Here is a 57,671-nt window from a genome sequence, read left to right as displayed (position 1 = left end):
ATCAAATATGGACTATCCTGTTGATCGGGTTGTCAGTTGTATAGAGGAAGGAATAAATTCTTATATACACACAGAAGATCAAAAAAAGAAAATTATATTTTCAAAAAGTCCTGTTTCAAAACTTGTTTTAAATCAAAAAAAACGCGAAGGCCTTGCCATCAAACCAGTTCCACTGGCTGACTCTGTCGGCAAGATATGCGCACAGCAGGTGACCCCTTATCCGCCGGGCATTCCGCTTTTATTTCCGGGGGAACCAATACAAAAGGCAGATATCCAAAATATAAGAATTCTTAAGGACGCTGGTGCGCGCTTTCAAGATGAGGAAAATATAAAACAAGGCATCATTAAAATATATGAATGACTATTGAACTGCTGGAGGAAGTAACATGAATAATGGAATGTTTATTACCGTTGAAGGGCCTGAAGGTGCCGGAAAAACGACAATCATTAATATGCTGGCAAACGGGCTGGAAGCGGAAGGCTACCAGGTGCTTCAAACGAGAGAGCCTGGCGGAATTGAAATTGCGGAACAAATCAGAGGTGTAATCCTTGATAAAAAAAATACAAAAATGGATCCCAGGACCGAAGCTCTTTTATATGCCGCAGCTAGAAGGCAGCACCTGGTTGAAAAGGTAAAACCCGCGCTAGAAAAAGGTTATTTAATACTATGTGATCGGTTTATTGACAGCTCTCTTGCTTATCAAGGTTATGCCCGGGGATTAGGCATTGAGGAAGTCTTCTCCATTAACAGCTTTGCGATTGAGGGAATGATGCCTAAGCTAACATTGTACTTTGATATTGAACCAGAGGATGGATTGGAGAGAATCAATCAGCATAAAGGCAGGGAAGTTAATCGTCTTGACCTTGAAAATTTAGATTTTCACCATAAAGTACGCGAGGGATACCTTAAATTAATGGAGCTTTATCCTGACAGAATCTATAAGGTTGAGGCATCCAAATCTGTGGATGATGTCTATAAGCAGGCAGAAGCAAAACTAAAAGAAGTGCTAGAAGCGAAAATATAAGAGCGAACCTTAAAGATTTTATGTCTTTAAGGTTTTTTTATAAGAAATGTGAGTGAAAGAGCATGTCACTTCTGCTATTTGCAGTGCCGCAGCTTCAGGCAGAAATCAAAAATAATCTCCGCAGTATTCCCTTTATTTCTGCTTGAGCATAAAATAATTGATATAATAAAGGTAGAAACATCGGATAAAAAACAGTAAAGGGGATGGGTCTATGAAATTAATCCTGGCAGTAATACAGGATCAGGATAGCAATAAACTTATGAATGCCTTGGTGGATAATAATTTTCGTGCAACAAAATTGGCCAGTACTGGCGGGTTTTTGAAATCCGGGAATACAACTTTCATGATCGGCACAGAGGATATTCGTGTGGAACGGGCCCTGCAGATTATTAAAGAAAACTGCCGGGCAAGAGATCAGCTTGTTGCACCGGTTTCCCCAATGGGCGGAAACGCTGATTCTTATGTGCCGTATCCGGTAGAAGTAGAAGTGGGCGGCGCAACAGTCTTTGTATTGCCTGTCGAGCAATTCCACCACTTTTAATAAATCATTATAGTATTTACAGGGGCCAATGCTGTCCCTTTTGCGGAGGATAATGTATGAAAATCAATCAGGATCTTCGGCTTAAAATGGAAAATATCCGCCAGGATCAAAAACAGTCAGCGGGTAATGGCGCAAAGTTTTATGAACTGGTTCAAAAGCAGGACCAGAAGATGCAGACTTCACAGCTCCAGGGACTATTAAAAGATATAGATGCAGCCGGAGAACGCCTTGCCCGCTCCCAGACTTTTAAAGACTTAGCCAAGTTTAAAACATTGGTTAAGCGGTTCGTGAAGGAAGCCGTTGACTTTGGTATGGAGCTTAAGCAATCACATAGCTGGAATCAGTTTGGACAAGGCCGGTCCCTAAAGGTTGTCGAAACCATTGATGAAACGCTTTCTGAGCTGACTGATGAATTAATGAAAAAAGAAGAGTCTTCGATTGATATACTTGGAAAAGTCGGAGAAATTAAAGGTCTTTTAATAAATTTATATACGTAAGTGAGTGATCGTTGTGGGAAAAACGTGGGAACAGCTGAAGGCCATACAGCCAGTCGTATTGAAAATGTTTAAAAATAGCATCGTGAAGGATCGGCTGGCCCACGCCTACTTGTTTGAGGGAATGAAAGGGACGGGGAAGCGGGAAGCAAGCATGCTGTTAGCAAAAAGCCAATTTTGTAAGACTCCCCTTGAAGGGTATGTTCCATGTGAAACATGTTCAAACTGTAAAAGGATTAATAGCGGCAACCATCCGGATGTCCATATCGTAGAGCCGGACGGGCAGTCTATTAAAAAGAGTCAGATTCAAAGCCTTCAGGAAGAATTTTCAAAGACAGGTGTAGAATCAAAAAGAAAACTTTATGTGATTGTACATGCAGACAGGATGACTGTAAATGCCGCCAATAGCCTGCTGAAATTTCTGGAGGAACCTCATTCGCAAACGACTGCCATTTTAATTACAGAACAGTCCCAGCAAATGCTTCCTACTATTCTATCCCGCTGCCAGACAATTGCTTTTAAACCTTTATCCCCTGCTGAAATGATCGAACAATTAAAGAATAATGGAGTAGATCCGAGCCAGGCACCATTACTTGCACAAATTACCAATAATTTGGATGAGGCTTTGGAATATAGTTCTGATGATTGGTTTGTACAAGCACAAAAAATAGTGTTAAAATTATATGAAGTGGTTAAGAAAAATCCGCTTGAGGCAATGGTTGCCCTTCAAGAGGATTGGTTCTTGCACTTTAAAGAGAAAGAACAGATTGATCGCGGCTTAGATTTATTACTTCTTATTTTTAAAGATTTATTATATATACAGCTTGGGAAACAAGACCAGGTTGTCCATCTAAACGAAAAGAAACGTTTAGGGCAGTTTGCACTGCAATCTTCAACAAAGCGTCTTACTGAACAGATGACGGCTGTTTTGGAAGCAAAAAGAAAATTACAGGCAAATATGAATCCGCAGCTGTTGATGGAACAGCTTGTGTTAAAATTGCAGGAGGGATCTTCCTTTGTATGAAGTAGTAGGAGTGCGCTTTAAAAAAGCGGGCAAGATTTATTATTTTGATCCCGGAGATCTCTCAATACAAAAGGATGACTTTGTCATTGTCGAAACCGTTCGAGGCGTAGAGTATGGAAAAGTAGTAATAGCCCCGAAGCAGGTTGATGAACATGATGTTGTCCTGCCATTAAAAAAGGTTCTTCGTATTGCAGATCAAAAGGATCGCATGATTGTTGAGGAGAACAAGCAGGCCGCTAAAGAAGCATATGAGGTTTGCTGTGAGAAGGTCAATACGCATCAGCTTGATATGAAGCTTGTGGATGTTGAATATACATTTGATCGAAATAAAGTCATATTTTATTTTACGGCTGATGGGCGAGTTGACTTTCGTGAACTCGTAAAAGACCTTGCAGCCATATTCCGGACAAGAATTGAACTTCGCCAGATTGGTGTAAGGGATGAAGCGAAAATGCTGGGTGGAATTGGCCCGTGCGGCAGGATGCTTTGCTGTTCTACATTCCTGGGCGATTTTGATCCAGTGTCCATAAAGATGGCAAAAGACCAGAATCTTTCGTTAAACCCTACAAAAATATCAGGTTTATGCGGGCGCTTAATGTGCTGCCTGAAATATGAGAATGATGAGTACGAAGCAGCTAAAGAACAGCTTCCGGACCTAGGGGAATGGATTCAGACTCCTGATGGACCTGGTAAAGTGGTAGGCTTAAATATATTGGAGCGTGTTCTTCAAGTGGATGTTAAAGAACAGGAGCGCGTACTCGAATATACACTCGATGAAATTTTAAAACAAGGTGCTGTATCAGTTCAGTCCACAGATTAAGAGGTGGAAGGCGTGGATAAAAAAGAAATCTTTGACTCAGTAAGTAACATGGAAACCCAAATTGGAGAGTTATATCAGCAGCTTGGTGAGTTAAAGCAGCATTTGGCAGAAATACTTGAAGAGAATAACTCTTTAAAGCTGGAAAATGAACATTTAAGACGCCATTTAGACATATCTACGGAAAAGGAAAGCAGATCGGTTAAAAAGAAAAAAGCAGTGCAGCCTGCCGGAGCTGCGGATGATGATAAGGTGATTGATATCGGGGAAGGTTATGATAATCTGGCCCGCCTCTACCAGGAAGGCTTTCACATTTGCAATCTCCATTTTGGCAGCCCTAGAAAAGAGGGCGACTGCCTGTTTTGCTTGTCTTTCCTTAATAAGAAGTAAACTTTTAGCCTTCCTGATTTAAGGAAGGCTATTTTTCCATATGAAAGAGGCTTAATTAGTCTTCTGCAGATAACACTAATCATAAGAAACAGAGAAACATGGAGGTTCGAGAATGGACTTATTAAAAGAAGGTGAACGGCTGGACTATTTGCTGGCAGAGGATATGCGAATCATCCAGAGTCCGGCCGTTTTTTCTTTCTCGCTGGATGCTGTACTGCTGGCCCGGTTTGTATATGTGCCGATTCAAAAAGGAAATCTCATTGATTTATGCAGCGGAAATGGGGTGATTCCGCTCTTTTTAAGTGCAAGAACAAAGGGAACAATCACAGGGGTGGAAATTCAGGAGCGATTGTTTGATATGGCAGTAAGGAGCATTGAATATAACAAACTTCAGGAACGTATTCAAATGATCCATGGAGATATTAAAGAAATGCCCAAGGTCCTGGGGTATGGGAAATTTGATGTTGTGACCTGCAACCCTCCGTATTTTCCGACACCATCCCGTGATGAAATCAATGAAAATGAACATTTGGCCATTGCCCGCCATGAAATTCTATGTACCCTTGAGGATGCCATTAAAGCATCAAGCCAGCTGGCGAGACAGGGAGGCAAGGTTGCATTTGTTCATCGGCCGGGCAGGTTCCTGGATATTGTTACTTTAATGCGCAAATATAGGCTTGAACCGAAAAAAGTGCAATTTGTATATCCAAAGGCAGGGAAAGACGCGAATACCTTGCTGATTGAAGCTGTTAAAAACGGGAGCCCGGATTTAAAAATTTTGCCTCCATTATTTGTATATAATGAAGAAAATGAATATACATCTGAAATGAGAGAGATTTTATATGGAGAATAGCCATTATTTTTATGTTCTTCAATGCAGGGATGGAAGTTTATATGCAGGATACACGAATGATCTTGAAAAAAGGGTAAAAACCCATAATGGAGGAAAAGGGGCCAAATACACAAGAGGCAGAGGGCCGGTTAAACTGGTCTTCTCCAAATCATTTTCGGAAAAGAGCGAAGCTATGAGGGCTGAATACGAATTTAAACAATGGTCCAGGAAAAAGAAGGATGAGTTTTTAAAACAACATAATATTTCATTTTAAAAATTGAAAACGGTCTAGCTCCGAGCGCCATCGGCTCGAGATCTTAAGCATGTCTAGGTCCGGCTCCTAGGGTTGAAAGACTAGCCAATCCCTTTCAGAAGGAAAAAACACCTTCTTACAGGGCTAGTCTTATGTTGTCGTCCCTGGGCAAGTCGCCTGCACATTTCAGACAACTCCTCCAGAAGGTAAAGGGCAACCTTCCGGCCGATTGTCTTAAGCTTAAGGCCGAAGGATGCGGGTCATGCAGACGTTGCCACAGGACAAGGAAAGCTGCGGCAGCGTTACATCGCACGACCGAAAGCGTTAGCTTTTGGAAGGACGTGGCGGTTTTAGTCTGCAAACAACTGGTGGCGCTCAGCGCTTTTCGCGAAGGAAACGGGTGGGTACATATGTGGCAGCAAAAAAGCTTTGAAAATGAAGAGACAAAAGGAATCCTTTATTTGGTTCCAACTCCAATTGGAAACCTTGAAGATATGAGCTTCAGGGCAGTAAGGATTTTAAAAGAGGCTGACTTTATTGCAGCGGAGGATACACGCAATACTAAGAAGCTTTGCAATCATTTTGAGATTGCAACCCCCATAATTAGTTATCATGAACATAATAAGGAAGCAAGCGGGCAAAAGCTTCTGGAAAAAGTGACAAATGGCGCGAAGATAGCCCTTGTCAGCGATGCGGGAATGCCAGCTATTTCAGATCCGGGTTATGACCTTGTAACAGCAGCTGTTGAAGAAAGGCTTACCGTTGTGCCGCTTCCGGGAGCTAATGCTGCATTAACCGGTTTGATCGCTTCCGGAATTAATACACAGCCCTTTTATTTTTATGGCTTCTTAAACAGGCAGAAGAAAATAAAAAAACAAGAGCTGGAAAAGCTGGCGAAGCTGCCGGCGACAACGATTTTATATGAAGCTCCTCATCGCCTCAAGGAGACCCTTTCATTAATTGGTGATTTGATGGGAAACCGGAACATCTCCTTGTGCCGGGAACTAACGAAAAGATATGAAGAATTTATTAGGGGAACGGTTTCCGAAGCAATCGAATGGGCCGCCAGTGGAGAAGTAAGAGGGGAATTTTGCATCATTATTGAAGGTGCCTCTGAAGATATGAAGGAAGAAGAACCAGTCTGGTGGGAAAATGTTTCAATAGAAGACCACGTAAAGCATTATATAGAAGAAAAAGGATTGGCAAGCAAAGAAGCCATTAAGCATACAGCAAAGGACAGGGGATTAAACAAACGGGATGTTTATCATGCCTATCATGTTGAGTAATAAAAAAAGCTTCTCACAAATGTGAGAAGCTTTTCTCTTTATTATTTTACTAATTCAAATGTGTTTTGAATTTCTTTTAATAGCTTTTCAGCACCGTCACGGCTAAGGATTAGTTTTCCGTTAGCTAAAGAGATGTTTTCGTCAGAAACTTCTCCAGTAACCTGGCATGTCATGTTTGGCTTGTACTTCTTAAGGATGATTCTTTCGTCATCTACATAGATTTCCAAAGCATCCTTTTCTGCAATTCCTAATGTACGTCTTAATTCAATAGGGATAACAACGCGGCCAAGCTCATCAACTTTACGAACAATACCTGTGGATTTCATAATAAATTTCTCCTCTCAAATCTCCAAATAATATTTTTCTCTATCTATGTTGTTTCGTCATTATTCGACAAAATCTTTATTAATTACATAATACCAGCCATTCCCAAATACGTCAATTACTTTATTTTTAATTCATATAGAAAATTTTAGGATACACACTGGAGTGTTGATACAATAAGGTTTTATTGCTGAAATGAAATAGAAGGAGAGGGAGGGAGGCAGATTTTTGCTATAATTTTCAAAAATGACTCGTTTCGACATTTCGACAAAATTCTACAAAAACCTTTAACTTCGATATAATAATATTCGAAGGTGCTTTTCCTTTTATAGGGATAAAGAAGGAGTTTTATTTTAATTTTTTATTAAGCAAATTTTTTTATTAAAAAGCTCTGTTATAATTGTCAGCTGATTTCCGCTCAAGGCTAAGCGAACTGCGGGCGGGTCCGGGAGCCTCCTCAAGCTGTGGGGTCTACCTTTGTCCCTCTTTTCCAGAAGGACATTGAATTAACATCCTAGAATTGGACGAAAGAAAAACGAATGCATTTTTGAGGGGTCCCTTCTGGCACTCTAATTAAGAGTGCATAAATCAACAACAATCAGCTTTAACATAGCCTATAATAAAGATTCATTAGCTTCACATCTGCCTATTGGTTGCACAAATTCAAGTTTTTAGGTATATTTTGATGGTATAAGAGGTTATGATGACGAATATAACTTTTTGATAAACACAGATATAGCAGGCCCAATAACGGCACGATTTTTCTGATTTTTACTCTCGTCCCATTGGGCGGGATTTTTTAATAGTTGATGAGATTTTATAAAAAAGAGTCAATAATAAGCTTAGCTGCATAAATATATGCACCGATGCTTTCTTAAAATTAGGGAGGGAATCTTGTGGAGGAAAAATTAAAGACTTTTTATCTGACCACTCCAATTTATTATCCTAGCGGAAATTTACATATAGGGCACGCCTATACAACTGTAGCCGGTGATGCGATGGCACGTTATAAGCGTATGCGCGGCTATGATGTTATGTACTTAACGGGAACTGATGAGCATGGACAAAAGATTCAGGAGAAAGCGGAAGAGAAAGGTGTTACTCCGCAGCAGTATGTAGATGAAATCGTGGCAGGGATCCAGGAATTATGGAAGAAGCTCGATATATCCTACGATGATTTTATCCGTACCACCCAAGACAGGCATAAACAGATTGTAGAAAAAATCTTCGCCCAGCTTGTCGAACAGGGAGATATTTATCTTGGAGAATATGAAGGCTGGTACTGTACTCCTTGTGAGTCTTACTACACAGAGCGCCAGCTGTCAGATGGAAACTGCCCTGACTGTGGACGTCCGGTTCACAAAGTAAAAGAAGAATCCTATTTCTTTAAGGTCAGCAAGTACGCTGACAGGCTCCTGCAATATTATAAAGAAAATCCTTCATTCATTCAGCCGGAATCCCGCAAGAATGAAATGATCAATAACTTTATTAAGCCTGGGCTTGAGGATTTGGCTGTGTCCCGAACAACGTTTGACTGGGGTGTAAAAGTTCCAAATAATCCTAAGCATGTTGTTTATGTGTGGATTGATGCTTTATCCAATTATATTACAGCCCTTGGATACGGTACTGATGATGATTCAAAGTATTTAAACTACTGGCCCGCAGATGTTCATTTAGTAGGAAAAGAAATCGTACGTTTCCATACCATTTATTGGCCAATTATGCTGATGGCTTTGGATCTTCCGCTTCCTAAAAAAGTATTTGCGCATGGCTGGCTATTAATGAAGGACGGGAAGATGTCCAAGTCAAAAGGGAATGTAGTTGATCCGGTTACGTTAATTGACCGCTATGGACTGGACGCTCTCCGTTACTATTTACTCCGTGAAGTGCCATTTGGGGCAGACGGTGTGTTTACCCCTGAAGGGTTTGTTGAAAGAATTAACTTTGACCTTGCCAATGATTTAGGGAACCTTTTAAATCGTACGATTGCCATGGTAAATAAGTATTTTGATGGGGCTATCCCAACTTATAATGGCTCAGACGGTGAGTTTGACCAGCAGCTGCTTAAAATGAACAGTGAGACTGTTACCAGGTATGAGGAAGCAATGGAAAAAATGGAGTTTTCTGTTGCCCTTTCTGCGGTGTGGCAGCTTGTAAGCAGGACGAATAAATATATAGATGAAACTCAGCCTTGGGCGCTTGCCAAGGAAGAGGAAAAGACAGAAGAGCTTGCAAGTGTAATGGTACATCTAGCAGAGTCTCTGCGCAGAATCGCTGTTCTGCTGCAGCCTTTCTTGACCCGTACACCAAAAGAGATCTTCACTCAGTTAAATGTGAATGGAGAAGCATTAACATCATGGGACAGTCTTGAAACATTCGGACTGATCCCGGAAGGTACAAAGGTCTCAAAAGGAGATCCTATATTCCCTCGCCTTGATATTAATGAAGAAGTGGAATTTATTAAGACAAAAATGCAGGGTTCTGCCCCTACAGAAGAAGCGAAGCCTGAAGCAAAAGCAGAAGAAAAGCCGGATAGTGAAGAAATAACCATTGATGACTTTATGAAGGTCGATTTAAGAGTAGCGCAGGTTATCCAAGCTGAACCGGTGAAAAAGGCTGATAAGCTTCTAAAGCTGCAGTTGGATCTCGGCTATGAAAAACGCCAGGTTGTTTCCGGTATTGCAAAGTTCTATAAACCTGAAGAATTGGTTGGAAGAAAAGTCATTTGTGTAACAAACTTGAAACCTGTTAAGCTTCGCGGCGAGCTTTCAGAAGGAATGATTCTGGCAGGCGGAAAAGACGGCGAGCTTTCACTTGCCACAATTGCTGAATCCCTTCCTTTAGGAGCAAGAGTTAAATAATTATTTATTTCTTTAATAAAATGGCTCCGTTAAAGCTCATTGTTGATATTAGCACTCTTGATTGGAACGGAAGGTGCGAGAATCCAGCGGTTGAAGCGAGTCAAAGGGAGACCTCGCAGGCTTAATGCTTGAGGAGGCTCCCCGACCGCCCGCGGTTCGCTGAGCGCCTGGAGTGAAATTCAACAGGCAAGTTTAACAGAACTAATAAAATTAAAAACATAGAAGTGTTAAGCGTATACCGTAAGCATTTCTATGTTTTTCTTTTTTTAAAAATAATGTTTCCGATAAGTAAAAATCAGCAGAAAGGTAACTACTTGAACCAGGAAGGGAATGACCAACCCAATTCCTGTTTGTTATATGAGTGAAAAGTTTGTAACAGAAAAATAATATAAGCAAAAAGGAGTTTTTTTATGTTTTTCGACACACACGCACACTTAAATGCCGAACAATATAACGAAGATTTGAAAGAGGTTATCGACAGAGCCTTAAGTGAAGGAGTATCCAATATTGTGGTAGTCGGTTTTGACCGTCCAACCATTGAAAAAGCCATGGAGCTAACAGAGAAGTACGAGTTTATTTACGCAAGCGTTGGCTGGCATCCGGTTGATGCGATCGATATGACAGAAGAGGATCTACAGTGGATTGAGGAGCTTTCCCGGCATCCGAAAGTGGTAGCTCTTGGAGAAATGGGCTTGGACTATTATTGGGATAAGTCTCCAAAAGATGTTCAAAAGGAAGTATTCAGAAAGCAAATCCGCCTGGCTAAAAAAGTAAAGCTTCCAATCGTCATCCATAACCGTGATGCAACAGCTGATATTGTAGAAATTCTTAAGGAAGAAGGCGCCGGAGAAGTAGGCGGAATCATGCACTGCTTTAGCGGAAGCCCTGAAACAGCCAAAGAGTGTGTAGATATGAATTTCTATATTTCTTTGGGAGGACCAGTTACATTTAAGAATGCAAAAAAGCCGAAAGAAGTGGCTGATGTTATTCCCTTGGAAAAGCTATTGATTGAAACGGACTGCCCGTATTTAGCTCCCCATCCATTCAGAGGGAAAAGGAACGAACCTAGTTATGTAAAACTAGTTGCAGAGCAAATAGCTGAAATAAAAGGAGTTTCTGTAGAAGAAGTTGCAAGCGCGACAACCGTAAATGCAAAAAAATTATTCGGCATAAACTGATAACCCTTTTTGTCGAATGCTGTAGGAGCTTGTCCAAATTTTTTCTGTTTCTAAAAAGTTCTACATGTCTCCTTCGTCTCATAGGATAACCATGTCGATAAGTCTCTCTTTCCTTTCTCTTGTTTTTTTTGCATAATAGGAAATACGTTTAAGAGAACAGCTTGCCAATTACTAGAAAATGAAGGTTCCTAAGGCGGAATCGCGATCTGCCAAGGGAAAGTAATCAGTGAAAAAAAGCAGGATTTTTTAAATTCAATGTTGAAAGGTATTAAACCAAGGCGAGCGGGTGTTCAAAAAAACGGGGCGTTTACAGAAAGGTATGCATAGAGGGAATCTGTCTTTCATACATAAAGATAGAGCGCAATTCTTCAAGGGCAGCAATAATAGCCGCAAGCCTGCATTCCGCAAGCCTGTATGGCAGCAAGGAAAGTGAAAGAGTTGACAGCCGGCAAGATACTCTATATAATCACTCCGAGAGAAAAGGAGGCGTTTTTCATCGTGATTCAAAACATGAAAAACCTGTTATCCAAGTCTTTGAGTAAAAAGAAAATGGCCATTTTTTCTGCTAGTTTAATAGTTTTTGCAGCTGCTTTCGGTTTCATCATGTATGAAACAACAAAGAAAACAGTAGCATTAACGCTGGATGGCCAAGAAAAAGTCATCAAAACGCATGCAACAACGATTCAGGATATATTCGATGATCTAAACATTTCATTGCGCTCAGAAGATTATGTGTTTCCCTCGGTAAACACACAGGTGAAAGACAAACTGGAAATTGTTTATGAACCGGCTAAACAGGTGCAAGTTGTAACAGATAACGAGAAGAAAACGATTTGGACCGCAGCAAAGACGGTTGGGGAAGTTTTAAAAGAACAGAATATTACTTTAAATGAACATGATAAGGTTCAGCCAAAGCCAGAGGATAAAATTAAGAGCAATACGGAAATACAAGTAGAAAAAGCATTTTCTTTAACGCTGAATAATGGCGGAAAAGAAAAGCAGGTTTGGTCAACTTCGACTACGGTCGCTGACTTTTTATCACAGCAGGGAATCAAAATCAATGAATTAGACCGCGTTGAACCAAAGTTGGAAGAGACAGTCAAAGCCAATGACACTATAAAAGTCATTCGAGTTGAAAAAGTCACCGATGTAGTGGAAGAACCAATTAATTTCGCAGTTGTTTGGAAAAAAGACAATAGTTTGGCTAAAGGTACTGAAAAAGTCGTGAATGCCGGAAAAGAAGGCCTTCTGACAAAACAGTTTGAAGTTGTTTTGGAAAATGGCAAAGAAGTTTCCAGAAAACTGATCACTGAAAAGAAAGTAAAAGAAAAGCAGGATAAAATCGTTGCTGTTGGAACGAAGGTAGCTGCGGCAACACAGGTAGTGTCCCGTGGAACCAGCAGTAAGGAAAGCGGAAAAGAAATTTACGTATCCTCTACAGCATATACTGCTCATTGCAGCGGCTGCTCAGGAAAGACGGCAACTGGATTGGATCTGCGTGCAAATCCTGGTGCAAAAATAATAGCTGTTGATCCAAGTGTAATTCCGCTTGGAACGAAAGTTTATGTTGAAGGCTATGGTTATGCAGTTGCAGCTGACACAGGCGGAGCTATCAAAGGAAATAAAATTGATGTTTTCTTCGCCACTAAAGCAGAAGCTTATAAATGGGGCAGAAGAACAGTAAAGATAAAGATCTTGAATTAATTTTAGCTTAATTATAAATATTTCCTTTTTATGCAGGGGCCATTCCCCTGCATTTTTTATTGTTTAGCGGAGAAGTTAGAAATAACATTTTTTCTTTTGCTGGGACTTTCAGATATAATAAAAAATATTCTTTATAAATATATTCTTCTTTCATGTATTTAGACGAATTACATTACAGAAATGTTTCAAGTTTTTTTCATTTTTTTAAATTCATTTTTTATAAGTTAGGCAAAGCCGGTAATGAGCGGCTGTTTGTTTGTAATATAGAGGAGGAAGTATGAAGATAAAAGAAATTATTGTTGTGGAAGGCAAGGATGATACAGCAGCCATCCGAAGGGCGCTGGATGCCGATACAATTGAAACAAATGGTTCAGCCATCAATCAGGAAACAATCGAAAAAATAAAGCTGGCCCAGCAAACGAGAGGCGTTATAGTATTTACAGATCCCGATTTTCCCGGACAGAAGATAAGAAATACGATCACTAATGAAGTACCGGGATGCAAGCATGCTTTTATAGAGAAGGCGGATGCCTTGCATAAGCATGGGAAAGGGGTTGGCGTTGAGCATGCTTCCCCGGAAATGATCCGCCAGGCTCTACAAGATGCCCAGGTGATGCAGGAAATCTATGAAGAGACAATTACTCAGGAAGACCTGGTCACTGCTGGTCTGATTGGCGGAGATGGTGCCAAAGAGAGAAGAGAAAAGCTTGGTAAGCTGCTTAAAATTGGCTACACAAATGGGAAACAGCTCCATAAAAGGCTGATGATGTTCCAGGTTAGCCGGGAGGATTTTGCTGCTGCAGTAGAAGCTATTCGCAAGGAGGAACAAAATGCATAAAGATATTGCAACACCAGCCAGAACGAGAGCGATTTTGGATAAATACGGTTTTTCTTTTAAGAAAAGCCTTGGACAGAACTTTCTGATTGATACCAATATACTCCGAAGAATCGTTGATCATGCAGATTTAACGGAAGAATCCGGCGCAATTGAAATTGGCCCAGGAATTGGAGCCCTGACTGAACAATTGGCAAGGAGAAGCAAAAAAGTGCTTGCTTTTGAAATCGACCAGCGCCTTCTGCCCATTTTAGAAGAAACATTGTCGCCATACCCCAATACAACCATTATTAATGAAGACGTATTAAAAGCAGATCTAAACGCAGCAATTGAAAGGGAATTTAATGGGATTAATGATATTATGGTTGTTGCCAACCTCCCTTATTATGTGACAACTCCAATAATTATGAAGCTGCTGGAGGACAAGCTGCCAATCAGGGGTATCGTCTGTATGCTGCAGAAAGAGGTTGCTGACAGGATCTCAGCCCGACCAGGTACGAAGGATTACGGCTCCCTATCTATCGCTATCCAGTACTATACAGAGGCGGAAACAGCCATGATTGTCCCTAAGACGGTATTTGTACCGCAGCCAAATGTGGATTCCGCGGTCATTAAATTGACAAAGCGCAAAGAGCCAGCAGTAACGGTTAAGAGCGAACGGTTCTTTTTCCAAGTGACAAAATCAAGCTTTGCTCAAAGACGCAAGACCTTGCTTAATAATCTGACAAGCCAGCTTCCTGAAGGAAAACAAAAGAAGGAGAAAATCCTGTCTGCACTTGAACAGGCTGAGGTTGATCCTGGGAGAAGAGGAGAAACATTATCCATAGAAGAGTTTGCGCGTTTAAGTGACGCCCTTCTGCCTTACTTTTCTTAAAGGGGTATTATAGCTCATTGTTGATTTTGGCACCCTGCAGATTGGAGCGGAAGGCGCGAGATCCTCGAAAATGCATTCGCATTTTCTTCTTGCGATGCCTATTCAAGGATGCTTATTCAATGTCCTGCGGGCGGCCCCGGACCGTCCGGTTCGCTGAGTGCCTGGAGCGGAAATCAACAGGCAGATTTAACAGAGCCTTCTTAAAAAATCAGATTTAAAATAAATCAAAGCCTGCTAAAAGCAGGCTTTTTTTTATAGCCATAATGCGGCTGTGAATAAGGCATCTAATCTCCTTTTATACGCACATGTTTATAGACGAATGCATAATTTATGACATAAATATTAATCCCGTCAGCGGTCTTATCCCGTTAATGAAGTATAAAAGCCAAAGAGATTAGAAAAGCCCTTATTCTCATTGTGGGCCAATTGGAGTGACGACATTGACTATAAATATTATGGATATCGTCGGAAGAATTTCTTATCGCTGTGATATTCTATTCCGTGTGATTGATATTAAAGAACAGAACGGCAAGAAAATGGCCGTTTTATTTGGAGAGGATATTCGTCTTGTTGCCGATGCTCCCTATGAAGATTTAATCGTCATCAACCAGGCGGACCGAATGAAAATCGAACAGGAGTATAGATCTCTTGAAGAGCAGTCCTTTCAGCTTTTCAGACAGGATATAGCCCTTTTAAGAGAAAAACAGGAGTATGAGGTCACAGACGGCTACAGCAAGACACTTAATTATTTTCAGATACCAGGAAGAGTGCTGCATCTGGATGGAGATCCCTCATATTTAAAGAAATGCCTGAGTGTATATGACAAAATAGGCATCCCGGTTACAGGCATTCATTGCAATGAAAAGGAAATGCCGATGAAAATCGGACAGCTCATCGATCATTACAGGCCTGATATCCTGGTTGTTACCGGTCATGATGCATATTCCAAGTCCAAAGGAAAGAAATCGGATATTAATGCTTACAGGCATTCCAGGGAATTTGTGCAAACGGTAAGAGAAGCCAGAAAAAAGATTCCCCATCTGGATCAGCTCGTTATTTTTGCAGGGGCCTGCCAATCCCACTTTGAATCATTGATCCATGCAGGTGCAAACTTTGCGAGCTCCCCTTCAAGGGTAAATATTCATGCTCTTGACCCCGTTTATATTGTAGCTAAAGTAAGCCTTACTCCTTTTATGGAAAGAATTAATGTATGGGATATCTTAAGAAACACATTAACAGGTGAAAAGGGGTTGGGAGGTATTGAAACGCGAGGTGTTTTGAGAACAGGAATGCCTTTTAATGACGAACAGTTAAATGAATCATAATCCGGCAAGCCGTTTATATTTATGGAACGGCTTGTTTTTTTGTTACAACAAAAAAGCATAAAGCTACAAATTATGATGTATTTTGACATTCAAAACCTCTGGAAAGAGAAGAGGAACAGCTGATAGATCGCTTTCCAAACGGATCTTTAAAAACGATACATATTCTTTTAAGTTTAAGGTAATCCTAAAATTGTTGAAAATTAGAAGAAAAAGTAGAAGAAAACATATTGACATTTATTTTTAAAGACTGTTATAATTTATATTTTTATTTGACAGTATTGTGTCAGTGTGATATACTTTACATAGTGAGGTGGACCGAATGGCAAAAACATTATTGGATATTAAAAAAGCTCTTGATTCAAATCTTGGAAAAAGGCTCTTGCTAAAAGCAAATGGCGGACGCAGAAAGACCATTGAGCGTTCAGGTGTTTTGGCAGAAACGTACCCTTCCGTATTTGTGATTGAATTAGATCAAGATGAAAATGCATTTGAACGTGTATCTTATAGCTATGCGGATGTTTTAACAGAAACGGTTCAAATTACATTCTACGAAGACACATCAGGACAGGTTGCTTTAAGCTAACATATATTTTACAGCAGAGCGGTGAACATTTTGTTTGCTGCTTTTTGTTTTGTCTTTTTTTGCTGAGGGGCTGTTTATTCAGGATAAATAAGGGTCTTATGAATAGAAGGTCCCTGTTCCATAATAAAAGTACCGCAGTAAAAGGAGATGTTAATGTTGGGCGGAAGAAGAGGCGTTATGTCAAATGGTTTAAAAGAAGAAATCGCAAAAGAGCTTGGGTTTTATGATGTAGTCCAAAAAGAAGGCTGGGGCGGCATTCGTGCCAAAGATGCCGGCAATATGGTGAAGCGGGCTATCGAAATGGCACAGCAAAATCTTAGCAAATAACACATAGCTTTGTTCATTGTTTCAACCATTAACAATAAAAAAAGTACTGCGGCTGCCGGAGCTTACGCTTCGGCATTTATTATTTAGAAATGTCTCTAAAAGGCCGAAAATCTCAAAAGAACCTTATTATTCAGGCCCTTGCGCTTTTCTGTTCAATTTGTGGTAAAATAGGACAAAAAATGGAGACGCTCTATAAGAAAAGCATAAGGCACCTGTTATGTGGAATGCAGATGAAAATGCCGCGTCCTGGGGCAACGTCTGCATGACCCGCATCCTCCCAAAAACTACCGCTTTTAGTCGTACGATGAGTACGCTGACAAAGCTTTCCTTGTCCTGCGGGCCTCAAGCATAAGACAAGCCTGCATAAAGGTTGTTCTTTAACCTTCTTGACGGATTGGCTTATGACCTCGAGCCGATGATGCCTGGAGCTAGACAGTTATCAAAGTTCAATTTTATAAATTTTTTTATATTTAAAGAAGTAGGTGGAAATGTTGAAGGTCATGGTTAAGGCACCTGCTAAAATCAATTTGTCATTGGATGTTTTACATAAAAGGGAAGATGGCTATCATGAAGTTGAAATGATTATGACAACTATTGATTTGGCGGACCGCCTGGAATTAACGCTTTTAGACAAAAATGAAATAAAAATTATCTCGCATAACCGTTTTGTCCCGGATGATCAGCGGAATCTGGCATATCAGGCTGCGCATCTTCTTAAAGAACGGTTTCGAGTGCAAAAAGGTGTAGCCATTACAATCGAAAAAACGATTCCTGTTGCTGCAGGACTTGCGGGCGGAAGCAGTGATGCGGCAGCTACACTTAGAGGTCTAAACAAGCTATGGGAATTAGGCCTTTCAATGGATGAACTTGCTGAAATTGGTTCGGAAATTGGTTCGGATGTGTCTTTTTGTGTTTATGGAGGGACTGCTTTGGCAAAAGGAAGAGGAGAAGTGATTAAAGAGCTTCCCGCACCTCCTACTTGCTGGGTAATACTGGCCAAGCCATTTATCGGCGTATCGACAGCGGATGTTTATAGAAGGCTGGATGTAAGCCAGGTACACCATCCGAATACTGGCGGAATGATTGAAGCTATACATAACGGAAGCTATGCAGGGGTTTGCCATAATCTCGGAAATGTTCTTGAGGATGTAACATTGCAGATGCATCCTGAGGTGGCGCAAATTAAAGACCAAATGAAAAGGTTTGGGGCAGATGCTGTCCTGATGAGCGGCAGCGGCCCTACTGTGTTTGGACTTGTCCACCATGATTCAAGAATGCATCGGATTTATAATGGCTTAAGAGGATTCTGTGATCAGGTGTTTGCTGTCAGAATGCTTGGGGAAAGGCATAGGCTTGATTAAATCCGTATATTAATGGTATATTATCGTTAAAATATTCGGATTTACATGGGGGTTCCACAAATGAAATTTCGCAGAAGCGAACGGTTAATAGATATGACCAATTATTTATTAAACCATCCGCGTCAGCTGGTATCCTTAACTTTCTTTTCAGAAAGATATGGTTCTGCCAAGTCCTCCATTAGCGAGGATTTAACAATCATTAAAGAAACATTTGAGCAGAGGGGAATAGGTACACTGCAGACCGTTTCCGGAGCAGCTGGCGGAGTCAAGTTCAATGTAAAGGTAACGGATGATGAGGCTCGTCCATTTGTAGATGAGCTATGCGGCCTGATAGCCAGTCCAGAAAGGCTTTTGCCGGGCGGATATCTGTATATGACCGACATATTGGGGGATCCACTGATTGTCCAGCGTGCCGGTAGACTATTTGCCTCCGCATTTGCAGATAAACCAATTGATGTCGTAATGACAGTGGCTACCAAAGGGATACCCCTCGCATATGCTGCCGCTAACTATCTCAATGTACCTGTTGTCATTGTAAGGCGGGACAGCAAGGTGACAGAAGGTTCGACTGTAAGCATTAATTATGTGTCAGGATCGGCAAAAAGGATCCAAACGATGGTTCTCTCAAAACGAAGCCTTCCGGAAGGATCCAATGTCTTAATCATCGATGACTTTATGAAAGCCGGCGGAACAGTGAATGGCATGGTCAGCATGCTGGAGGAATTTAAAGCCAATCTGGCTGGGATTGCTGTCCTGGTTGAGGCTGAAAAAGCAGAAGAACGGCTGGTTGATGAGTACCTTTCTCTTGTGCGCCTCTCCGATGTAGATGTACGGGAAAAGAAGATCAATGTAAGTGAAGGAAACTATTTTAAAAAATAGGTTACGTTTAAAGCACATTATTTACCGCCTGCCGTTCGCTGAGTACCAGGAGCGGAAATTAACAGGCAAGTTTAACAGAGCTAAAAATAAATGATATTTTTAGGGGGAGAATTCATGAAAATCATTCAAACAAACCAGGCTCCTGCAGCAATTGGGCCATATTCACAAGGAATTACAGTCAACAATCTTTTTTACAGCTCAGGACAGATTCCGCTTACAGCAGAAGGAGCAATGATTGAGGGTGATGTAAAAGTGCAGACTCACCAGGTTTTTAAAAACCTTCAGTCTGTATTGGAAGAGGCAGGTGCTTCTTTAAATACTGTTGTAAAAACAACTGTATTTATAAAAGACATGAATGATTTTTCAGCAATCAATGAAGTGTATGGAGAATATTTCAGCACGCATAAGCCCGCACGTTCCTGTGTAGAGGTAGCCCGCCTTCCGAAGGATGCATTGGTGGAGATAGAAGTAGTTGCGCTCGTTAAATAAAACGGGCGTTTTTTTATTATCCAAAATAGAGGAAAAAATTCTGATATAAGAGGCGTAACTAGAGCTTTATCTGCAATTTTGATAAAAGCAAAAAGATGAACAAAATATTCAAAAAATATTTTCCCATTTAAGAAGGAGAATTAGGAAATATGTTGAATTTATAAAATTAGGATTATATCTTCTGGAAAAGGTGGTGAACAGAATGGAAGTGACAGACGTTAGATTACGCCGCGTCAATACGGATGGACGAATGAGGGCTATCGCATCTATTACTTTGGATCATGAATTTGTTGTTCATGATATTCGTGTGATTGATGGGAACAATGGCTTATTTGTAGCTATGCCTAGCAAACGTACTCCGGATGGAGAATTTAGAGATATTGCTCACCCAATTAACTCAGGAACGCGCGGTAAAATCCAGGAGGCTGTATTAGCCGAGTACCACCGTTTAGGTGAATTAGAAGTTGAATTTGAAGAAGCCGGTGCTTCCTAAAGAATAAAACAACAAGGGCCTACTTCATAAGTAAGGCTCTTTTTTATTTTTTCAGCTTTTTAGCTCTAAGCCCGCCAGATAATGGAGGGGCTTAGGGCTTTTTTTTATATTTCCTGTACCCTGTCTTTTGGGGAAATAAACCATTTTTTGTGAAAATACCGTTTACGGTAATGACAAATATTTGTACTTTGTTATCATTCCTTGAAATAAGAGCCCATTTAAGATATATTCTTAATGGATAAAAAGGTTAAATTGGAGGCCTGTAAATGTCTAATCGATACGCGGTAATTTTAGCCGCAGGCCAGGGGACAAGAATGAAGTCAAAGCTTTATAAAGTCCTTCATCCTGTGTGCGGTAAACCGATGGTTCAACATGTTGTTGATCAAGTTTCAAAGCTTAATATAAAAGAAATTGTCACTATTACAGGGCATGGCGCCGAGATGGTTGAAGAACAGCTGGGTTCAAGCAGCAAATATGCTCTTCAGGTGGAGCAGCTTGGTACAGCACATGCCGTAATGCAGGCACGCGAATTGCTTGAAGGGAAAGAAGGCGTCACCATCGTTGTTTGTGGAGATACTCCGCTTATCAAGCATGAAACAATGGAAGCGCTTTTTAAGCATCATGAAGAGCTTTCTGCAAAAGCGACTATTTTAACTGCGCATGCGGAAAGTCCATTTGGATATGGGCGTGTAATCCGCAATGAGCAGGCTATGGTTGAAAAAATCGTAGAACACAAAGATGCTTCAGAAGAAGAGCGCAAGATTAAAGAAATCAATACTGGAACTTACTGCTTTGATAATAAAGCACTTTTTGAAGCCTTGAACAAGGTTACAAATGATAATGTCCAGGGCGAATATTACCTTCCGGATGTCATTGAAATCCTTAAAAATGAGGGTGAAATCGTTACGGCTTATCAAACAGCCGATTTTGAGGAGACTTTAGGTGTCAATGACCGGGTAGCACTATCCCAGGCAGAAACATTCATGAAAAAGCGGATAAATGAAGAACATATGCGTAATGGAGTTACAATCATTGATCCGTTAAACACATATATTGGTGCGGATGTTAAAATTGGTTCTGATACTGTGCTTTACCCTGGAACCATTCTTTCAGGCAATACGCTAATTGGTTCAGATTGCGTTATTGGACCTCATACGGAGATATCCGATTGCCATATAGGGGATCAGACAGTAATCCGCCAATCTGCAGCATATGACAGCCATATTGGCTCACAGGTGAATATTGGGCCATTTGCCCATATTCGTCCGCAATCTGACATTCACGATGAAGTGAAAATCGGTAACTTTGTTGAAGTGAAAAAGTCTGTCTTTGGAAAAGGGAGCAAGGCTTCTCATCTAAGCTATATTGGCGATGCAGAAATTGGCAAGGATGTTAATTTGGGCTGCGGTTCAATTACTGTCAATTATGATGGCAAAAATAAATACCTGACCAAAATAGAAGATGGTGTGTTTATTGGCTGTAACTCAAATCTGGTTGCACCGGTAACTATTGGTGAAGGTGCTTATGTAGCAGCAGGATCAACCATTACAGAGGATGTTCCGGGTGAAGCCCTTTCCATTGCCCGTGCACGCCAGGTCAATAAGGAAAATTACGTTCAAAAGCTAAACAAGTAAACAAAAGGAAATTTTAAAAAGGAGGACAAAAAGAGCGGAGAAGCAAGCTGACGCAGGAATTCGACAGTTCTTTTTCCCGGACTTTTAAACATCCTCAGTAAGAAATAATGCGATGGAGGCCCAACATGTCTAACCAGTATTTAGATCCAAATTTAAAGGTGTTCAGTTTAAATTCAAACCGGAAGCTAGCTGCAGAAATTGCAAATGTCATTGGTGTAGAGCTGGGGAAATGTTCTGTGACCCGTTTTAGCGATGGTGAAATCCAAATCAATATTGAGGAAAGTATCCGCGGATGCGATGTGTACGTTATCCAATCCACAAGCTCTCCTGTTAATGAGCACTTAATGGAGCTCTTGATTATGATTGATGCGCTTAAACGTGCATCTGCAAAAACAATCAACATTGTTATGCCTTACTATGGCTATGCCCGCCAGGACCGCAAAGCCAGAGCGCGTGAGCCAATTACAGCTAAGCTTGCGGCGAACTTGCTTGAAACAGCAGGTGCGACCCGCGTAATCACACTTGACTTGCATGCGCCACAGATTCAAGGTTTCTTCGATATTCCTATTGATCATTTAATGGGAGTGCCGATCCTGTCTGATTACTTTAAGAACAAAATCATGGATGGCGATATCGTAATCGTATCTCCTGACCATGGCGGTGTAACACGCGCACGTAAAATGGCTGATCGCCTTAAGGCTCCAATTGCCATAATTGATAAGCGCCGTCCGAAGCCAAATGTTGCAGAAGTCATGAACATTGTGGGTAACATTGATGGAAAAATTGCCATCTTAATCGATGATATTATTGATACCGCCGGAACGATAACACTAGCGGCCAATGCCCTTGTTGAAAATGGCGCATCAGAAGTGTATGCATGCTGTACGCATCCTGTCCTATCAGGTCCTGCAATCGAAAGAATCGAAAACTCAACCATTAAAGAGCTGGTTGTGACAAATTCAATCACTCTTGCAGAAGAAAAGAAAACAGATAAGATTGTTGAACTATCAGTAGCGCCGCTTATCGGGGAAGCTATTATCCGTGTGCATGAAGAGCAATCTGTCAGCACGCTGTTCGATTGATAGTAAAATTAAAAAAACAGGCCAGGCTTGCTGAAAAGCAAGCCTGCTGTGCTATCATTAAATAAGTAATAAAGCTGAAAAAACTAAAACGTTTAGACTTTCTCATTTTAGGGCATTTTTTTATATAGACAGTTCATGACTTTATAACTTCTAAAATGAGAAAGGGGATGTATTTATGACAGCTGTATTGCAAGCGAAAGAAAGAAAAGGATCACGTAATTCCCACTTAACCGCATTGCGCGAGGAAGGAAATATTCCTGCTGTATTGTATGGTTCCAAGCTTGAGAGCAAATCCATCTATTTAAGTGGAGCTGATTTCCTTAAGACGATTAAGGAGGTTGGCAGAAATGGTGTTTTCTCCTTGGATTTGAATGGGAATAAATTTGATGTAATGTTGGGCGACTATCAGTCCAATCCTTTAAAAAATGAAATTGTCCATGCTGATTTCCTGGCTGTGGATATGACAAAGGAAATCACTGCCGATGTACGTGTTGTGCTGGTTGGGGATGCAGCAGGAGTGAAGGACGGCGGGGTAATGCAGCAGTCCATGCATGAGGTATCTGTAACAGCTACGCCAAGCAATATTCCTTCTGCTGTTGAAGTCGATGTTACCGATCTTCAGGTGAATGAGACTTTAACGGTAGCTGACATTAAGGGTAATCGCGGCTATGAAATTAATAACGAAGAAGAACAGGTTATTGCTTCTATTCTCCCTCCAAGACAGGAGGAAGAAATTAATAGCGGCGAGGAACAGGAAGCAGGTACACCTGAAAGCGAAGAAGGAAGAGAAACAACAGCAAATGAAGATAAAGCAAGTGAGGAATAGGCTGAGCGAAGCCTTTTCAAGCAGGGGCTGGCCCGATAGGCATCATATCGTCAGCCCCTGTTTTCTTGCATAGATGCAGGATCGCCGGCAAGGGCAGGCAAAGAATGCATTGTAAAAATTGGGTGGAGCGGCTCCTTTCCCAGGTACCGCACTTTTCAGTAAAATTAAGAAGAATAACTTAACAGTTGTTTAGCTCCGAGCGCTATCGTCTTGGGCTTGTCGCTGATAAGCGAGTGCTCTGAGCTTTTCTATTATGGGGTGAAATAATGAAGCTGATTGTAGGGTTGGGGAATCCCGGCAAGCAATATGATAAAACGAGACATAATATTGGCTTTGATGTAATTGATGTCTTATCAGAACGGCTGAATATTCCTTTGAATCAAGCAAAATTGAAAGGGGTATTCGGAACAGGATATGTGAACGGAGAAAAGGTTTTTCTGCTTAAGCCTCTTACATATATGAATTTATCCGGGGAATCCATCCGGGCTGTTATGGATTATTTTGAGATTAATGATGAAGAACTGGTTGTCATTTATGATGACCTGGATCTGCCTGTGGGTAAGATTCGGCTTCGGCAAAAAGGCAGCGCTGGCGGGCACAATGGCATTAAATCGACAATCGCCCATCTGGGGACACAGGAATTTAACAGAATAAGAGTAGGCATTGATCGGCCTCCAAACGGCATGAAGGTCCCCGATTATGTATTGGGGCGGTTCACAAAAGAAGAACAGGAAGTCATGGACGAAGTGGCTAAAAGATGTGCGGATGCCTGTGAAGAGTGGTTCAAAAAACCATTTTTACAGGTAATGAATGATTTTAATCAATAAACTTCATATTTTTTTGTTTCTATCATAGAATAATGTATCTTTAAACATTGTCTCATTGGCTCTATGAATAAGTTCCCGCTCAAAGGCCCATAATAGGATTATGGAAAGTTTGACGGGGAGGGACAGGCATGGCTATTCATTATCATTGCCGTCATTGCGGAACGAAGATTGGCTCGATTGAGAATGACTCTGTTCATACAGAGCAACTTGGATTTCACAAATTAAATGATGAGGAACGCCAGGAAATGATCTCATATGACCAGTCAGGAAACCTGAATGTAAAAGCTATTTGCGAGGATTGCCAGGAATCACTTGAACGCAATCCTGATTACCATCAACAGGACTTTATTATTCATTAACAAGCTTTGGAGACAATCCAAAGCATTTTTCTATTTCTATTTTCTGACGCCATCCTTATTACCCGGGGGTTTTATTCATCTTCCCCGGTGGGCTGGCTGAATGCTTGTGTTTGACATTATACTTATTTTTAGTCTGCATCATTCCCTGCTATTCAGTTTTATTGGGGATGTTTTTAATAGATACCCATTTATAGAGTGCTTGTTCCACAACGCGTTTTTTTAGTAAGATTATGATAACAAAAGCGGCTGTGAAGTGAGATCGCTTATAAAAGGATACGAAAGTATTACTATTTCAAATTTGGCAGTTATCTAGCTTTGAGCGCATAAAGCGGCGCTTGTGTTTTTCATTAGGAGGGGCTTTCATGTTAGGTCTTAAACAGATTATAAGCCAGCAGGATGATGTAAGTTCCATCTTGTCTGGAATAGAGGAAGGGTTAAGGGAGCAGATGCTTGCGGGTTTATCCGGATCTGCGCGCACGCTGTTTTTATCTTCCGTATATGAGCAATCCGAAAGGCCGATGCTGGTTGTAACCCATAACCTTTTGCAGGCCCAGAAATTATACGATGATATCGTGAATCTGGCAGGAGAAACAGATGTATTTTTATATCCTGCAAATGAACTCATTGCAGCTGAAATCGGAATTGCAAGCCCGGAATTGAAGGCCCAGCGGATAGAGGCTTTGAATTATTGGAGTAAAAATAAAAAAGGAATCATGATTGTCCCGATGGCAGGGTTAAGGAAGATTCTGCCGCCTCCATCCCACTGGAGCAAATACCAGTTATCCTTAAAGGTTGGCGATGAACTGACTGAGGATCAATTAAAGAGTTTTGTCCAAATGGGCTATGTTCGATCTGAAATGGTTTCTTCACCAGGAGAATTTAGTGTCAGAGGCGGAATTATTGATATTTATCCGTTAACAGAGGCAGATCCGGTCAGAATTGAGCTTTTTGATACAGATGTTGATTCAATCCGCACATTTTCTTTGGAAGACCAGCGGTCAAAAGATAAGTTGACCGAATTCTCAATTGGTCCAGCAACCGAAATACCGCTTGATGCTGAGCATTTTAATAAATTGATTGAAAAACTGGAAAATGGCTTGGGTGCAAGCCTGAAAAAACTAAAGGACGATAAAGCAAAAACCCAGCTGGCACAGAATGTAGGCTATGAATTGGAACAGCTGAGAATGGGGAACAAGCCTGAACAGCTTTTCAAATACCTATCGTTTGCATTTGATGAAGGAAGTAGTTTAATAGACTACCTTCCAGCCAATGGCTTGATTTTCATAGATGAAATCAGCCGTGTACAGGAAATGAATGATTCCCTTGAGAAGGAAGAAGCGGAATGGTATACAAGTCTGCTAGGAGAAGGCCTGATCATCCACAATGTTAAGGTATCCCATAACTTAAAGGAGTTTTTGCATAGGTCTAAGCAGCCGATTACGTATATGTCCTTGTTCTTAAGGCATGTACCGAACACAAATCCGCAGAACATCATCAACATTTCCTGCAAGCAAATGCAGAATTTCCATGGCCAGATGCACGTGCTTAAAAGTGAACTGGAAAGATGGAGAAAAGGCAAGTATTCTGTTGTTTTCCTGGGTCCAGACGAAGAGCGTGTCAAAAAGCTTCAAAGAGTCCTTGAGGATTATGAAATTGATGCAGCTTTTGTAAATGCCAATCAGCCTCTTTTGAAAGGCAAGGTGCAAATTTTGGAAGGAACCCTTCAAACAGGGTTTGAGCTTCCGAGCCAAAAGCTTGCTGTTATTACGGAAGAAGAACTTTTTAATAAGCGCACCAAAAAGAAGGCGCGCAGGCAAAAGTTATCCAATGCGGAGAGAATTAAAAGCTATTCCGAGCTAAAAGTCGGCGACTATGTCGTTCATGTAAACCATGGTATAGGAAAGTATTTGGGGATTGAAACGCTTGAAATTAACGGAGTCCATAAGGATTATCTTCATATACGTTACCAGGGTAGTGATAAGCTTTATGTACCAGTTGAGCAAATTGATCTTGTCCAGAAATATGTTGGCTCGGAAGCGAAAGAGCCGAAGATTTATAAATTGGGCGGAAATGATTGGAAAAGGGTTAAGAAAAAGGTTGAATCATCTGTACAGGATATTGCAGATGACTTGATCAAGCTCTATGCTGAGCGTGAGGCATCAAAGGGTTATGCGTTCAGTCCTGACGGAGATATGCAAAGAGAGTTTGAATCAGCGTTCCCATACCAGGAAACAGAGGACCAGGTTCGTTCCATTCATGAAATCAAAAAGGATATGGAAAGGGAACGCCCGATGGACCGCTTGCTATGCGGCGATGTAGGCTATGGTAAGACAGAAGTCGCTATCCGTGCAGCTTTTAAGGCGATTGCAGATGGGAAACAGGTTGCTTTCCTAGTACCGACCACCATCCTTGCCCAGCAGCATTATGAAACGATGAGAGAGCGATTCCAGGATTATCCGATAGAAATCGGACTTTTAAGCAGATTCAAGACGAAAAAACAGCAAACAGAAACCTTAAAAGGCTTAAAGGCAGGGACTATTGACGTAGTTGTCGGCACACACCGGATTTTGTCGAAAGATATCCAATATAGAGATTTAGGCCTGCTCATTATTGATGAAGAGCAGCGCTTTGGTGTGACACATAAAGAGAAGATCAAGCAGCTTAAGACGAATGTAGATGTCCTTACGCTGACAGCAACGCCAATCCCGAGAACCCTGCATATGTCAATGCTTGGAGTCCGGGACTTATCTGTCATTGAGACTCCGCCGGAAAACCGATTCCCGGTCCAGACATACGTAATGGAATACAACGGCTCGTTAGTCCGCGAAGCAATAGAGAGGGAACTGGCAAGGGATGGACAGGTCTATTTTCTATATAACCGTGTAGAGGATATAGAACGAAAAGCTGAGGAAATATCCATGTTAGTTCCAGATGCAAGGGTAACTTATGCCCATGGGAAAATGACGGAAAATGAGTTAGAATCTGTAATGTTAAGCTTTCTTGAAGGCGAGTCCGATGTTCTTGTCAGCACGACCATCATAGAAACAGGAGTCGATATTCCGAATGTCAATACACTGATTGTCCATGATGCTGACAAAATGGGCCTTTCTCAGCTTTATCAGTTAAGGGGAAGGGTTGGCCGTTCCAACAGGGTTGCATATGCTTATTTCACATACCGAAAAGATAAAGTTTTAACAGAGGTAGCCGAAAAGCGGCTTCAGGCAATAAAAGAATTTACGGAACTCGGATCAGGTTTTAAAATCGCCATGCGAGATTTATCGATCAGGGGTGCCGGTAATTTATTGGGAGCCGAACAGCATGGATTCATCGATTCAGTTGGTTTTGATCTTTATTCTCAAATGCTTAAAGAAGCGATTGAAGAAAGAAAAGAGAAAATTGGCGGCGGAGAAGAAAAAGCGCCAAAAATTGAAATCGATTTGGATGTGGATGCTTATATTCCAGATTTCTATTTGTCTGATGGACATCAGAAAATTGAAATGTATAAACGTTTCCGTGGAATTTCATCGCTGGAAGATGTGGAAGAACTGCAGGATGAGATGATCGACCGCTTTGGCGAGTATCCTGAAGAGGTAGCTTATTTATTCCAGATTGCTGAAATGAAGGTCTATGGAGAGCTTGCAGGCATTGAGACTGTTAAGCAATCGAAGAATGAAGTGCTGATTCTCTTATCCGAAAAAGCCAGCGAAAATATTGACGGCCAAAAAATATTCCAGATCACAAGCAAATACGGAAGAATGATTGGCCTTGGAATGGAAGGCAAGAAATTGAAGGCTGTCCTCCATATTAAAGGAACTAAAACAAATGAATGGCTCAACATCGCATACGAAGTAATAAAAGGAATGCATGAAGCTAAAAAAGGGCAACAGCATCCAACTGCGTAAAAACATGGAAATATCTCTGTTAATAAAATGAAACAATAGAAATGTTTATCTGTTCCATTCAAGGGTAATTTTTATTTGAGGGATCATTTGGAATGTTTATCCGGTTTTGGAATCTATAACATCTAAGAGAAAAAGTTTTTGTGCACGTATATAACTTTCCATATGAAAGATACTAAGTTCAAACATGGCGATGTATTCATTTTCTCCCAATATGAATCATAGCCAAAAGAGGAAAGAGTAAGTGCTGCGCTGAAGATAGAATTGTCTAGCTCCAGCGCCTAGCCCCTCGAGTCATAAGCCAAATCACTCCAGAAATCAGGAAAGGAACGCTTCGGCAGCAATACATCGCCCGACCAAAGCGAGCTTTGGGAGGTTTCCTGCGTGATTCGTCTTATGCTTGTCGGACTGGCACAGGATGTGCTGGCATCTGCGTTCGCCACAGGACGTGGCGGTTTTTTAGCAGATGTTCATACATCCTGATGTGCGCTTCCGCTTTTCTAAAAAATCATCAGATGAAAGTGAGGCAACGTTGGATGAAAGCAACTGGTATAGTTCGTCGTATCGATGATTTGGGTCGTGTAGTAATCCCTAAAGAAATCCGCAGAACATTGCGTATACGTGAAGGGGACCCGCTGGAGATTTTCGTAGATCGTGATGGAGAAGTCATCTTAAAGAAATATTCACCAATAAGTGAACTGAGCGATTTTGCAAAAGAATACGCAGAAGCCTTATATGACAGCCTGGGAAATCCAGTGTTAATCTGTGACAGAGATACTTACATTGCTGTTGCAGGCGGTTCTAAAAAAGATTACTTAAACAAAAATATAAGCGATCTTGTTGAAAAAACAATGGAAGAGCGCAGCTCGGTCCTGGTTAACCAGCCTGGCGATATCTCGCTTGTTGACGGGAACACAGAATCTTCCTCCGCTTATACAATTGGCCCTATCATTGCAAACGGAGACCCGATTGGAGCAGTCATAATTTTTGCTAAAGAAGATTCATTAGGCGATGTGGAACAAAAAGCAGTTGAAACAGCTGCAGGTTTCCTTGCCAGACAAATGGAATCATAAAAATGAATACTTTATGAAAGGGGTAGCGGAATGCTGCCTTTTTTCTTTGTATACAGCTCATAACGGATCCCTGCAAAAAACATGGTATTCGCGTACAAATCGCAGGGACCTGCGCGAAAACGAGGAACAGCCGCGCACAAAAGCCTGTAATCCGCGCAAAGTTTAACCCTGGCTGTAAACAATTCGTATTTTAAATTTAAAAAGAAAGCAATCTGATGTATCATCCCTGATATGCTATAATACTTTCGAATTCATTTGGAAGGAGATGGGCAATTGAAGCCCGTTCATACATCAGGCGATCTATTTAAAGGGGCCTTTATCCTGACGGTCGCTGCCCTTGTAACAAAAATTCTAAGCGCTATTTACCGTGTGCCTTTTCAAAACATTGTCGGTGATGTAGGCTTTTATATTTATCAGCAGGTGTATCCCTTCTATGGGATTATTTTAGTGTTATCTACATATGGATTTCCTGTTGTGATTTCCAAGCTTTATGCCGAACAGGCTGCTTTAGAAAGGGAAAAGGATGTCCAAAATTTATTCGTGGTCTCTGCTCTTGTCCTGACAATAATAGGATTTACAGGATTCTCAATTCTTTATTGGGGATCAGATTGGCTGGCTGCCAGGATGAACGACCCGCAGCTTGCAGTTTTGCTCAAGGTGGTCGCGGTTGTATTTCTCATTTTTCCCATTGTCTCTATGTTAAGAGGCTTCTTTCAGGGAAAGGGTAATATGGTTCCTACTGCTGTTTCACAGGTAGGGGAACAGCTTGTGAGAGTCGCAACCATTCTGCTTGCAGCCTTTTTATTGGTACGGGGAGGATACTCTCTCTATATTGTGGGAGGGGGCGCCCTTTTGGGGGCAATAACCGGCGGATTTACTGCCGCTCTTATATTAATTACATTTTTCTATATAAAACAAAGAAGGAATCTTCCATCGTTAATTGAAATTGATTTTAAAAAAAGCGTCAAAATTGCCAAGGTGCTTATCATCCAGGGGTTCGCGATTTGCATCAGCAGCCTCGTCCTTATTTTTATCCAGCTGGCGGATTCATTAAATCTGTACTCGCTCCTGGTATCCTCCGGTTATGAGGGGGAACAGGCGAAAGAGCTGAAAGGTGTGTATGACCGCGGCCAGCCGATTGTGCAGCTTGGCATGGTCGTAGCGACGTCGATGTCTTTGTCGCTTGTACCGCTTATCTCCAAAGAAAAAATGAAAAACCAGGCTGCTTTTCTGCATGATAAAATCAGGCTTGCTCTGCAAATAGGCATTCTCGTTGGGGCTGGTGCGACGGCTGGGTTATGGAATATTATTGAACCTGCAAATGTTATGCTTTTTGAAAATATATCCGGATCGGATGTCCTTTCAATTCTTAGTATTTTAATCTTTTTGAGTTCGATGATTATAACCATTACAGCTATTCTGCAGGGACTGGGATTTATCCTTTTTCCGGCGGCTGCGATTCTTTTGGGCATTGTCATTAAGTATGGATTGAACATACTATTGGTACCATCGTACGGAACAATTGGTGCAGCAGCAGCATCCTGCCTTGCTCTTGCAGCGGTTCTGCTGCTTCTTATATTCAAGCTTCGGAGCTATTTGAAAATACCACTGCTTCCCATCCGTTTTTTATTTGTCGTTGGTTTGGCAGCGGCCATCATGTCCATTGTTTTACAGCTATACCTCCAGGCAACAGGAAAGTTCACAGATTTTGAACATGACCGGCTCTATGCTGGTTTTCAGGCATTAAGTGCTGTAGTTTTAGGAGGCTTCACTTATTTGTTCATTGTGTTTAAAGGGAATACTTTTAAAGAGGAAGAGCTCGCTCTGCTTCCATTTGGAAGCAAATTAATGTTCTTGCTGCCTAAAAAGAATAGGAGATGAATAATTTTATGAAAAAAATAACCATTCTCGGGCTTGGAGCGGGAGATTTGGATCAGCTTCCTTTAGGTGTCTATAAAAAGCTTAAAAATTCAGGTGCCCTCTATTTACGGACAAAGGAGCATCCTGTTCTCCGTGACCTCGAGCAAGAAGGGCTGCAGTATCAGTCTTTTGATAGCGTATATGAAAAACACGGTCAGTTTGAAGAGGTTTATGAGGAAATATGCGAATCCCTGCTGGAGGCAGCTCTGGCTAATGATATTACATATGGAGTGCCAGGCCATCCGCTCGTGGCAGAAAGAACGGTTCAGCTTCTGATTGAGCGAGCGCCAAATAAGGATATTGAGATAGAGATCGGAGGAGGACAGAGTTTCCTCGACCCTTTGTTTCAAGCATTGAAAATCGATCCAATCGAAGGATTTCAACTCCTTGATGGAACCGATTTAAACAGGGATGAAATCGAAGTTGAACAGCATGTCATTATTGGACAGGTGTATGACCAATTTGCAGCCAGTGAAGTCAAGCTTACACTAATGGAAAAGCTGCCTTATGACTATGAGGTATTTATAGTGACGGCTGCTGGCAGCAAGGAAGAGAAAATTAGAAAAGTTCCTTTGCATGAGCTTGACCATGATATGGAGCTGAATAACTTAACCTCTGTATATGTGCCGCCTGCGAAGGATGAAACGATTTTATATAAGGGTTTTTCAAAGCTTCGAAGCATTATTGCTGAATTGCGTGGGCCGAACGGCTGCCCATGGGATCTTAAACAGACCCATGGTTCACTGAAAAAGTACTTAATTGAAGAAGCATATGAGCTGATCGAAGCAATTGATAATGAAGATAGCGACCATATGGCAGAAGAGCTTGGAGATGTCCTTCTTCAGGTTATGCTTCATGCCCAGATTGGGGAGGATGAAGGCTATTTTACCATTGATGATGTCATTCAGGGACTTTCTGAGAAAATGGTCCGCCGCCATCCGCATGTGTTTGGTAATGTACAGGCTGAAAATGAAGAGGAAGTTTTAAAAAATTGGCAAAGCATTAAACAGGAAGAAAAAGGTGAGAAGCAGGAATTCATTATGGATAATGTGCCTAAATCTTTCCCTAATTTAATGAGGGCTGCTGAAATTCAAAAAAAAGCGGCAAAAGTTGGCTTTGATTGGAAGGAAGTCGAACCCGCCTGGGAGAAAGTGAAGGAAGAGATTTCTGAATTCGAATCAGAAGCAAGGAATAAAAGCAGCCAGATGGAAGCGGAATTTGGAGATATTCTTTTTGCGCTGGTCAATATCGCCCGTTTCTATAAAATTGATGCGGAAGAAGCGACAAGAAAAACGAATGAAAAATTTATCCGCCGTTTTTCATATGTGGAAGAACGTGTAAAGGAAAGCGGCAGAAATTTTGAAGACTATACGCTAGAGCAGCTTGATGAATATTGGAATGAAGCAAAAGCAAAAGGATACTAAAATAGTGTAACAAGAGGAGTGGCGGACAAATGAGATTGGATAAATTTTTAAAAGTATCAAGGCTTATTAAAAGAAGAACACTGGCAAAAGAAGTTTCCGATCAGGGAAGGATTTCAATTAACGGCCAGCAGGCTAAGGCCAGCTCGACCGTTAAAGTTGGGGATGAGCTTCAAATCCGATTTGGACAAAAGCTGGTTACTGTTAAAGTGGAGCGCCTGCAGGAAACGACCCGGAAGGAAGAGGCTGCGGAAATGTATTCAATTATAAAGGAAGAAAAGGCCGAAACTGAAGCATAATTTTTTTGAAAGAGCTGGAAATCTTTGAACTTTGATACCTGTCCAGCTCCACAAGGAACGCTTTGGCAGGGAAATCACCGCACGATTATAAGCGTTAGCTTTTAGGAGAAGTGCCTACCCCCCTCGAGAGCACAAGCCATTCCTCCTAAAAAGGTAAAAAACACCTTTCCGTGAGACTCGTCTTGTGCTGGGCCCGCAGGAAGCGGGTCATGCAGACGTTGCCATAGGACATGGCGTCTTTAGTCTGCGTTCTGCTTAACCAAGAGCCTTCCGCTTTTCTTAATGGCTTGTTCTATTTTTATATCCCTATTCATAAACATGTACAAAAAGGTTGTACTATGTGATTGCGAGGGATGAATTATGAGCCAATATTATGAGTCAAGTTCAAACAAAGTGAATACCCAGGAGCATGATGTCATTATGAGGGGCAGGAGGCTGCTGGATATTACAGGGGTCAAACAGGTAGAAAGCTTTGATAATGAAGAGTTTTTGCTGGAAACGGTGATGGGCTTCCTGGCGATTAGAGGGCAGAATCTGCAGATGAAGAATTTGGATGTAGACAAGGGAATTGTTTCCATAAAGGGGAAGGTATTTGACCTCGTATATATAGACGATCAGAATGGAGATAAAGCTAAAGGTTTCTTTAGCAAATTATTCCGATGACACTGACCACTCAATTTATGACCATGCTGGCCATGATCGGCATGGGAAGTGTCTTTGGGGCTGCCCTTGATACCTATAATCGTTTTCTTAAGAGGACCAAGCGTAAAAGCTGGATTATTTTTATTAACGATATCCTTTTTTGGCTGCTGCAGGGATTGGCTATCTTTTATATTTTATTTCTGGTTAATAAAGGTGAATTGAGGTTTTATATTTTCGTTGCCTTGCTATGCGGTTTTGCCGCTTATCAAAGTTTATTTAAAAAAATGTATTTGCGGGTATTGGAGATTTCCATCAGAATGGCAATCTCCATATACCGCTTTTTAGTTAAGGCGTTTACTCTAGTCATTTATAAACCCTTCCAAGGACTTATAACCGCGTTGATTGCCATCACTGTTATGCTTGGAAAGGGACTTTATTCCCTTTTGAAAATCGCTTTACGGGTCATTTGGTTTACATTAAAGGTGATTTTTCTGCCTGTCAAATGGATTTTGTCACTTTTGTGGAAACTTTTGCCGAAAAATATTAAAAAATCCGTCGAGAAGTTATATAATAAATTGGCAGGATATTTACAGCAGATAAAGAATTATGTTTTAAAGTGGATCTCAAAGTGGAAAAAGCATAAAGAGTAAGGAGGGAATGCGAAAGTGAGTGTCAGCAAGAAAAGAAATGTAGCCAAAATTGAAACAAGCTATGTCAGACAGCAGGAAGCGGCAGAGATCAGTGCGGGCCGGAAAAGAAAGCTTTTATTTAGAAGATTAGCAGCCTTTTTTACACTGGCAGCCGTACTTTCTTTTTTTATGATCTCTACACTCGTTTCGCAATCTGTTGCTCTGGAAGAAAAAGTGGAAGAGAAAAACCGGCTTGACAAGGAGCTAGCTGCGCTACAGAAGAAAGAAGTCATTCTTGAAGAGGAAATTGTTAAATTGAATGATGATGAATATATAGCAAAGCTTGCCAGGAAGGACTATTTCTTATCCGACAATAATGAAATCATTTTTAATCTCCCTGAAGAGACAGAGAAGAATAAGAAGAATAAGGAAAAATCAACCGACTAGAGGCTGTATTGACACTTTTTTTTTGAATTCTGTATAATATATAGAAAGTATGATTTATCGCAGATTAACAGGCAGTAACCCTTCGCTTATAAAGTAAGGCTTAATGAGGTTATTAAAAAGGAAACTGCCTGTAAAGGCCCGGTTAAAAGAACTTTGACTAAAAACGCCACATCCTGTGGCAACGTCTGAGTGACCCGCATCGTGCGGGCCTCAACTAACCATCAGTGGATGTGTGTGAAAATATAATTCTGTAAGGCTTGGAAAAGCTGTAGATGTATGATGTCATAATCACTAATTACCCTGATGGAAGTTTCACTTTATATCTTTCAAGGAGGCAATTTTTTTAATGTCAATCGAAGTAGGCAGCAAGTTACAAGGAAAGGTCACAGGTATTACAAATTTCGGAGCATTTGTGGAGCTGCCGGAAGGCTCAACCGGTCTGGTGCACATAAGTGAAGTCGCAGACAATTATGTCAAAGATATTAATGATCACCTAAAAGTAGGTGATATGGTCGAAGTGAAAGTCATTAATGTCGAAAAGGATGGCAAGATCGGTTTATCCATCAAGAAGGCAAAAGACCGGCCTGAGCGATCTGAAAGACCTGAAAGAGGCGACAGAAAAGAATTTAGAGGACATTCAAATTCTGGCCGTCCTCGTCATGGCAGAACAAATGATAACCGCCCATCCAAAGAGAATTTTGAATCAAAAATGGCTCGATTCTTAAAGGATAGCGAAGATCGTCTGTCATCACTAAAACGCCACACTGAATCCAAACGTGGAGGAAGAGGCGCAAGACGGGGATAACTTGCTGCTGATCTTGATATATAGCAGAGTAAATTAAAACAAGTCCGCACCGGGCTTGTTTTTTTGTGCGCTTCTAGATGTTTAGTAATATTTTAGTTTGGGTATAAAACCTTTCTTTATATCAAAAAAGCATCAGCCTAAGGCTGACGCTTCTTTGAAATGACCCGTACGGGATTCGAACCCGTGTTACCGCCGTGAAAGGGCGGTGTCTTAACCGCTTGACCAACGGGCCTTGGTAAAATTCAATTTTTGTAGCTTCCTAAATTATAGGAGTTCAGCTTCAGCGCGTAGGGTCTCGAGGTCATAAGCCAATCTGTCAAAAAGGTAAAGTACAACCTTTCTGCCACCTTGTCTTATGCTTGTCGCCCCTGGGCAACGCGCTTCCGCGTGCTTTGATAGCGGCGGAGGGGATCGAACCCCCGACCTCACGGGTATGAACCGTACGCTCTAGCCAGCTGAGCTACACCGCCATATTTTCATAGATTAACAGTTGTGCCTTAAAGCACAAGATTTATAATACAAAGTTTTAAAAAAGAAGTCAATAAAATATTAAAAGAAATATGTCGCAATCCCACCCAGATGCTTCGTCAATTTTTTCCAGGCAGTTCGACGTTCTATAAAGCAGTCTTTTCAAAGCTTTTCTTCACTTTTTCTGTCAATGTGTTATATATCTACACTTAGACTGAACTTAAATATTGTTTTCTGACCCCATATAAGGTGGAAAACCGTCGAACGAAAAGTCCGGGCTTGTCCGCTATTTTGACAAACTTCTGAGGAGCTGGCTTTTATAATTGTCTGCAACGATAAAAATAAGGGGAGTGTAGTTTAATGGAAAAGGTAGAAAGGAATGTAATGGAGCCGATCGGAGAAGTGCCATTTAACAAACCGAAACTCGAATTTGCCAAAGGCTTAAAAAAGCTCCAATCAGGGTTGGAGAATTTCTTTCTTAAAAAAGGCTATGTTCTGCTGATCATTGGCTTTTTGCTTGGAAGAGCCTTGATATTAGCGAAGCTAACCCCTTTTAGCCTTCCATTTTTCGCTGCGGTTTATTTTATAAGAAGAGATAAGGCTCCGCTCGCATTAGTGGGATTGATTGCAGGTGCAGCCACTTTATCCATATCGAATGCTGTATCCGCTTTTGGAATCACATTCATATTCTTGTTTGCCTTTAGGGTGTCGAAAAAATGGCTGAATAATGAAATTAGGGCTTTGCCCTTCTATGTATTTTTCACCATTTTGGCAGGAAAACTGATTGAGGCCTTTATTGATAAGGGCCAGCTCGCATTATATGATGGGATGATGGCTGGTGTTGAGTCTAGCCTGGGCTTCATTCTTACTCTTATTTTTCTTCAAGGACTTCCGCTGCTATCAATCAATAAGCGCAGGCAATCGCTGAAAACGGAAGAAATCGTCTGTCTTATTATTATGCTGGCTTCTGTTATGACAGGAACAATTGGGTGGACAGTTTATGATCTTTCAGTAGAGCATATTATGTCCCGCTATCTTGTCTTGCTGTTTTCATTTGTAGCAGGAGCAACGGTCGGTTCTACTGTAGGGGTGGTAACTGGGTTAATATTCTCCCTTGCCAATATATCAAGTTTCTATCATATGAGCTTGCTTGCTTTTTCAGGGTTGCTCGGAGGCCTTTTAAAAGAAGGGAAAAAGTTCGGTGTGGCATTCGGACTGCTGATAGCAACGCTGCTGATGGGTATGTATGGTGAAGGAAGCGGTAACCTGATGAAGACCCTGTCAGAAACAGGCGCTGCTATATTACTGTTTCTCTTAACCCCTCAGGCATTAACGGCAAAGTTGGCAAAGCACATACCGGGAACACCGGAGTATGCTGCAGAACAGCAGCAGTATATGCGAAAAATGCGGGATGTAACAGCACAGCGGGTTGCACAGTTTTCAAGTGTATTTCAAGCCTTATCCAAAAGCTTCTCTGCCCACGATGAGCCATCGGAATGGGAAGACGGTAATGATAGAGAAATGGATTATTTTCTAAGCAATGTAACAGAAAAAACATGCCAGACTTGTTTCAAGAAAGACCATTGCTGGTCAAAGAACTTTAATACAACCTATGAATATATGATGGATATTATGCATGATGTGGACAATAATCAGGGAGTGCTATCGCCAAAGCTTGCAAGGGATTGGGAAAAGTACTGTACAAGATCCAAAAAAGTGACTGAAGCAGTTCAGCAGGAGCTGACCTATTTTAAGGCCAACCAAAAGCTGAAAAAGCAGGTCCAGGAAAGCAGAAGGCTTGTGGCCGACCAGTTGATGGGTGTTTCTGAAGTGATGGGCGACTTTGCGAAGGAGATTCAAAGGGAACGTGAGAACCATCATAAACAGGAAGAGCAGATCCTGGAGGCACTTCAGGAGTTTGGCATTCATATCGAGCAAGTTGAAATATATAGCCTTGAACAGGGGAATGTTGACATTGATATGACCATCCCGTACTGCCAGGGACATGGAGAATGTGAAAAGCTGATTGCCCCGATGTTATCTGATATTCTCGGAGAAACGATATTAGTAAATTCTGAGGAATGCGCTGCCTTTCCAAATGGCTTTTGCCATGTAACCTTCCGTTCGGCGAAGGCTTTTGCGGTAGAAACCGGAGTTGCGCATGCGGCGAAAGACGGCGGGTTAATTTCAGGGGACAGTTATTCAACTATAGAACTGGGCTGCGGCAAGTATGCCATTGCCATCAGTGATGGCATGGGCAACGGAGAACGTGCCCATGCGGAAAGCAAAGAAACCCTTTTGCTGCTGCAAAAAATTCTTCAATCGGGAATTGAGGAGCAAGTTGCAATAAAATCAGTTAATTCAGTCCTATCTTTAAGGACGACCGATGAAATCTTTTCAACCTTGGATTTGGCCATGATTGATCTGCAAAATGCCGACGCGAAATTTTTGAAAATTGGATCTACTCCAAGCTTTGTTAAAAGAGGTCATAAAGTAATGAAAATCCAGGCCAGCAATCTTCCGATGGGCATTATCCAGGAATTTGATGTGGATGTTGTAAGTGAGCAGCTAAAAGCCGGCGACTTATTAATCATGATGAGTGATGGAGTTTTTGAAGGGCCAAAGCATGTGGAGAATTTTGATTTGTGGATGAAGCGGAAAATAACAGAGTTAAAGACAGACGATCCTCAGGAAGTGGCAGATTTAATTATGGAAGAAGTCATTAGGTCCAGATCAGGAAATATTGAAGATGATATGACTGTTGTGGTATCAAGGATCAAACATAATACACCTAAGTGGACAAGCATTCCGGTTCATGCAGTCCGCCAAAAAGCCAACTGATTAATTTGCTCATAACAAAGTCATTCTATGTATATTTCCCCTTTTTTCAGTCGAAAATGATAACAACTCAGAAGTGGAGGGGAGTTTCATGAAAACAGGAACACTTAAGCAAATCTTGCTGATAACGGATGGCTGTTCGAATCAGGGTGAAGATCCAATTGCAATGGCTGCCCTGGCAAAAGAGCAAGGGATTACAGTCAATGTGATAGGAGTCATGGAGCATGATGTGATTGATGAACAGGGCATGAGCGAGATTGAAGGAATTGCCATGTCTGGCGGCGGAGTCAGCCAGGTTGTCTATGCACAGCAGCTATCGCAGACGGTGCAAATGGTAACAAGGAAAGCGATGACCCAAACTCTTCAGGGGGTCGTAAACAAAGAGCTGCAGCAGATTTTGGGCGGTGAGAAAACAATGGAAGACCTCCCTCCTGATCAGCGGGGAGAAGTGATGGAAGTTGTCGATGAACTTGGTGAGACAGTCGAACTTGAAGTGCTGGTATTGGTCGATACAAGTGCGAGTATGAAGCATAAGCTCCCAACAGTAAAGGAAGCTCTGCTGGATCTGTCTTTAAGCCTGAATGCCCGATCCGGTGATAATCGTTTTTCCGTTTTTGTATTTCCCGGGAAAAAGAAAGATGTCGAAAAATTGCTGGACTGGACACCAAAGCTTGAGTCATTGACAAGCATATTCTCTAAATTGACAACAGGCGGCATTACACCAACTGGCCCTGCCATCCGTGAAGCACTAACATATTTTAAGAAAAAACGTTCATTAAGGAGTCTGCTTTCCCGTGATGATGAATCATTCTTTGAAGAGTCAGTGTAAAGTAAACCCTGGTACCGTGATTGAAGGAAAGTGGCACCGCAACCGTTACACAATTGTAAAGGAACTGGGTTACGGTGCAAATGGGATTGTTTATCTGGCAAAAAGCCAAAATCAGCAGGTTGCTCTAAAGATGAGCGATAACGGGATGTCCATAACCTCTGAAGTGAACGTCCTTAAATCCTTTGCAAAGGTCCAAGGCTCTGCCCTCGGGCCTTCTTTGCTTGATGTTGATGATTGGGAAAGAAGGAGCAGCAAAATTTCCTTTTATGTTATGGAATACATACAAGGCCCCGATTTGCTAACGTTTATTCGTCAAAAGGGACCATCCTGGACTGGTGTCTTAATCGTCCAGCTGTTAAGCGATTTGGAGGCATTGCATAAGAACGGGTGGGTTTTTGGCGATTTAAAGCCCGACAATTTGATTGTAACAGGACCTCCACCTAAAATACGGACAATCGATGTGGGAGGGACGACAGTCCAGGGAAGGGCAATTAAAGAATTCACAGAGTTTTATGACAGGGGATATTGGGGACTTGGGACACGGAAAGCTGACCCACCTTATGATTTATTTGCTGCCGCAATGATTTTAATTAATACAGCTTATCCGAAGAGGTTCAGCAAAAGCACCGGAGATCTTAAACAGCTAAAATTGATGGTCAGGCAAAAGAAAGAACTCTTAAAATATGAAGATGTTATCTTAAATGCGCTTCAAGGCAATTATGCCTCGGCTGATGAAATGAGAAACGATATGCTCCAGCTGACACGTTCAAGCTCAGGACCTAGGAGTACACCTAACCGGAAAACAGCCCATACATCCAGAAGCCAGCCTGTCAGCCGGCAGGCATACCTCCAAAAGAAGAAAAAGGGCGGCTTTATTGAAACCATGTTAATCGTCCTGATTGTGACACTTCTATATTTTTTATATATTTATGGACAGCTTCTTTAATTTTTTAAGAAAAATGAAACCTTTTAGGAGCTGGGCCGTAAATAAAGGTTACATATTCACTTTTGATATTTATCCCGCATTAACAGGCAGCAAGACCCTCACCTGAGAGTTCTAGAGAGAGCAAAAAGAATTCTAGATGAAGGATCAACGGCCCGTAAAAGCCCTGATAGCAGAACTCAGACTAAATCGCCACATCCTGTGGCGATTTAGTCTGAGTGACCCGCATAATGCGGGCCTCATCAGTGAGGAAAAACACTCACTGACGGAAGTTTCACTTTATATGGAAAAAATGATATGCTTTTTTATGCACAAGGATTATATGCCCCGTGGCAAGGGTAAAGAAAAATATATTTTAAAATGGATAAGGAAGTAGCCTATGCTCGATGAAAAAGTTAGAGCTTTCCTTAAGAGAAAGGAAATTGAACTAAATAAAAAGAAGCTCTTAATTGGGGTATCAGGCGGCCCCGATTCGATTGCCCTGCTCCATTACCTTTGGAGCTATAAACATCAATTTAATATTGAAATAATTGCTGCACATGTCGATCATATGTTTAGAGGTGATGAATCTTTCCGAGACGCCATGTTTGTCAGGGATTATTGCACTGAAAGGGAAATCACTTTTGAAATGGAGCAAATTGATGTACCAGAGTATATAGAGAAGACGGGAAAGAGTTCCCAAGCAGCAGCCAGGGATTGCAGATACAGCTTTTTTAGAAAAATCGCAGAAAAACATGATGTGGACTACATTGCATTAGGGCATCATGGAGATGACCAGGTAGAAACTATTTTAATGCGGTTAACAAGGGGAAGTACCGGGAAAGCTAGAGCAGGAATCCCTTTTATGCGCCCATTTGCAGATTGCTTTATCATTCGCCCGTTTTTATGCCTGAACAGAAACGAAATTGAGCAGTATTGCCTTAAAGAGGGGATTACACCACGGCGGGATCCCAGCAATGAAAAAAGCATTTACAGCCGAAACCGCTTCAGAAAAGAGGTTCTCCCATTCCTGAGAGAAGAAAACCCTCAAGTGCATGAGCATTTTCAAAGATTTAGTGAAGATTTGCAAAGTGATGAGGCATATCTGCAGGAATTAACTGTCCATGAAATGAATACAGTAATGGAAAAGAAAACAGATGAGGAAATTAGCCTGGATATTGATGCTTTTGAGGCAATGCCAATGCCTTTACAAAGAAGAGGTATTCAACTAATATTAAACTATCTTTACAAGGAAAGACCTGCATCTTTATCCGCATCTCATATAGAGAGCATTTTTTCCTTAATGAAAAGTCCTCATCCATCGGGAAAACTAAATTTCCCAAACGATTTACATATTGTACGCTCCTACCGGAAATGCCATTTCCAATTCCCGAAGGAACCTGTACAATCCTATGAATTTCAAGTCTCCGAACCTGCAATCATTAAACTCCCAAACGGCGGATCCATTATATTTGAATATACTGACTGTCCTGATGGAAATCTAAACAATGATACCCTGCTATTAGACAGGGAAGATCTCTCTCTTCCGCTTATTATAAGGACGAGAGGTGCCGGAGACCGCATGACCCTTAAAGGGATGCAGGGAACCAAGAAAATTAAGGACATTTTCATTGATAATAAAATACCGCTGCAGGAAAGGGAAACATGGCCGATTGTCACCGATGCACATGGCCGTATCTTATGGGTTCCCGGCTTGAAAAAATCCCATTATTCAATGCAGCATATGTCTGGTGCTAGTTATATTAATTTAAAATACATAAAGCAATGATCTTCTAGGGGGCACAATAAATGATGAAAAATGATATTGAAAAAGTATTAATTTCAGAAGAGGAGCTGCAGGATAAAATCAAATCCCTTGCTGCTGAACTTACTGAAGAATACAAGGACCGATTCCCGCTGGCAATTGGAGTTCTAAAAGGGGCTATGCCTTTCATGAGCGATCTTTTGAAGCGCGTGGATACATACCTTGAGATGGATTTCATGGATGTATCAAGCTACGGCAATGCAATGGTTTCTTCAGGTGAAGTGAAAATCCTAAAAGACCTTGATACATCCGTAGAAGGAAGAGATATCCTTATTATTGAAGATATTATCGACAGCGGTTTAACGCTTAGCTACCTTGTGGAACTTTTCCGATACAGAAAAGCTAAAAGTATTAAGATTGTTACACTGCTTGATAAGCCGACAGGCAGAAAAGCAGATATCAAAGCAGATTATGTAGGCTTTATCGTTCCTGATGAATTTGTAGTGGGCTATGGATTGGATTACGCAGAAAAATACCGCAATCTTCCTTATATTGGAGTCCTTAAGCCAGAGGTGTACAGCAATAATGATTAAGTAAACTATAAGATTGATACTGAGTTAAGCCCTTTACTGAAAAGAGAAACACCCGGTTTTTGAAAAGTCTAATTCCTTGTATTGGCACGATTTTCTATGATACTATACACTATAGTTTGTTTACCGTGGGAGGAGGTAAGGGATGAATCGGATCTTCCGGAATACCATCTTTTATTTATTAATATTTTTAGTCATTATTGGAGTTGTCAGCTTTTTTAACGGCAACAATGAACCAACTGAGCACATCTCTTATAATAAATTTGTCGATGAATTAGAAAGTGGCAAAATTACGTCAGTTTCATTACAGCCCGAGAGAGGTGTCTTTGAAGTACGGGGACAGCTTGAAGGATATGAGGAAGGAAAATACTTCCTGACTTATATCATGAATAATGATAATATCCTTGACCGAATTGATGAAATGGCTCAAACTTCTGAGGTTGAAGTAATGCCTGCCAAGGAAACAAGCGGCTGGGTAACATTCTTTACTTCAATAATACCTTTCATCATTATCTTTATTTTATTCTTCTTCCTGCTGAACCAGGCGCAGGGCGGAGGAAGCCGTGTTATGAATTTCGGCAAAAGTAAAGCCAAGCTTTACGATGAAAGCAAAAAGAAAGTGCGTTTTAAAGATGTAGCAGGAGCCGATGAGGAAAAGCAGGAACTTGTTGAGGTCGTTGAGTTTCTTAAAGACCCGCGCAAGTTTGCTGAACTGGGAGCGAGAATTCCTAAGGGGGTGCTTCTTGTAGGACCTCCGGGAACAGGTAAAACCTTGCTTGCACGGGCAGCAGCCGGTGAAGCAGGCGTTCCATTCTTCTCAATAAGCGGTTCTGATTTCGTTGAAATGTTCGTAGGTGTGGGTGCTTCCCGTGTCCGTGACCTATTCGAAAATGCAAAAAAGAACGCTCCATGTATTATTTTTATCGATGAAATTGATGCTGTAGGGCGCCAGCGTGGTGCCGGCCTTGGCGGCGGACATGACGAACGTGAGCAGACCCTTAACCAGCTTCTAGTTGAAATGGATGGATTTGGAGCAAATGAAGGAATTATTATCATTGCTGCAACTAACCGTCCGGATATTCTTGACCCGGCATTATTGCGTCCGGGACGTTTTGACAGACAGATTACGGTTGACCGCCCAGATGTCAAAGGCCGTGAAGCAGTGCTTAAAGTACATGCCCGCAACAAGCCTTTGGATGAGTCAGTTAACTTAAAGAGCATCGCCATGCGTACACCTGGATTTTCGGGTGCAGACCTTGAAAACTTATTGAACGAGGCAGCACTTGTAGCAGCCCGCCGCAATAAGAAGAAAGTGGACATGGAGGATATCGACGAAGCAACAGACCGTGTAATAGCTGGACCAGCCAAGAAAAGCCGTGTCATTTCCAAAAAGGAAAGAAACATCGTTGCTTTCCACGAGGCAGGCCATACAGTTATTGGTTTAGTGCTTGATGAAGCTGAAATGGTTCATAAAGTTACAATCGTACCGCGTGGTCAGGCTGGCGGATACGCAGTTATGCTTCCGAAAGAAGACCGCTACTTCCAGACTAAGCCGGAGCTTCTTGATAAAATTGTCGGCTTGCTTGGCGGACGTGTTGCGGAAGAAATCGTGTTCGGCGAAGTGAGTACAGGTGCCCATAATGACTTCCAGCGTGCAACAGGCATTGCCCGCCGTATGGTAACCGAATTTGGTATGAGCGACAAGCTTGGGCCATTGCAGTTCGGACAGTCTCAGGGCGGCCAGGTCTTCCTTGGACGTGACTTCCATAATGAACAGAACTATTCAGATGCTATCGCATATGAAATCGATCTTGAAATCCAGCGCATCATCAAGGAATCTTATGAAAGAGCGAGAAAGCTCTTAACAGAAAACCGTGATAAGCTGAATCTGATTGCAAATACATTGCTTGAAGTCGAAACGCTTGATGCAGAGCAAATTAAGCATTTATCGGAACATGGCAGGCTTCCTGACCGTGCAGTAGCTGCCATTGAAAGTGCTGATGACGTTAAAGTGAATATCAGCATTAAAAAAGATGATCCTGCTGAATCAGGCGAAATTCCTGAAGCACGGGAAGGTTCAAGCCCTGCAGAAGCGGATACGCCTCCTGCGATTGATGAGGAACGTAAGGATAAATAAGAAAAGCCGAAAGCGCCTTTTAGGCGCTTTTTTTTTCTGGATTTTATACTTGTTTCCATACTTGCCCGGGCAAATGGCATTTCCTATTACACGAATCTATAAGAGTTATGATATGATGTTTGCAGTGTATATAAAATTAAGCGTTTGCGCTTTTGCGAAATAAATATAAAGTGGTGAGAATGTTGATCTTTGTTTTTGATGTAGGAAATACGAACATTGTTCTGGGTGTCTATGACCATGATGAATTAAAACATCATTGGAGAATCGAAACCAATCGCAATAAAACAGAAGATGAATATGGAATGATCATTAAGTCTCTGTTTGAGCATGTAAATCTTTCTTTTTCTGATATAGACGGCATTATTATTTCTTCTGTAGTGCCGCCAATCATGTTTTCACTTGAAAGAATGTGCCAGAAATATTTCCATGTTAAGCCCCTTGTTGTAGGACCCGGGATAAAAACAGGATTGAATATTAAATATGAAAACCCGAGAGAAGTTGGTGCAGACCGCATTGTCAATGCAGTTGCAGCGATTCATGAATATGGGAGCCCGCTTGTAATTGTTGATTTCGGAACTGCAACTACCTATTGTTATATAAATGAAAATAAGCAGTATATGGGCGGAGCGATTGCTCCGGGAATAGGAATTTCAACTGAGGCGCTTTATTCGCGTGCTGCCAAGCTTCCAAGAATTGAAATTGCACGTCCTGACCATATTGTTGGGAAAAATACAGTTGCCGCCATGCAAGCAGGCATCTTATATGGTTACGTAGGTCAGGTAGAAGGTATAGTAAAAAGAATGAAGGACCAGAGCACCGAGAGCCCGACTGTCATTGCGACTGGAGGGCTGGCCAGTCTTATTGCCCAGGAGTCGAAAATCATTGATGTGGTTGATCCATTTTTAACTTTAAAGGGTTTGCAGATTATTTATAAACGAAATATGGAAACCCTAAAAAAATAGCACGTTAGTTTAAAAAAGAGCCGCTGTTAAAAAAGTGGCGGTTTTTGGAAAGGAGCAAGAAATGAGCGATTATTTAGTAAAAGCACTTGCATTTAATGGGCAGGTTCGTGCCTATGCGGCCCGCACTACGGGAACAGTAGGAGAGGGACAGCGCAGGCATTATACTTGGCCGACTGCTTCTGCTGCACTTGGCAGAGCGATGACTGCTGGCGTAATGATGGGCGCTATGCTTAAAGGTGATAATAAGCTGACAATCAAAATTGAAGGCGGCGGTCCGATTGGCGCTATTCTTGTAGACAGCAATGCAAAGGGAGAGGTGCGCGGTTATGTTACAAATCCGCAAACACACTTTGACCTTAATGAGCAAGGCAAGCTTGACGTGCGCCGTGCGGTCGGTACGGAAGGTACATTAACAGTAGTTAAAGATATTGGGATGAGGGACCATTTCACAGGACAAGTTCCCCTTATTTCTGGAGAACTGGGGGAAGACTTCACATACTACTTTGTAACTTCTGAACAGGTACCATCATCAGTCGGAGTGGGTGTATTAGTTAACCCTGATAACACGATTCTTGCTGCGGGTGGATTTATTCTTCAGTTAATGCCTGGCACTGACGAAGAGACCATTACAATCATTGAAAACAGGCTTAAAGAGATTCCCCCTGTTTCAAAACTTATTGAGCAAGGGTTGACGCCAGAAGAACTGTTGGAAACCATTTTGGGCAAAGATCAGGTGAAATTCCTTGAAAAAATGCCTGTTTCCTTTACATGTACATGTTCAAAAGATCGTTTTGCCAATGCGATCATCAGTTTAGGGAAAAATGAAATACAGGAAATGATTGATGAAGATGGCCAAGCTGAGGCTTCCTGCCATTTCTGTAATGAAAAATATCATTATTCAAAAGAAGAGCTGGAAGAACTAAAGAAAGAAGCTGAATAATTATAAGAAGTGATTATGGACTTTAATCAATGTCTAGCCTCAGCGCCTACCCCCTCGAGGTCACAAGCCAATCCTCCCAGAAAGGTAAAAAACACCTTTCCAGGAGGCTCGTCTTGTGCTTGTCGGGGGTAAGCTAGGCGCTTACGCTTTTCTTGGGGGAGGAGCAGTTGGAAAATAAACACCTATGGATGGTTATTGCTGGACTGGTTTTACTCAATTGTGTCACACTAGCTTTTTTGCTTTTTAGAGATGATGGAAGCAATGGGGAAGCAGTAGCAAAAGTCGGCAAGGATGAGATCACTCGGCAGGAGTGGCTGAGTGAAATGGAAGCAAGGTATGGGAAAAGTACCTTAAATGAGTTGATTGACCAAAAGGTTATTGAAAACGCCGGAAAAAAATACGGCATTAACATTTCGGACCAGGCAGTGGACCGAGAATTGAAAATGGTTAAAACAATGTACGGAAGCGATATTTCTGAACAGACAACAGAAGATAAGTGGAGAAGGCAAATTAAAAACAATCTGATACTTGAAGAGCTTTTGACGAAAGATGTGGCTGTTTCAGAAGAAGAAATGAAGCAATACTATGAGGAAAACAGCAGCCAATTTAATGTGCCTGACTCATACCGCATTTCTCAAATTGTCGTAAAAACAAAAGAAGAGGCGGAACAAACCTTGAAGGAATTAGAGCAAGGGTCCAGCTTTTCTGTATTGGCAATGGAACGTTCTATCGATGAATTTACGGCTAATCAGGGAGGCAATGCCGGTTATATCAGTGAAGATGATGAGCACATAGCAGCAGACTTCCTTAAGCAGGTTAAAAACCTAAAGCGGGGAGAATGGAGTAAGCCGATTAAAACCGAAGAGGGCTTTGCAGTTGTCAAGCTGCATGAGCATCTTAAAGGTGAGAGCTATTCCTATAAAGAAGTAAAAAACCTAATCCGACGCCAGATTGCTCTTGAGCAAATGGATGTCCCGGTTTCGGCAAAGCCATTTTGGAAAGAAACGGATGTTGAATGGTTTTATGGAGAAGAAGAAGCACAATAGTTATGGAAAACACGGAAGGTTTCCGTGTTTTTTTCTACATAAAAAACAAGAAAGTTTTTTTATAATGTGAGTATGAATAATAATTAAGGGTAATTTAATCAAGATGAAAAAAGTATGAATTTTCTTTTAAATAGGCAAATATATGTTTTAAAATAATTGACATCATCAATAAATATTGGTAAATTTGTATTAAACCAATAAAAATACTCGGAAATAAGGAGTGGGGAAAATGGTACGCGTAGCAAATACAATCGCAGACCTTGTAGGCCAGACACCAATTGTGAAACTAAATCGTTTAGTAGATGAAAATAGTGCAGATGTTTATCTAAAACTGGAATACATGAATCCGGGAAGCAGCGTAAAAGACCGTATTGCCCTGGCAATGATCAATGCAGCAGAGGAAAGCGGAAACCTGAAGCAGGGAGATACCATTATTGAGCCAACGAGCGGCAACACAGGAATTGGCTTAGCTATGATTGCGGCTGCAAAAGGATATAAGGCAGTTTTAGTAATGCCTGAAACCATGAGTATGGAGCGCCGCAACCTGCTTCGCGCTTACGGTGCCGACCTTGTCCTAACACCTGGGCCTGAAGGAATGAATGGTGCGATCCGCAAGGCACGGGAACTGGCTAATGAAAATGGCTATTTTATGCCGCAGCAGTTTGAAAATCCTGCGAATCCGGAAGTTCACCGTTTAACAACAGGACCTGAAATTGCAGAGCAAATGGGAGACCAGCTGGATGCATTTATTTCAGGAATTGGAACGGGCGGAACGATTACAGGGGCAGGAAAAGTGCTTCGCGAAAAGTATGAAAACATTAAAATATATGCAGTTGAACCGACTGATTCACCTGTACTATCAGGCGGAAAGCCAGGCCCTCATAAAATCCAGGGAATTGGAGCAGGATTTGTTCCAGATACTCTTGATACAAAAATTTATGATGAAGTCATTCAAATATCAAATGATGAGGCGTTTGAATACGCCCGCCGCACAGCCAAAGAAGAAGGGATTCTCGGCGGAATCTCCTCAGGTGCAGCCATCTGCGCAGCATTAAAAGTTGGTAAAGAGCTTGGCAAAGGTAAAAAGGTGCTGGCAATTATCCCAAGTAATGGCGAGCGTTATTTAAGTACTCCTTTATATCAATTCGAAACCGAATAATAATAGAGGCAGCGGTCTTTTGGCCGTTGCTTTTTTGTGTTTAATTTTGGATGAAATGCAGTTCTTGGCAGTTTCCCAGAAAAGCAATTTTAGATAAAAATTATGAAAGCTTGCCCTACATCATGTATGATGAAAAAAGAGAAATATTTAGGGGTGACTTTCTATTGAATCAACTTCACATACATGCAAAAAAGATACCTTTTTCATATAATCGTTTCTTCCGCCAATATCGCAGGCTGGCAGAAGGAAGAGACCATCATGTTTTGCTTGAAAGCGGGAGAGGTGGCCGGTACAGTATCGCAGCTTTTGATCCGGAAGCAATTTTAACTGGTAAGGATTCAAAGCTTGAGATACTCCAGAATGGCCAAAAACAAATACTTGAAGGAAATCCCCTTCACTTAATGCAGGATTGGCTAAACCAATATCAAGTTGAAAAGCTGGATGAGCTCCCTGATTTCCAAGGCGGGGCTATCGGGTTTATCAGCTATGATTACGCACGCTATATTGAAAAACTTCCGAATGATGCAAAAGATGATCTCCGAATTCCTGATATACACTTTTTTGTATTTAAAGAGTTCTTTGTTTTTGACCATGAGAAGGAAACACTTTGGCTGCTTTTCTTATATGAAAAAAGTGAAGAGCAATCAATTGATGAGAGAACTAAGGGGTGGGAACAGAGCTGGCAAAAATATGATACAGGGCCTGCTGCTAAAGAGGGGCACCAGCAAAGTGCCAATGATCTTAATGTTTCCATGAATGAAGATGAGTTTAAGGCTGCTGTCAGGAGTGTACAGGAATATATTTCTCAGGGAGATGTGTTCCAGGTAAATCTGTCCGTGCGCCAAAGCCGCCCCATTCAAATTGAAGCAATGGAGATATACGAACAGCTAAGGTCTTTAAATCCGTCACCGTATATGGGTTATTTTCATACCCCTGAATTCCAGCTTGTAAGCGGGTCACCGGAGCTTTTGATTAAGAAAAAGGGAAGTGAAGTCAGCACCCGTCCGATTGCGGGGACAAGATCCCGCGGGAAGAACCATGAGGAGGACCTTAAGCTAGCCAGTGAGCTGATCGAAAATGAGAAAGAGCGTGCAGAGCACGTTATGCTAGTCGATTTAGAGCGAAATGACCTAGGCAGGGTCTGTAAATATGGAACAGTTACAGTTGATGAATTTATGGTGATTGAAAAATACTCGCATGTTATGCACATTGTCTCTAATGTAAAGGGACAAATAGAAGAAGATAAAAATGCTGTTGATTTAATAGATGCCGTATTTCCTGGCGGTACAATCACGGGTGCTCCAAAGGTCAGGACCATGGAAATTATTGAAGAGCTGGAGCCGGTTACAAGGGGACCTTACACAGGTTCACTTGGATGGATTAACTTCAGCGGCGATCTGGAGCTAAATATCATTATACGGACGATGCTTGTGAAGGAAGGAAAGGCGCATGTTCAGGCAGGTGCCGGTATTGTTATTGATTCCAATCCAAAGAATGAATATAAGGAATCGCTGAAAAAAGCAATTGCTCTTTGGAAAGCAAAAGAACTCGCAGAACAGGCAAAAGGGGATCAGCTATGATTTATATGATCGATAATTATGATTCTTTTACTTATAACCTCGTACAGTATCTAGGTGAACTGGGTGAAGAGCTAGTTGTTAAAAGAAACGACGAGACTTCCATATCCCAAATAAGCGGTCTGCAGCCCAAATTTTTAATGATTTCTCCGGGCCCGTGCAGTCCGAATGAAGCGGGCATCAGCCTCGAAGCGATTGAAGCATTTGCAGGTAAAATCCCTGTTTTTGGCGTTTGTCTTGGCCATCAGTCGATTGCCCAGGTGTTCGGTGGTGATGTGGTGCAGGCGGAACGGCTCATGCACGGAAAAACATCCAATATTTTTCATGACGGGAAGACGATATTTAAAGGACTGCCCAATCCATTCCCGGCTACCCGCTATCATTCATTGATTGTCAAAAAGGAAACTCTTCCTTCTTGCCTGGAGGTATCTGCCTGGACAGCTGAAGGAGAAATAATGGCCCTGCGCCATAAGGAGCTCCAGGTTGAAGGAGTCCAGTTCCATCCCGAATCAATTATGACTACAGCTGGCAAGGAATTGCTGCAGAATTTCATTAATCACTATAAAGCAGCTTTGCAGACAGAGGGGCTGTAAACCTTGTATCTCTATTTGAACGGCAAAGTGGTAAAAAAAGAAGAGGCAGCCATTTCCCCTTTCGATCATGGCTTCTTATATGGCATTGGGCTTTTTGAGACCTTTCGGGTATATAACGGGCATCCTTTTTTGCTTGATGACCATCTGGAGCGGCTTAATCAGAGTTTAGATGTTTTAAATATAAAAGCGAGCTTCACAAGGAGTCATTTGGCCGAAGCGTTGGAACTGCTGCTAGAAAAAAACGGTTATAAAGATGCGTATATCAGGATGAATGTATCAGCGGGTACGGGTGAGATTGGCCTTCAAACAGCCCCTTACACAAAACCGAACACGATTATATTCTGCAAATCACTTCCTCCGAGAAGAGCCAGGCAGGAAAAGCAGGCAGTACTGCTGAAAATTCCCCGCAATACACCTGAAGGAGCAGAACGCTTAAAGTCACATCATTATTTAAATAATATCCTTGCAAAAAGAGAAGCAGGAAATGATCCTGGAACAGAAGGTGTACTTTTAACAAAGGAAGGCTTTTTAGCCGAAGGGGTTGTATCAAACCTATTCTGGATTAAAGATCATGTGCTATTCACTCCTTCTATTGAAACAGGCATCCTTAATGGCATTACCAGAAAATTTGTTATCAGGCTGGCAGAAACAATGGGATTGAGTGTGCGAGAAGGACTGTACAGGCCAGAGGACGTCTGGAAGGCAAATGAAGCTTTCGTAACCAATTCCATTCAGGAAATTGTCCCGATCTCTTCGTTTGGTGGTCACTCAATGCCTGGTCTTTCCGGTGAAAAAACATCAAAGCTCCAGTCAAGCTATGAACGCTACTGTGAATGTTTGTGGAGCAGGAATGAACTGTAGGAGGTTTCATAATGTCTAAAACAACAATCCAATGTGGCCCGTACACATTAGACTACGGCAACAAAACGCTTGTTATGGGAATTCTGAACGCAACGCCAGATTCCTTCTCGGATGGAGGCAAGTACAATCATCTCGATCAAGCTATAAAACATGCAACCGAAATGGTTGAAAACGGTGCGGATATTATTGACGTTGGGGGCGAGTCAACCCGTCCCGGATTTGCTGCAGTACCTGCAAAAGAGGAACTGGAAAGAGTTCTTCCTGTTATCGAGGCGATTTCAAAGGAAGTAGATGTTCCGATATCCATTGATACCTACAAGGCTGAAGTAGCGAAGCAGGCAATTGAAGCCGGAGCGCATATTATTAATGATGTATGGGGTGCTAAGGCAGATCCGGATATGGCATCTGTCGCAGCAGAGACCCAAACTCCGATCATTCTGATGCATAATCGCAAAAACATGGAATATACTTCGTTTTTCCGTGATGTCATGAATGACTTGTATGAAAGTATCACCATGGTTAAATCAGCAGGTGTAAAGGACGAGAACATCATTCTTGATCCGGGTATTGGTTTTGCAAAAGATCTAAACTATAATCTGGAAATGATGAGAGATTTGGACAAGCTGGTTGCAGTGGGCTACCCTGTCCTGCTCGGGACATCTAAAAAACGGATGATTGGAACAATCCTGGACCTTCCTGTTGAAGAGCGGACAGAAGGGACAGGGGCAACCGTTTGCTACGGCATCCAAAAGGGCTGCCAAATAATCCGCATTCACGATGTGAAGGAGATAAGCAGGATGGCAAAAATGATGGATGCCCTGATGGGAAAAGGTGAGTATAATGGATAAAATATATGTCAATCAAATGGAATTCTACGGTTACCATGGCGTCTTTCCTGAAGAGACCCGTCTTGGCCAGCGTTTCGTTGTCGACCTGATAGTGGAAACAGACTTAAAAAAAGCCGGGGAAACAGATAATCTTGAGGAATCCATTAATTATGGCGAGCTGTACACGGTTTGTAAAGAAGTTGTAGAAGGTAAGCCTTATAAGCTTGTAGAGGCAGTAGCCGAGAAGCTGGCAGGGGAACTGCTAGGACGTTTCCCGCTGATTTCCCAGCTAACTCTTAAAGTGATCAAGCCTGATCCGCCCATTCCGGGCCACTATAAATCGGTTGCAGTTGAAGTTACGAGGGGCAGATAATGAAGAATACAGCTTTTATTGCATTTGGCTCCAACATTGGCAACCGCTTTGAAAATCTAAAAGAAGCCATTGAAAAGATTGGCCAGCTCCCTGAAGTTGAAGTGGTAAATACTTCTTCTATTTACGAAACCGAGCCGGTTGGCTATGAAAATCAAGAACAATTTCTAAATATGGCTATCCAAGTTTCAACGCCCTTAAACCCTTTTGAATTGCTGGATACATGCCTTGAAATAGAATTGAACCTTGGAAGAAAAAGGGATATTCGGTGGGGTCCCCGCACAATAGACCTTGACATTTTGCTGTTTAATCACGAAAATATTGAAACAGAGAAGCTTATTGTTCCTCATCCTCGGATGCATGAAAGAGCATTTGTCCTTATTCCTCTTTTAGAGATTGATTCCAGCATCAGGCTTCCGAAGATGGAGAGGCCTCTTAGTTCAATACTGGAAGATATACCTGACAGAGAGGGAGTACGGATATGGAAGCGGAAAAATGGGGAAGACGTATTCGCGCTTTTCGAAAGTTAAAAGGCTTTACACAGGAAGGCTTTGCAAAAGAACTGGGTGTATCGGTTTCAATTTTGGGTGAAATTGAAAGAGGAAACCGATTCCCGGCTCCTGCCTTAATTGAGCAGATTGCTTTTGCGCTTAATGTTACACAAGAAGAATTGGCTCCGAAGCAGGAGCACGATTAATATATATTTTTTTAAAAAATAGGCTGTGTAAAAGATTAGTGTTTATTTTAGCACCCTGTTGATTGGCCTGGAGCGAAAATCAGCAGGCAAGTTTAACAGAGCCAAAAATAAAGGGAGGTACAACAATGTTCAAAATTGGCGATATTGAGATGAAAAACCGGGTTGTGCTTGCTCCCATGGCTGGAGTGTGCAATTCCGCTTTCCGTCTGACTGTAAAAGAATTCGGTGCCGGCCTTGTCTGCGCCGAGATGGTCAGCGACAAAGGAATTGTGTTCAAAAACGAAAAAACAATGAACATGCTATATATCGATGAAAGAGAAAAGCCGTTAAGCCTGCAGATTTTTGGAGGTAAAAAAGAAACACTTGTAGAAGCGGCCAAATTCGTTGATAAAAATACCAACGCAGATATTATCGACATCAATATGGGATGCCCTGTTCCAAAAATCACAAAATGTGATGCAGGTGCCAAGTGGCTTCTTGATCCAGACAAAATTTATGAAATGGTTTCAGCAGTAACAGACGCTGTTGAAAAGCCTGTTACAGTAAAAATGCGCATGGGCTGGGATGAAGATCATATCTATGCTGTTAAAAATGCTCAAGCTGTTGAGCGTGCAGGCGGTAAAGCAGTAGCCCTTCACGGCCGCACACGTGTGCAGATGTATGAAGGAAAAGCAAATTGGGATATTATTCGGGTGGTAAAACAGAATATCACCATTCCCTTAATCGGAAATGGTGATGTGCAAACACCTCAGGATGCAAAGCGCATGCTGGACGAAACAGGCTGTGACGGTGTCATGATCGGCCGTGCTGCACTTGGAAACCCATGGATGATTTACCGGACAGTGAAATATCTTGAAACTGGAGAATTAATGGGTGAGCCTTCAGTACGCGAGAAAATTGATGTGTGTATTCTTCACCTTGACCGCCTGATTTCACTAAAAGGAGAAAATATCGCGATCCGCGAAATGAGAAAGCATGCAGCATGGTACCTTAAAGGAATCCGCGGCAATGCAAAAGTCCGTAATGCCATCAATGAGTGCAATACAAGAGAAGATCTTGTGACTTTGCTAAACGCTCTTGTCATTGATGCAGAAGAAAAAGAAAGAAGCCAGATCCAGGCTGGATAAGCGGCATAAAGTTTGACATGCTGTCGTTCTTTGCCTATAATACTTTTGATACAAAGAAACTGCCAGTGCATGAACTGGCAGTTTTTATTCTATTTAAATATTTAGGATGTCTGTTTTAACCTCATTGTGTAAAATAATAGAGATATACATTTATTGAACTCGCAGTCCTTATTCGTACATAAAAAGATTTACAAAATGGAGATGATTTCAGTGAGCCATAGTCATGAAGAATTAAATGACCAATTAAAAGTAAGACGCGAAAAAATGAACAGTCTTCGCGAAAAGGGAATGGATCCGTTCGGGAAACGCTATGAGCGTTCTCATCAAAGTCAAGATCTGATTAAACAGTATGGAGAGCTGGAAAAAGAAGATATTGAAGAAAAGAATGTTTCTGTCACACTGGCTGGCAGAATCATGACAAAACGCGGAAAAGGAAAAGCCGGCTTTGCTCATATACAAGATTTATCAGGCCAAATACAAATTTATATCCGTAAAGATGCAGTCGGAGAAGATAGCTACTCTATTTTCGAATCCGCTGACCTAGGGGATATTATAGGGGTTACCGGAACGCTTTTCAAAACGAAGGTAGGCGAACTGTCTGTCAAAGCCCAGGAGTTTGAACTTCTTACAAAATCTTTACGCCCGCTTCCTGATAAGTTCCACGGACTAAAGGATGTTGAACAGCGTTATCGCCAGCGTTACCTGGATCTGATTATGAGCCAGGAAAGCAAGCAAACTTTCATCACGCGCAGCCGCATTATTCAATCAATGCGCCGTTATCTTGATGACCATGGATATTTGGAAGTAGAAACGCCTATGATGCATTCGATTGCAGGCGGAGCATCAGCACGTCCTTTTATTACACACCACAATGCTTTGGATATGGAGCTTTATATGCGTATAGCCATTGAGCTCCACTTGAAGCGCCTAATTGTCGGCGGCCTTGAAAAAGTTTATGAAATCGGCCGAGTATTCCGGAATGAAGGTGTATCAACCCGCCACAATCCTGAATTCACGATGATTGAGTTATATGAAGCTTATGCAGACTACAGAGATATCATGAGTTTGACTGAAAACCTCATCGCCCATATTGCCCAGGAAGTGCTTGGAACAACTACTGTTCAATATGGTGAGTACGAGGTAAATCTTAAACCTGAATGGAAAAGGCTTCATATGGTAGATGCCATTAAAGAATATACAGGGGTTGACTTCTGGAAGGAAACAAGCAAGGAAGAAGCACAGCAGCTTGCTAAAGAGCATGGGGTAGAAATTAAAGAAAACATGGAATACGGCCATATTGTTAATGAATTCTTTGAGCAGAAGGTTGAAGAGAAGCTTATTCAGCCAACATTCATCTATGGACATCCAGTAGAGATTTCACCGCTTGCAAAGAAAAACGACGAAGATCCGCGTTTTACAGATCGTTTTGAGTTATTCATTGTAGCGCGAGAGCATGCAAATGCATTCACTGAGCTAAATGACCCAATTGACCAGCGTGAACGTTTTGAAGCGCAGCTTAAAGAACGTGAGCAAGGCAATGATGAAGCCCACATGATGGATGATGACTTCATTGAAGCTCTTGAATACGGTATGCCTCCAACAGGGGGACTGGGAATCGGAATTGACCGCATTGTCATGCTATTAACAAATTCTCCTTCTATTAGAGATGTTCTGTTGTTCCCATTAATGCGCCATCGTTAATATAATTAGTTCTATATAAAGGCAAAGCACAGGTAATGTGTTTTGCTTTTTTTTATAGTCTAAATTCGAATGGAGATCATCGTACGGAAAGAGGAAAACGAGGCTTACGATGAGGATGATTGCACAGTCAGGATAGAATGCATTTACCTCTTTTGTGAGCAGAATAATGGGAATATTTTTTCTTTCCTTATTATGAATAAAAAAGAAAAAAACATATTGCAACTTGTCCATGATGGTGATATATTTATATTCGTTGCTGCGAGACAGTGACTTACAAAAAAAGATTTCAAAAAAGTTATTGACTCAGGTTGTTGAATCTGATAAGATAATAAAGTCGCCTTAAGCGACGGATTGATCTTTGAAAACTGAACGAACAAAAACGTCAACGTTAATTCTTTAGTCTTTTTTGAAAAGACAACTTATGAGCTTAATCAACTCTTATATGGAGAGTTTGATCCTGGCTCAGGACGAACGCTGGCGGCGTGCCTAATACATGCAAGTCGA

Annotated in this window: 56 protein-coding genes, 2 tRNA genes and 1 rRNA gene (1 of these 59 running past the window's edge); 56 read left to right on the top strand and 3 right to left on the bottom strand. The window is 41.6% G+C overall.

All coding sequences use genetic code 11. The features are described 5' to 3' along the window. From DFO73_RS26690 to rsmI, 10 genes are all read left to right on the top strand, one after another. A protein-coding gene (locus tag DFO73_RS26690; RefSeq protein WP_110067690.1) for an aminotransferase class I/II-fold pyridoxal phosphate-dependent enzyme crosses the window boundary here: on the top strand, positions 1–361 show its 3' end. The gene continues 1,073 nt to the left of window position 1, outside the view; only the last 361 of its 1,434 coding nucleotides appear in the window; its start codon lies beyond the left edge, outside the window; it ends in the stop codon at positions 359–361. 25 nt (positions 362–386) lie between these two features. Then, on the top strand, positions 387–1,025 hold the full coding sequence (gene tmk, locus DFO73_RS26685; protein ID WP_110067689.1) for a dTMP kinase: 639 nt from the start codon (positions 387–389) through the stop codon (positions 1,023–1,025). A 211-nt stretch (positions 1,026–1,236) separates the two neighbouring features. Then, positions 1,237–1,566 carry a cyclic-di-AMP receptor gene (locus DFO73_RS26680; RefSeq protein WP_009336682.1) on the top strand — a complete coding sequence of 110 codons (330 nt, stop codon included), beginning with the start codon at positions 1,237–1,239 and terminating at the stop codon, positions 1,564–1,566. A 56-nt stretch (positions 1,567–1,622) separates the two neighbouring features. Then, positions 1,623–2,063 (top strand): YaaR family protein, encoded by a 441-nt coding sequence (locus DFO73_RS26675; RefSeq protein ID WP_110067688.1) that lies wholly within the window; start codon positions 1,623–1,625, stop codon positions 2,061–2,063. Between the two features lie 13 nt (positions 2,064–2,076). Continuing rightward, positions 2,077–3,084 carry a DNA polymerase III subunit delta' gene (gene holB / locus DFO73_RS26670; RefSeq protein ID WP_110067687.1) on the top strand — a complete coding sequence of 336 codons (1,008 nt, stop codon included), beginning with the start codon at positions 2,077–2,079 and terminating at the stop codon, positions 3,082–3,084. Beyond that, positions 3,077–3,904 (top strand): PSP1 domain-containing protein, encoded by an 828-nt coding sequence (locus tag DFO73_RS26665; protein WP_110067686.1) that lies wholly within the window; start codon positions 3,077–3,079, stop codon positions 3,902–3,904. The genes holB and DFO73_RS26665 overlap by 8 nt, the downstream gene beginning before the upstream one ends. 12 nt (positions 3,905–3,916) lie before the next feature. Further along, a complete protein-coding gene (yabA, locus tag DFO73_RS26660; RefSeq protein WP_110067685.1) occupies positions 3,917–4,291 on the top strand; it encodes a DNA replication initiation control protein YabA in 375 nt (124 codons plus the stop codon). Between the two features lie 112 nt (positions 4,292–4,403). Next, positions 4,404–5,144 carry a tRNA1(Val) (adenine(37)-N6)-methyltransferase gene (locus DFO73_RS26655; RefSeq protein ID WP_110067684.1) on the top strand — a complete coding sequence of 247 codons (741 nt, stop codon included), beginning with the start codon at positions 4,404–4,406 and terminating at the stop codon, positions 5,142–5,144. Further along, a complete protein-coding gene (locus DFO73_RS26650; RefSeq protein ID WP_110067683.1) occupies positions 5,134–5,397 on the top strand; it encodes a GIY-YIG nuclease family protein in 264 nt (87 codons plus the stop codon). The genes DFO73_RS26655 and DFO73_RS26650 overlap by 11 nt, the downstream gene beginning before the upstream one ends. Positions 5,398–5,786: 389 nt before the next feature. After that, positions 5,787–6,662 carry a 16S rRNA (cytidine(1402)-2'-O)-methyltransferase gene (rsmI, locus tag DFO73_RS26645; protein WP_110067682.1) on the top strand — a complete coding sequence of 292 codons (876 nt, stop codon included), beginning with the start codon at positions 5,787–5,789 and terminating at the stop codon, positions 6,660–6,662. Between the two features lie 41 nt (positions 6,663–6,703). Here rsmI and DFO73_RS26640 read toward each other — a convergent pair whose 3' ends face one another. Then, complete coding sequence (locus DFO73_RS26640; protein ID WP_110067681.1) at positions 6,704–6,988, bottom strand: AbrB/MazE/SpoVT family DNA-binding domain-containing protein; 285 nt, start codon at positions 6,986–6,988, stop codon at positions 6,704–6,706. Positions 6,989–7,882: 894 nt separating this feature from the next. Here DFO73_RS26640 and metG point away from each other — a divergent pair. From metG to DFO73_RS26510, 26 genes are all read left to right on the top strand, one after another. Continuing rightward, entirely contained in the window at positions 7,883–9,847 is a 1,965-nt protein-coding gene (gene metG / locus DFO73_RS26635; RefSeq protein WP_110067680.1) for a methionine--tRNA ligase, read from the top strand. A 410-nt stretch (positions 9,848–10,257) separates the two neighbouring features. Continuing rightward, a complete protein-coding gene (locus tag DFO73_RS26630) occupies positions 10,258–11,025 on the top strand; it encodes a TatD family hydrolase (RefSeq protein ID WP_110067679.1) in 768 nt (255 codons plus the stop codon). Between the two features lie 510 nt (positions 11,026–11,535). Continuing rightward, positions 11,536–12,729: a G5 and 3D domain-containing protein gene (locus DFO73_RS26625; RefSeq protein WP_110067694.1), complete on the top strand. Its 1,194-nt coding sequence runs from the start codon at positions 11,536–11,538 to the stop codon at positions 12,727–12,729. Positions 12,730–13,006: 277 nt separating this feature from the next. After that, positions 13,007–13,567: a ribonuclease M5 gene (gene rnmV, locus DFO73_RS26620; RefSeq protein WP_110067678.1), complete on the top strand. Its 561-nt coding sequence runs from the start codon at positions 13,007–13,009 to the stop codon at positions 13,565–13,567. Next, positions 13,560–14,438: a 16S rRNA (adenine(1518)-N(6)/adenine(1519)-N(6))-dimethyltransferase RsmA gene (rsmA, locus tag DFO73_RS26615; RefSeq protein ID WP_110067677.1), complete on the top strand. Its 879-nt coding sequence runs from the start codon at positions 13,560–13,562 to the stop codon at positions 14,436–14,438. Before rnmV ends, rsmA begins: the two co-directional genes overlap by 8 nt. Positions 14,439–14,878: 440 nt before the next feature. Further along, entirely contained in the window at positions 14,879–15,763 is an 885-nt protein-coding gene (gene yabG / locus DFO73_RS26610) for a sporulation peptidase YabG (RefSeq protein ID WP_110067676.1), read from the top strand. Positions 15,764–16,082: 319 nt separating this feature from the next. Then, positions 16,083–16,346 carry a biofilm formation stimulator Veg gene (gene veg, locus DFO73_RS26605; protein ID WP_110067675.1) on the top strand — a complete coding sequence of 88 codons (264 nt, stop codon included), beginning with the start codon at positions 16,083–16,085 and terminating at the stop codon, positions 16,344–16,346. A 156-nt stretch (positions 16,347–16,502) separates the two neighbouring features. After that, positions 16,503–16,673 carry a small, acid-soluble spore protein, alpha/beta type gene (locus DFO73_RS26600; protein ID WP_110067693.1) on the top strand — a complete coding sequence of 57 codons (171 nt, stop codon included), beginning with the start codon at positions 16,503–16,505 and terminating at the stop codon, positions 16,671–16,673. 491 nt (positions 16,674–17,164) lie between these two features. Continuing rightward, positions 17,165–18,034, top strand: coding sequence for a 4-(cytidine 5'-diphospho)-2-C-methyl-D-erythritol kinase (gene ispE, locus DFO73_RS26595; RefSeq protein WP_110067674.1), 870 nt, complete (start codon positions 17,165–17,167; stop codon positions 18,032–18,034). 60 nt (positions 18,035–18,094) lie between these two features. Beyond that, on the top strand, positions 18,095–18,913 hold the full coding sequence (gene purR, locus DFO73_RS26590) for a pur operon repressor (protein WP_110067673.1): 819 nt from the start codon (positions 18,095–18,097) through the stop codon (positions 18,911–18,913). A gap of 114 nt (positions 18,914–19,027) precedes the next feature. Then, positions 19,028–19,402 carry a RidA family protein gene (locus DFO73_RS26585; RefSeq protein WP_110067672.1) on the top strand — a complete coding sequence of 125 codons (375 nt, stop codon included), beginning with the start codon at positions 19,028–19,030 and terminating at the stop codon, positions 19,400–19,402. 202 nt (positions 19,403–19,604) lie between these two features. Next, positions 19,605–19,895 carry a septation regulator SpoVG gene (gene spoVG / locus DFO73_RS26580; RefSeq protein WP_009336662.1) on the top strand — a complete coding sequence of 97 codons (291 nt, stop codon included), beginning with the start codon at positions 19,605–19,607 and terminating at the stop codon, positions 19,893–19,895. A 266-nt stretch (positions 19,896–20,161) separates the two neighbouring features. Continuing rightward, positions 20,162–21,529: a bifunctional UDP-N-acetylglucosamine diphosphorylase/glucosamine-1-phosphate N-acetyltransferase GlmU gene (glmU, locus tag DFO73_RS26575; RefSeq protein WP_110067671.1), complete on the top strand. Its 1,368-nt coding sequence runs from the start codon at positions 20,162–20,164 to the stop codon at positions 21,527–21,529. Positions 21,530–21,654: 125 nt separating this feature from the next. After that, on the top strand, positions 21,655–22,611 hold the full coding sequence (locus tag DFO73_RS26570; RefSeq protein ID WP_110067670.1) for a ribose-phosphate diphosphokinase: 957 nt from the start codon (positions 21,655–21,657) through the stop codon (positions 22,609–22,611). 175 nt (positions 22,612–22,786) lie between these two features. Further along, positions 22,787–23,437, top strand: coding sequence for a 50S ribosomal protein L25/general stress protein Ctc (locus tag DFO73_RS26565; protein WP_110067669.1), 651 nt, complete (start codon positions 22,787–22,789; stop codon positions 23,435–23,437). Between the two features lie 266 nt (positions 23,438–23,703). Beyond that, a complete protein-coding gene (gene pth / locus DFO73_RS26560) occupies positions 23,704–24,264 on the top strand; it encodes an aminoacyl-tRNA hydrolase (RefSeq protein ID WP_110067668.1) in 561 nt (186 codons plus the stop codon). A gap of 128 nt (positions 24,265–24,392) precedes the next feature. Then, positions 24,393–24,623, top strand: a complete 231-nt coding sequence (locus DFO73_RS26555; RefSeq protein WP_110067667.1) for an anti-sigma-F factor Fin family protein — start codon at positions 24,393–24,395, stop codon at positions 24,621–24,623. A 362-nt stretch (positions 24,624–24,985) separates the two neighbouring features. After that, positions 24,986–28,525, top strand: a complete 3,540-nt coding sequence (mfd, locus tag DFO73_RS26550) for a transcription-repair coupling factor (RefSeq protein WP_110067666.1) — start codon at positions 24,986–24,988, stop codon at positions 28,523–28,525. Positions 28,526–29,058: 533 nt separating this feature from the next. After that, complete coding sequence (gene spoVT / locus DFO73_RS26545) at positions 29,059–29,595, top strand: stage V sporulation protein T (RefSeq protein WP_110067665.1); 537 nt, start codon at positions 29,059–29,061, stop codon at positions 29,593–29,595. Between the two features lie 273 nt (positions 29,596–29,868). After that, the gene (locus tag DFO73_RS26540) at positions 29,869–31,476 is read left to right on the top strand and encodes a putative polysaccharide biosynthesis protein (protein WP_110067664.1); all 1,608 of its coding nucleotides are present in this window, start codon (positions 29,869–29,871) and stop codon (positions 31,474–31,476) included. A gap of 8 nt (positions 31,477–31,484) precedes the next feature. Continuing rightward, positions 31,485–32,939: a nucleoside triphosphate pyrophosphohydrolase gene (gene mazG / locus DFO73_RS26535; RefSeq protein WP_110067663.1), complete on the top strand. Its 1,455-nt coding sequence runs from the start codon at positions 31,485–31,487 to the stop codon at positions 32,937–32,939. Between the two features lie 29 nt (positions 32,940–32,968). After that, on the top strand, positions 32,969–33,235 hold the full coding sequence (locus DFO73_RS26530) for an RNA-binding S4 domain-containing protein (protein WP_110067662.1): 267 nt from the start codon (positions 32,969–32,971) through the stop codon (positions 33,233–33,235). Positions 33,236–33,595: 360 nt separating this feature from the next. Next, positions 33,596–33,898: a sporulation protein YabP gene (yabP, locus tag DFO73_RS26525; protein WP_026583004.1), complete on the top strand. Its 303-nt coding sequence runs from the start codon at positions 33,596–33,598 to the stop codon at positions 33,896–33,898. After that, positions 33,895–34,527, top strand: coding sequence for a spore cortex biosynthesis protein YabQ (gene yabQ / locus DFO73_RS26520; protein ID WP_110067661.1), 633 nt, complete (start codon positions 33,895–33,897; stop codon positions 34,525–34,527). Before yabP ends, yabQ begins: the two co-directional genes overlap by 4 nt. 15 nt (positions 34,528–34,542) lie before the next feature. Continuing rightward, positions 34,543–34,953, top strand: a complete 411-nt coding sequence (locus DFO73_RS26515) for an FtsB family cell division protein (protein WP_110067660.1) — start codon at positions 34,543–34,545, stop codon at positions 34,951–34,953. Between the two features lie 346 nt (positions 34,954–35,299). Beyond that, complete coding sequence (locus DFO73_RS26510; protein WP_110067659.1) at positions 35,300–35,758, top strand: S1 domain-containing RNA-binding protein; 459 nt, start codon at positions 35,300–35,302, stop codon at positions 35,756–35,758. Positions 35,759–35,918: 160 nt separating this feature from the next. Here DFO73_RS26510 and DFO73_RS26505 read toward each other — a convergent pair. Both DFO73_RS26505 and DFO73_RS26500 read right to left on the bottom strand, forming a co-directional pair. Beyond that, positions 35,919–35,990 (bottom strand) — tRNA-Glu (locus tag DFO73_RS26505). Positions 35,991–36,154: 164 nt separating this feature from the next. Further along, positions 36,155–36,228 (bottom strand) — tRNA-Met (locus DFO73_RS26500). A gap of 358 nt (positions 36,229–36,586) precedes the next feature. Here DFO73_RS26500 and spoIIE point away from each other — a divergent pair. The 20 genes from spoIIE to DFO73_RS26390 all read left to right on the top strand — a co-directional run. Further along, on the top strand, positions 36,587–39,067 hold the full coding sequence (spoIIE, locus tag DFO73_RS26495; RefSeq protein ID WP_110067658.1) for a stage II sporulation protein E: 2,481 nt from the start codon (positions 36,587–36,589) through the stop codon (positions 39,065–39,067). Positions 39,068–39,155: 88 nt separating this feature from the next. Next, positions 39,156–39,893, top strand: a complete 738-nt coding sequence (locus DFO73_RS26490) for a vWA domain-containing protein (RefSeq protein WP_110067657.1) — start codon at positions 39,156–39,158, stop codon at positions 39,891–39,893. Beyond that, positions 39,862–40,839 (top strand): serine/threonine protein kinase, encoded by a 978-nt coding sequence (locus DFO73_RS26485; RefSeq protein WP_110067656.1) that lies wholly within the window; start codon positions 39,862–39,864, stop codon positions 40,837–40,839. Before DFO73_RS26490 ends, DFO73_RS26485 begins: the two co-directional genes overlap by 32 nt. A gap of 376 nt (positions 40,840–41,215) precedes the next feature. Continuing rightward, the gene (gene tilS / locus DFO73_RS26475; RefSeq protein WP_110067654.1) at positions 41,216–42,604 is read left to right on the top strand and encodes a tRNA lysidine(34) synthetase TilS; all 1,389 of its coding nucleotides are present in this window, start codon (positions 41,216–41,218) and stop codon (positions 42,602–42,604) included. Positions 42,605–42,627: 23 nt separating this feature from the next. Continuing rightward, on the top strand, positions 42,628–43,173 hold the full coding sequence (gene hpt, locus DFO73_RS26470) for a hypoxanthine phosphoribosyltransferase (RefSeq protein ID WP_199749550.1): 546 nt from the start codon (positions 42,628–42,630) through the stop codon (positions 43,171–43,173). Positions 43,174–43,315: 142 nt separating this feature from the next. Beyond that, the gene (gene ftsH, locus DFO73_RS26465; protein WP_110067652.1) at positions 43,316–45,307 is read left to right on the top strand and encodes an ATP-dependent zinc metalloprotease FtsH; all 1,992 of its coding nucleotides are present in this window, start codon (positions 43,316–43,318) and stop codon (positions 45,305–45,307) included. Between the two features lie 182 nt (positions 45,308–45,489). Continuing rightward, positions 45,490–46,269: a type III pantothenate kinase gene (locus tag DFO73_RS26460; protein ID WP_181396149.1), complete on the top strand. Its 780-nt coding sequence runs from the start codon at positions 45,490–45,492 to the stop codon at positions 46,267–46,269. Positions 46,270–46,330: 61 nt separating this feature from the next. Continuing rightward, entirely contained in the window at positions 46,331–47,209 is an 879-nt protein-coding gene (gene hslO / locus DFO73_RS26455) for an Hsp33 family molecular chaperone HslO (RefSeq protein ID WP_110067650.1), read from the top strand. A 167-nt stretch (positions 47,210–47,376) separates the two neighbouring features. Beyond that, positions 47,377–48,255, top strand: coding sequence for a peptidyl-prolyl cis-trans isomerase (locus tag DFO73_RS26450; RefSeq protein ID WP_110067649.1), 879 nt, complete (start codon positions 47,377–47,379; stop codon positions 48,253–48,255). Positions 48,256–48,484: 229 nt separating this feature from the next. Then, positions 48,485–49,414, top strand: a complete 930-nt coding sequence (gene cysK, locus DFO73_RS26445) for a cysteine synthase A (protein ID WP_110067648.1) — start codon at positions 48,485–48,487, stop codon at positions 49,412–49,414. Between the two features lie 164 nt (positions 49,415–49,578). After that, a complete protein-coding gene (gene pabB, locus DFO73_RS26440) occupies positions 49,579–50,994 on the top strand; it encodes an aminodeoxychorismate synthase, component I (protein WP_110067647.1) in 1,416 nt (471 codons plus the stop codon). Continuing rightward, entirely contained in the window at positions 50,991–51,584 is a 594-nt protein-coding gene (gene pabA, locus DFO73_RS26435) for an aminodeoxychorismate/anthranilate synthase component II (RefSeq protein ID WP_110067646.1), read from the top strand. The genes pabB and pabA overlap by 4 nt, the downstream gene beginning before the upstream one ends. Positions 51,585–51,587: 3 nt before the next feature. After that, positions 51,588–52,445, top strand: coding sequence for an aminodeoxychorismate lyase (gene pabC / locus DFO73_RS26430; protein ID WP_110067645.1), 858 nt, complete (start codon positions 51,588–51,590; stop codon positions 52,443–52,445). Positions 52,446–52,456: 11 nt separating this feature from the next. Next, positions 52,457–53,293, top strand: a complete 837-nt coding sequence (folP, locus tag DFO73_RS26425; protein ID WP_110067644.1) for a dihydropteroate synthase — start codon at positions 52,457–52,459, stop codon at positions 53,291–53,293. Further along, on the top strand, positions 53,286–53,645 hold the full coding sequence (folB, locus tag DFO73_RS26420; RefSeq protein WP_110067643.1) for a dihydroneopterin aldolase: 360 nt from the start codon (positions 53,286–53,288) through the stop codon (positions 53,643–53,645). Before folP ends, folB begins: the two co-directional genes overlap by 8 nt. Beyond that, complete coding sequence (folK, locus tag DFO73_RS26415; RefSeq protein WP_110067642.1) at positions 53,645–54,172, top strand: 2-amino-4-hydroxy-6-hydroxymethyldihydropteridine diphosphokinase; 528 nt, start codon at positions 53,645–53,647, stop codon at positions 54,170–54,172. The genes folB and folK overlap by 1 nt, the downstream gene beginning before the upstream one ends. Next, the gene (locus DFO73_RS26410) at positions 54,124–54,339 is read left to right on the top strand and encodes a helix-turn-helix domain-containing protein (protein WP_110067641.1); all 216 of its coding nucleotides are present in this window, start codon (positions 54,124–54,126) and stop codon (positions 54,337–54,339) included. The genes folK and DFO73_RS26410 overlap by 49 nt, the downstream gene beginning before the upstream one ends. A gap of 125 nt (positions 54,340–54,464) precedes the next feature. Further along, positions 54,465–55,466 (top strand): tRNA dihydrouridine synthase DusB, encoded by a 1,002-nt coding sequence (dusB, locus tag DFO73_RS26405; protein WP_110067640.1) that lies wholly within the window; start codon positions 54,465–54,467, stop codon positions 55,464–55,466. A gap of 210 nt (positions 55,467–55,676) precedes the next feature. Beyond that, the gene (gene lysS / locus DFO73_RS26400; protein ID WP_258309808.1) at positions 55,677–57,167 is read left to right on the top strand and encodes a lysine--tRNA ligase; all 1,491 of its coding nucleotides are present in this window, start codon (positions 55,677–55,679) and stop codon (positions 57,165–57,167) included. Positions 57,168–57,606: 439 nt separating this feature from the next. Next, positions 57,607–57,671 (top strand): 16S ribosomal RNA (locus tag DFO73_RS26390); the annotation flags it as partial.

The sequence above is a fragment of the Cytobacillus oceanisediminis genome, assembly GCF_003182355.1.
GTDB classification, from domain to species: Bacteria; Bacillota; Bacilli; order Bacillales; family Cytobacillaceae; genus Cytobacillus; species Cytobacillus oceanisediminis_A.
The sequence above is the reverse complement of the archived record's forward strand: the minus strand, read 5'-3'. Positions and strand labels throughout refer to the sequence as shown.

What these genes read in the sequence shown, in the direction of transcription:
- rsmI (WP_110067682.1), top strand. Translation starts at nt 5,787, where the DNA reads ATGTGGCAGCAAAAAAGCTTTGAAAATGAAGAGACAAAAGGAATCCTT.
- DFO73_RS26510 (WP_110067659.1), top strand. Translation starts at nt 35,300, where the DNA reads ATGTCAATCGAAGTAGGCAGCAAGTTACAAGGAAAGGTCACAGGTATT.
- ftsH (WP_110067652.1), top strand. Translation starts at nt 43,316, where the DNA reads ATGAATCGGATCTTCCGGAATACCATCTTTTATTTATTAATATTTTTA.
- DFO73_RS26565 (WP_110067669.1), top strand. Translation starts at nt 22,787, where the DNA reads ATGACAGCTGTATTGCAAGCGAAAGAAAGAAAAGGATCACGTAATTCC.
- spoVT (WP_110067665.1), top strand. Translation starts at nt 29,059, where the DNA reads ATGAAAGCAACTGGTATAGTTCGTCGTATCGATGATTTGGGTCGTGTA.
- DFO73_RS26640 (WP_110067681.1), bottom strand. Translation starts at nt 6,988, where the DNA reads ATGAAATCCACAGGTATTGTTCGTAAAGTTGATGAGCTTGGCCGCGTT.
- folK (WP_110067642.1), top strand. Translation starts at nt 53,645, where the DNA reads ATGAAGAATACAGCTTTTATTGCATTTGGCTCCAACATTGGCAACCGC.
- tmk (WP_110067689.1), top strand. Translation starts at nt 387, where the DNA reads ATGAATAATGGAATGTTTATTACCGTTGAAGGGCCTGAAGGTGCCGGA.
- DFO73_RS26585 (WP_110067672.1), top strand. Translation starts at nt 19,028, where the DNA reads ATGAAAATCATTCAAACAAACCAGGCTCCTGCAGCAATTGGGCCATAT.
- glmU (WP_110067671.1), top strand. Translation starts at nt 20,162, where the DNA reads ATGTCTAATCGATACGCGGTAATTTTAGCCGCAGGCCAGGGGACAAGA.
- dusB (WP_110067640.1), top strand. Translation starts at nt 54,465, where the DNA reads ATGTTCAAAATTGGCGATATTGAGATGAAAAACCGGGTTGTGCTTGCT.
- yabQ (WP_110067661.1), top strand. Translation starts at nt 33,895, where the DNA reads ATGACACTGACCACTCAATTTATGACCATGCTGGCCATGATCGGCATG.
- cysK (WP_110067648.1), top strand. Translation starts at nt 48,485, where the DNA reads ATGGTACGCGTAGCAAATACAATCGCAGACCTTGTAGGCCAGACACCA.
- DFO73_RS26680 (WP_009336682.1), top strand. Translation starts at nt 1,237, where the DNA reads ATGAAATTAATCCTGGCAGTAATACAGGATCAGGATAGCAATAAACTT.
- spoVG (WP_009336662.1), top strand. Translation starts at nt 19,605, where the DNA reads ATGGAAGTGACAGACGTTAGATTACGCCGCGTCAATACGGATGGACGA.
- tilS (WP_110067654.1), top strand. Translation starts at nt 41,216, where the DNA reads ATGCTCGATGAAAAAGTTAGAGCTTTCCTTAAGAGAAAGGAAATTGAA.
- DFO73_RS26570 (WP_110067670.1), top strand. Translation starts at nt 21,655, where the DNA reads ATGTCTAACCAGTATTTAGATCCAAATTTAAAGGTGTTCAGTTTAAAT.
- folP (WP_110067644.1), top strand. Translation starts at nt 52,457, where the DNA reads ATGTCTAAAACAACAATCCAATGTGGCCCGTACACATTAGACTACGGC.
- DFO73_RS26675 (WP_110067688.1), top strand. Translation starts at nt 1,623, where the DNA reads ATGAAAATCAATCAGGATCTTCGGCTTAAAATGGAAAATATCCGCCAG.
- yabP (WP_026583004.1), top strand. Translation starts at nt 33,596, where the DNA reads ATGAGCCAATATTATGAGTCAAGTTCAAACAAAGTGAATACCCAGGAG.
- DFO73_RS26490 (WP_110067657.1), top strand. Translation starts at nt 39,156, where the DNA reads ATGAAAACAGGAACACTTAAGCAAATCTTGCTGATAACGGATGGCTGT.
- purR (WP_110067673.1), top strand. Translation starts at nt 18,095, where the DNA reads ATGAAATTTCGCAGAAGCGAACGGTTAATAGATATGACCAATTATTTA.
- DFO73_RS26530 (WP_110067662.1), top strand. Translation starts at nt 32,969, where the DNA reads ATGAGATTGGATAAATTTTTAAAAGTATCAAGGCTTATTAAAAGAAGA.
- hslO (WP_110067650.1), top strand. Translation starts at nt 46,331, where the DNA reads ATGAGCGATTATTTAGTAAAAGCACTTGCATTTAATGGGCAGGTTCGT.
- spoIIE (WP_110067658.1), top strand. Translation starts at nt 36,587, where the DNA reads ATGGAAAAGGTAGAAAGGAATGTAATGGAGCCGATCGGAGAAGTGCCA.
- pabA (WP_110067646.1), top strand. Translation starts at nt 50,991, where the DNA reads ATGATTTATATGATCGATAATTATGATTCTTTTACTTATAACCTCGTA.
- DFO73_RS26410 (WP_110067641.1), top strand. Translation starts at nt 54,124, where the DNA reads ATGGAAGCGGAAAAATGGGGAAGACGTATTCGCGCTTTTCGAAAGTTA.
- hpt (WP_199749550.1), top strand. Translation starts at nt 42,628, where the DNA reads ATGAAAAATGATATTGAAAAAGTATTAATTTCAGAAGAGGAGCTGCAG.
- rsmA (WP_110067677.1), top strand. Translation starts at nt 13,560, where the DNA reads ATGCATAAAGATATTGCAACACCAGCCAGAACGAGAGCGATTTTGGAT.
- pth (WP_110067668.1), top strand. Translation starts at nt 23,704, where the DNA reads ATGAAGCTGATTGTAGGGTTGGGGAATCCCGGCAAGCAATATGATAAA.
- folB (WP_110067643.1), top strand. Translation starts at nt 53,286, where the DNA reads ATGGATAAAATATATGTCAATCAAATGGAATTCTACGGTTACCATGGC.
- DFO73_RS26485 (WP_110067656.1), top strand. Translation starts at nt 39,862, where the DNA reads ATGATGAATCATTCTTTGAAGAGTCAGTGTAAAGTAAACCCTGGTACC.
- DFO73_RS26630 (WP_110067679.1), top strand. Translation starts at nt 10,258, where the DNA reads ATGTTTTTCGACACACACGCACACTTAAATGCCGAACAATATAACGAA.
- veg (WP_110067675.1), top strand. Translation starts at nt 16,083, where the DNA reads ATGGCAAAAACATTATTGGATATTAAAAAAGCTCTTGATTCAAATCTT.
- rnmV (WP_110067678.1), top strand. Translation starts at nt 13,007, where the DNA reads ATGAAGATAAAAGAAATTATTGTTGTGGAAGGCAAGGATGATACAGCA.
- DFO73_RS26555 (WP_110067667.1), top strand. Translation starts at nt 24,393, where the DNA reads ATGGCTATTCATTATCATTGCCGTCATTGCGGAACGAAGATTGGCTCG.
- DFO73_RS26650 (WP_110067683.1), top strand. Translation starts at nt 5,134, where the DNA reads ATGGAGAATAGCCATTATTTTTATGTTCTTCAATGCAGGGATGGAAGT.
- mazG (WP_110067663.1), top strand. Translation starts at nt 31,485, where the DNA reads ATGAAAAAAATAACCATTCTCGGGCTTGGAGCGGGAGATTTGGATCAG.
- DFO73_RS26625 (WP_110067694.1), top strand. Translation starts at nt 11,536, where the DNA reads ATGAAAAACCTGTTATCCAAGTCTTTGAGTAAAAAGAAAATGGCCATT.
- mfd (WP_110067666.1), top strand. Translation starts at nt 24,986, where the DNA reads ATGTTAGGTCTTAAACAGATTATAAGCCAGCAGGATGATGTAAGTTCC.
- DFO73_RS26655 (WP_110067684.1), top strand. Translation starts at nt 4,404, where the DNA reads ATGGACTTATTAAAAGAAGGTGAACGGCTGGACTATTTGCTGGCAGAG.